This window comes from Sphingomonas sp. CCH9-E2 (genome assembly GCF_001557215.1).
Taxonomy (GTDB): Bacteria; Pseudomonadota; Alphaproteobacteria; order Sphingomonadales; family Sphingomonadaceae; genus Sphingomonas.
Genome location: NZ_LSJM01000035.1, coordinates 1 through 45715 on the forward strand (window position 1 = coordinate 1; position 45715 = coordinate 45715).

The 45715-nt window shown below is 64.0% G+C and carries 43 protein-coding genes, 1 tRNA gene and 1 pseudogene; 21 read left to right on the top strand and 24 right to left on the bottom strand.

Features of this window, described 5'->3' with window-relative positions:
- Positions 1-34: 34 nt before the first annotated feature.
- Positions 35-352: pseudogene (locus tag AX681_RS01700) on the bottom strand (AAA family ATPase); the annotation flags it as partial.
- Positions 353-555: 203 nt separating this feature from the next.
- On the opposite strand from AX681_RS01700, the gene AX681_RS01705 reads away from it, so the two are divergent.
- The 4 genes from AX681_RS01705 to AX681_RS01720 all read left to right on the top strand — a co-directional run bounded on the left by AX681_RS01705 (position 556) and on the right by AX681_RS01720 (position 2909).
- The gene (locus AX681_RS01705; protein WP_156442884.1) at positions 556-810 is read left to right on the top strand and encodes a hypothetical protein; all 255 of its coding nucleotides are present in this window, start codon (positions 556-558) and stop codon (positions 808-810) included.
- A gap of 316 nt (positions 811-1126) precedes the next feature.
- Complete coding sequence (locus AX681_RS01710; RefSeq protein WP_066663451.1) at positions 1127-1627, top strand: hypothetical protein; 501 nt, start codon at positions 1127-1129, stop codon at positions 1625-1627.
- Between the two features lie 194 nt (positions 1628-1821).
- Positions 1822-2268 carry a hypothetical protein gene (locus tag AX681_RS01715; RefSeq protein ID WP_156455981.1) on the top strand — a complete coding sequence of 149 codons (447 nt, stop codon included), beginning with the start codon at positions 1822-1824 and terminating at the stop codon, positions 2266-2268.
- A 110-nt stretch (positions 2269-2378) separates the two neighbouring features.
- Positions 2379-2909 carry a hypothetical protein gene (locus AX681_RS01720; protein ID WP_156442882.1) on the top strand — a complete coding sequence of 177 codons (531 nt, stop codon included), beginning with the start codon at positions 2379-2381 and terminating at the stop codon, positions 2907-2909.
- Positions 2910-3044: 135 nt separating this feature from the next.
- Here the strand turns inward: AX681_RS01720 and AX681_RS01725 are convergent, their stop codons facing one another.
- Complete coding sequence (locus AX681_RS01725; protein ID WP_197422021.1) at positions 3045-4517, bottom strand: AAA family ATPase; 1473 nt, start codon at positions 4515-4517, stop codon at positions 3045-3047.
- Positions 4518-5317: 800 nt separating this feature from the next.
- On the opposite strand from AX681_RS01725, the gene AX681_RS01735 reads away from it, so the two are divergent.
- Positions 5318-5668 (top strand): hypothetical protein, encoded by a 351-nt coding sequence (locus AX681_RS01735; protein WP_156455983.1) that lies wholly within the window; start codon positions 5318-5320, stop codon positions 5666-5668.
- A gap of 497 nt (positions 5669-6165) precedes the next feature.
- Here the strand turns inward: AX681_RS01735 and AX681_RS01745 are convergent, their stop codons facing one another.
- Together AX681_RS01745 and AX681_RS01750 are read right to left on the bottom strand one after the other, a co-directional pair.
- The gene (locus tag AX681_RS01745) at positions 6166-6501 is read right to left on the bottom strand and encodes a DUF1810 family protein (protein WP_066663425.1); all 336 of its coding nucleotides are present in this window, start codon (positions 6499-6501) and stop codon (positions 6166-6168) included.
- A 281-nt stretch (positions 6502-6782) separates the two neighbouring features.
- Positions 6783-7928, bottom strand: coding sequence for a hypothetical protein (locus tag AX681_RS01750; protein ID WP_066663422.1), 1146 nt, complete (start codon positions 7926-7928; stop codon positions 6783-6785).
- Positions 7929-8287: 359 nt separating this feature from the next.
- On the opposite strand from AX681_RS01750, the gene AX681_RS01760 reads away from it, so the two are divergent.
- The 4 genes from AX681_RS01760 (at position 8288) to AX681_RS01775 (ending at position 14278) form a co-directional block, all read left to right on the top strand.
- Entirely contained in the window at positions 8288-11650 is a 3363-nt protein-coding gene (locus tag AX681_RS01760; RefSeq protein ID WP_066663419.1) for an ATP-dependent helicase, read from the top strand.
- Positions 11651-11752: 102 nt separating this feature from the next.
- Complete coding sequence (locus AX681_RS01765; RefSeq protein ID WP_066663416.1) at positions 11753-12436, top strand: hypothetical protein; 684 nt, start codon at positions 11753-11755, stop codon at positions 12434-12436.
- A 1-nt stretch (position 12437) separates the two neighbouring features.
- Positions 12438-12857 (top strand): hypothetical protein, encoded by a 420-nt coding sequence (locus AX681_RS01770; RefSeq protein ID WP_066663414.1) that lies wholly within the window; start codon positions 12438-12440, stop codon positions 12855-12857.
- Complete coding sequence (locus tag AX681_RS01775) at positions 12854-14278, top strand: ThiF family adenylyltransferase (RefSeq protein WP_082738086.1); 1425 nt, start codon at positions 12854-12856, stop codon at positions 14276-14278. Before AX681_RS01770 ends, AX681_RS01775 begins: the two co-directional genes overlap by 4 nt.
- A gap of 213 nt (positions 14279-14491) precedes the next feature.
- Here AX681_RS01775 and AX681_RS01780 read toward each other — a convergent pair whose 3' ends face one another.
- The 9 genes from AX681_RS01780 to AX681_RS01820 form a co-directional block, all read right to left on the bottom strand.
- The gene (locus AX681_RS01780; RefSeq protein WP_082738085.1) at positions 14492-15130 is read right to left on the bottom strand and encodes a tyrosine-type recombinase/integrase; all 639 of its coding nucleotides are present in this window, start codon (positions 15128-15130) and stop codon (positions 14492-14494) included.
- Between the two features lie 496 nt (positions 15131-15626).
- Positions 15627-16958: an MFS transporter gene (locus AX681_RS01785; RefSeq protein WP_066663408.1), complete on the bottom strand. Its 1332-nt coding sequence runs from the start codon at positions 16956-16958 to the stop codon at positions 15627-15629.
- Between the two features lie 4 nt (positions 16959-16962).
- Positions 16963-18129: an acyltransferase family protein gene (locus tag AX681_RS01790; protein ID WP_156442880.1), complete on the bottom strand. Its 1167-nt coding sequence runs from the start codon at positions 18127-18129 to the stop codon at positions 16963-16965.
- Positions 18122-18754, bottom strand: a complete 633-nt coding sequence (locus AX681_RS01795) for a transmembrane anchor protein (protein ID WP_066663401.1) — start codon at positions 18752-18754, stop codon at positions 18122-18124. Before AX681_RS01795 ends, AX681_RS01790 begins: the two co-directional genes overlap by 8 nt.
- A gap of 21 nt (positions 18755-18775) precedes the next feature.
- Positions 18776-19504, bottom strand: coding sequence for a HupE/UreJ family protein (locus tag AX681_RS01800; protein ID WP_066663399.1), 729 nt, complete (start codon positions 19502-19504; stop codon positions 18776-18778).
- Between the two features lie 62 nt (positions 19505-19566).
- Entirely contained in the window at positions 19567-22734 is a 3168-nt protein-coding gene (locus tag AX681_RS01805) for an efflux RND transporter permease subunit (RefSeq protein WP_066681568.1), read from the bottom strand.
- Positions 22735-22745: 11 nt separating this feature from the next.
- Positions 22746-24002, bottom strand: coding sequence for an efflux RND transporter periplasmic adaptor subunit (locus AX681_RS01810; RefSeq protein WP_066659355.1), 1257 nt, complete (start codon positions 24000-24002; stop codon positions 22746-22748).
- Entirely contained in the window at positions 24002-25240 is a 1239-nt protein-coding gene (locus AX681_RS01815; protein ID WP_066659354.1) for a TolC family protein, read from the bottom strand. The genes AX681_RS01810 and AX681_RS01815 overlap by 1 nt, the downstream gene beginning before the upstream one ends.
- 68 nt (positions 25241-25308) lie before the next feature.
- Positions 25309-25680, bottom strand: coding sequence for a hypothetical protein (locus AX681_RS01820; protein ID WP_066659352.1), 372 nt, complete (start codon positions 25678-25680; stop codon positions 25309-25311).
- Between the two features lie 346 nt (positions 25681-26026).
- Between AX681_RS01820 and AX681_RS01825 the strand changes: the two genes are divergently transcribed.
- Genes AX681_RS01825 through AX681_RS21730 form a run of 7 tightly spaced genes read left to right on the top strand, consistent with a single transcriptional unit; the run spans position 26027 to position 34772 of the window.
- The gene (locus AX681_RS01825) at positions 26027-26368 is read left to right on the top strand and encodes a hypothetical protein (protein WP_156442700.1); all 342 of its coding nucleotides are present in this window, start codon (positions 26027-26029) and stop codon (positions 26366-26368) included.
- A gap of 60 nt (positions 26369-26428) precedes the next feature.
- A complete protein-coding gene (locus AX681_RS01830) occupies positions 26429-27706 on the top strand; it encodes a TolC family protein (RefSeq protein WP_066659348.1) in 1278 nt (425 codons plus the stop codon).
- Between the two features lie 2 nt (positions 27707-27708).
- Complete coding sequence (locus AX681_RS01835; protein ID WP_066659343.1) at positions 27709-28902, top strand: efflux RND transporter periplasmic adaptor subunit; 1194 nt, start codon at positions 27709-27711, stop codon at positions 28900-28902.
- Between the two features lie 3 nt (positions 28903-28905).
- Positions 28906-32130: an efflux RND transporter permease subunit gene (locus AX681_RS01840; RefSeq protein ID WP_066659341.1), complete on the top strand. Its 3225-nt coding sequence runs from the start codon at positions 28906-28908 to the stop codon at positions 32128-32130.
- On the top strand, positions 32127-34109 hold the full coding sequence (locus AX681_RS01845; protein WP_082737922.1) for a heavy metal translocating P-type ATPase: 1983 nt from the start codon (positions 32127-32129) through the stop codon (positions 34107-34109). Before AX681_RS01840 ends, AX681_RS01845 begins: the two co-directional genes overlap by 4 nt.
- A complete protein-coding gene (locus AX681_RS01850; RefSeq protein ID WP_066659339.1) occupies positions 34106-34345 on the top strand; it encodes a hypothetical protein in 240 nt (79 codons plus the stop codon). The genes AX681_RS01845 and AX681_RS01850 overlap by 4 nt, the downstream gene beginning before the upstream one ends.
- 1 nt (position 34346) lies before the next feature.
- Entirely contained in the window at positions 34347-34772 is a 426-nt protein-coding gene (locus AX681_RS21730; RefSeq protein ID WP_156442699.1) for a hypothetical protein, read from the top strand.
- Between the two features lie 294 nt (positions 34773-35066).
- Here AX681_RS21730 and AX681_RS01855 read toward each other — a convergent pair.
- A tRNA-Val gene (locus AX681_RS01855) sits at positions 35067-35141 on the bottom strand.
- Between the two features lie 69 nt (positions 35142-35210).
- Positions 35211-35588, bottom strand: a complete 378-nt coding sequence (gene cpdR, locus AX681_RS01860) for a cell cycle two-component system response regulator CpdR (protein ID WP_066659337.1) — start codon at positions 35586-35588, stop codon at positions 35211-35213.
- 138 nt (positions 35589-35726) lie between these two features.
- Between cpdR and AX681_RS01865 the strand changes: the two genes are divergently transcribed.
- Positions 35727-36566 carry an N-formylglutamate amidohydrolase gene (locus AX681_RS01865; RefSeq protein ID WP_066659335.1) on the top strand — a complete coding sequence of 280 codons (840 nt, stop codon included), beginning with the start codon at positions 35727-35729 and terminating at the stop codon, positions 36564-36566.
- A 363-nt stretch (positions 36567-36929) separates the two neighbouring features.
- On the opposite strand, the gene AX681_RS01870 is transcribed toward AX681_RS01865, so the two are convergent.
- The 5 genes from AX681_RS01870 to AX681_RS01890 all read right to left on the bottom strand — a co-directional run bounded on the left by AX681_RS01870 (position 36930) and on the right by AX681_RS01890 (position 39896).
- Positions 36930-37784, bottom strand: coding sequence for a SapC family protein (locus AX681_RS01870; RefSeq protein WP_231734847.1), 855 nt, complete (start codon positions 37782-37784; stop codon positions 36930-36932).
- Entirely contained in the window at positions 37784-38218 is a 435-nt protein-coding gene (gene tolR, locus AX681_RS01875) for a protein TolR (protein ID WP_066665047.1), read from the bottom strand. Before tolR ends, AX681_RS01870 begins: the two co-directional genes overlap by 1 nt.
- Positions 38218-38931: a protein TolQ gene (gene tolQ, locus AX681_RS01880; RefSeq protein ID WP_066665049.1), complete on the bottom strand. Its 714-nt coding sequence runs from the start codon at positions 38929-38931 to the stop codon at positions 38218-38220. The genes tolR and tolQ overlap by 1 nt, the downstream gene beginning before the upstream one ends.
- Before the next feature lie 7 nt (positions 38932-38938).
- Positions 38939-39406 (bottom strand): tol-pal system-associated acyl-CoA thioesterase, encoded by a 468-nt coding sequence (gene ybgC / locus AX681_RS01885; RefSeq protein ID WP_066665052.1) that lies wholly within the window; start codon positions 39404-39406, stop codon positions 38939-38941.
- An 88-nt stretch (positions 39407-39494) separates the two neighbouring features.
- On the bottom strand, positions 39495-39896 hold the full coding sequence (locus tag AX681_RS01890; RefSeq protein WP_066681569.1) for an EVE domain-containing protein: 402 nt from the start codon (positions 39894-39896) through the stop codon (positions 39495-39497).
- 164 nt (positions 39897-40060) lie between these two features.
- Here AX681_RS01890 and AX681_RS01895 point away from each other — a divergent pair, with 164 nt between their 5' ends.
- Together AX681_RS01895 and AX681_RS01900 are read left to right on the top strand one after the other, a co-directional pair.
- Entirely contained in the window at positions 40061-40435 is a 375-nt protein-coding gene (locus tag AX681_RS01895) for a hypothetical protein (RefSeq protein WP_082738090.1), read from the top strand.
- Positions 40436-40516: 81 nt separating this feature from the next.
- Positions 40517-40777: a DUF3297 family protein gene (locus AX681_RS01900; protein ID WP_066663558.1), complete on the top strand. Its 261-nt coding sequence runs from the start codon at positions 40517-40519 to the stop codon at positions 40775-40777.
- A gap of 31 nt (positions 40778-40808) precedes the next feature.
- Here the strand turns inward: AX681_RS01900 and AX681_RS01905 are convergent, their stop codons facing one another.
- The 3 genes from AX681_RS01905 to AX681_RS01915 form a co-directional block, all read right to left on the bottom strand.
- Positions 40809-41561, bottom strand: coding sequence for an isocitrate lyase/PEP mutase family protein (locus AX681_RS01905; protein WP_066663556.1), 753 nt, complete (start codon positions 41559-41561; stop codon positions 40809-40811).
- Positions 41562-41636: 75 nt separating this feature from the next.
- A complete protein-coding gene (locus AX681_RS01910; RefSeq protein ID WP_066663554.1) occupies positions 41637-42437 on the bottom strand; it encodes a LytR/AlgR family response regulator transcription factor in 801 nt (266 codons plus the stop codon).
- A gap of 101 nt (positions 42438-42538) precedes the next feature.
- Entirely contained in the window at positions 42539-43636 is a 1098-nt protein-coding gene (locus tag AX681_RS01915) for a sensor histidine kinase (RefSeq protein ID WP_066663551.1), read from the bottom strand.
- Between the two features lie 139 nt (positions 43637-43775).
- Here AX681_RS01915 and AX681_RS01920 point away from each other — a divergent pair, with 139 nt between their 5' ends.
- The gene (locus tag AX681_RS01920; protein WP_066663565.1) at positions 43776-44201 is read left to right on the top strand and encodes an OsmC family protein; all 426 of its coding nucleotides are present in this window, start codon (positions 43776-43778) and stop codon (positions 44199-44201) included.
- Positions 44202-44327: 126 nt separating this feature from the next.
- Here the strand turns inward: AX681_RS01920 and gpmA are convergent, their stop codons facing one another.
- On the bottom strand, positions 44328-45014 hold the full coding sequence (gpmA, locus tag AX681_RS01925; RefSeq protein ID WP_066663548.1) for a 2,3-diphosphoglycerate-dependent phosphoglycerate mutase: 687 nt from the start codon (positions 45012-45014) through the stop codon (positions 44328-44330).
- A 68-nt stretch (positions 45015-45082) separates the two neighbouring features.
- Between gpmA and AX681_RS01930 the strand changes: the two genes are divergently transcribed.
- A partial coding sequence (locus AX681_RS01930) for a dienelactone hydrolase family protein (RefSeq protein WP_066681570.1) occupies positions 45083-45715 on the top strand: 633 nt, incomplete at its 3' end.

The following is a 45715-nucleotide window of genomic DNA, read 5'->3' on the forward strand; positions in this document are numbered from 1 at the left end:
CTATGACGACCTTGGCCCCGGCGTCGCGCGCCTAACTCAACACACGCTCCATCTGACGCGAGCCGATCATGCCGGCCTCGTCCACCACCAGCACGTCCATGGGGCCTAGCTGCTCGCGCCCCTGCCCCCATGCGTGTTCGAGGCTGGCGATGGTGCGGGACTGGATGCCGGACCCGCCCTCAAGATTCTCGGCCGCGATGCCCGACAACGCCGCTCCGCGCACGGTGTAGCCCTGCCCCTCCCAAGCCTCGCGCGCGACGCCCAGCATCGCCGACTTGCCCGAACCGGCATAGCCGACGACCGACGCCAGCCCCCGATCGCCGGTGACGTGATCGAAGGCGTCGCGCTGCTCACACGGCCAGGGCTATCTGCACGTCCTCCAGAGCCGCGACGGCGAGATATACGCTGACTTGTTCAAGGCCGCCGCTTGAGCATTCCGGGCGTCCGCGAGGCGGTCGCCCGAGCATCCGGGTCTGTCCGGCCGCAATGACCTGTCGGTCAGATCAATCCTCTCACGTTGTAAATCGCATTTCCATTTCCATGGAGGAGCATCCGATGTCCATCGTCTACGAAACAACCAAGTACGTGTTCGAGCCTGACCCGCAGTTGGTGCAGCACATCCTGACGCTGGTCGAACAGAGAGACAGGTCGATCGAGAACCTTGTCGATTGCTGCAGTTCGGCAGGCTTTGATCCAAGAGCGACTGCAACGGAAATCGGCATGCTGCTAATCGACAAGGTGCTGGTACCCGCCGAGCCGACCCTGCGCCTGAGCGGGTCCACCGTCGTCGCGGTCGCCAGAACGAATTGACGCGCTAACAGCGGGCGGGCGTACCTTAACGCCGACCGGACTCGTCCAGCAGCTTCACCGGGGCGACGTTCGTGAGACTGTTGCGCCACTAGCCCGGCCACCCTTGGTCCCGTCCGCAACGCGAGGAGTAGGTGACAGTTCTTTTCAGCCCTGTTGCGCATGGCAATCGTCGTGTTGACCGGCAGCGCGGCGCCTCGACCACGTACCTGACGCGCCGCTTTTATTGATCATTGAAGGGGCGGAAGCCTGCGACCTTCCGAGAGGAGGGGAAAAAAGGATGCGCATCCCGCGCGTCCGTCCAAGTAGGAAATCTAATATGCGATATAAGGCAGTCGCCACCGATCCCCTCGACTTCTCGCGCGCGCTGCGCCTTGAGATGGGACTCAATCCCTCGTTCGAAGAGTTCGAGCCGGTGATGGTCGCGGCCGTCGCGAACCTCGACAGCGACGCCATGTCAAAACTCGGCGCGATCGTCGCAGAGGCCGGCGATCCGGCTTTGATCTGGGCGCTCGACATCCCCCACAAGCTCGATCAGCCTGCGCGCATCGTAGCTTTCCTGCCGTTCGCGGGCTCGCTCATGATGATGACCGGGCTGACCCTATGGGCCGGTGTAGATCACTCGCAACCGCTGATCGTCGTGTCGCAGGAGGGCGGAAGCGCCTTCGTTGTCACCCCTCACGGCCTCCTGCGGCTACAGTCCGTCCCGCTAGGCATCGAGGCCTCGCTGCAGCCGGGCCTTGAGCGGGCGTGGGACCGTCTCAGCGAACGGATGCTCGCCATCGCGAGTCTGCGCGACGTGCTGCCGATCGCGGCCTGACGTCGCGGTTCCAACGCCGGGCGGCGTCCCAGCCGCCCGGAACATTCCGCAAGGGCATCATCGGCACAGCAGGTGGTGGGGAAAAACGCCTGCGGCGAGCCAGTAAACGAAGGACGAATTCAATGAACCGAGCAAACTTGGATAATCTCACGCTGCGTATCGCGTCGGCGGCGCCACACCTCGTTGAGGGCTGCATGGCCGATGCCTCCGCGGGACGCTTCTCCCGGACCCTGTTTGCCGCCGACTACGGCCGCGACGACGAACTCGAACGCATCACGTTCGAGGCCGCCCGCGAGAACGGTCTCGGCGTCGTCTCGCTGCGTCTGGGCCGCGAGCGCGGAGCGATGCCCCGGCGGGTGAACCTCGCGTTCGTCAGCGGCGGCGAACCGACCACGGTGCGCGACTGCGTCCTCTGGGCGAAAGAGGACGGCCCGGTCCTTATCGTGCCCTGCGATGTCCGCGAGGAGCGACACTTCGCCATCGGACCGGACGGGCTCGAGGAACGGCACGGCCGCCCCGCCCCAAGGCTCGGTCGCGGCATGTCGCTCGCAAAAGAGCGGCTTGAGCGTGCGGTCCGAGCCGCGCGGCAGGAAAGGCGCAGGTCCCGCGAGATCGGTCTCGCTAACGCGCGGAACGCGTGAGCGAGGACCAGCTGGCGACGCCGGTCGCCTGAAGTGTCATCGAAGAAGCAATGGTGGCTCCCTGGTGGGAGCGGAAAAGGACCGCAGGCGCGGTCGGAAGGGAGACTCAAGTGAACGAGACGACAGAACAGCGCAAGATCAGGATGGCAGGATACATGGCGGCGGTCGAACGCCTCCTAGGCGGACCAGCAGCCGTCGGGCACACCTTCAGGAACAGGGTCGAACTCATGGTCGGAGGGACGGCGGCTAATATCCCGACGCTGCTCGAGTGGGGTTCGCGGACGAGGGTGACCGGCCTGCCGATGCTGCTCTTCTCGCCGACCAACGAGCCGACGGTGCCGCTCGTCAGCCTCATCGCCCACGTGGACGGCCAGACGCACATCTTCGAAAGCTGCATGCTGTGGATGGGCGCTCGGGATGATCGCGCCCTGCTGGTTCCGGACAGCTTCGACATGGGCGCGTTCTCGTTCGACGACGAGCTGAAGCTGCGCCGGCTGCCGAAGGCACCTGCGCGGACCTTCAAGGCTGCCTTGAGCGGGATGCGCCGCGCCTACGACCGGCTTGTCGATCTGGAGATCGAGCAGCGTCCCGGCAGTGCGGCGCTCGTGCCACCCGCCCTACTCCAAACGCGTGCAGCATGACTGCTGGGGGACGCATCCGCGCGAACAAGCTCGGTCAGGCCGAAGCCTGCCGGCATCACGGCGCAGCCCCACCGCGTACGGGAGGGCACGCACTGCATCTGCGTCGAGGCGCTGAAGGCTTGGGCGCGCCTGCGATCAGCCGGAGTGGTCGGCGCGATCCTCCTCAAGGGCATAGTAGCGGCCTCCGCGCCGCTCAATCAGCCCGTTGGTCTCGAGCTGATCGAGATGCCAGTTTATCGCGCCCAGCCGCGTGGCGGAGTGCGCGGTGCCAACGAGCGCCGCGCGAGGATCGCTCGCTCTGCGAGCCCTGGCGATCCCGAAGATGCGGTTGGCGGAAAGACCGCCATCACAGTTCGCTTCACTCTGGAGCTCATGAATGAGTTCCATAACGAGAGCTGTGCCAGGGGCGAACGCCGCGGGATCGCCCTTTGGCCGTCCTGCGGCTCGCCGCTTCGAGGCGGAATGCGGGCTTGTAGCGCGGACGGATGCCCGCGCCGGCGCATTGATATGTGGCTCTGCCGCGGCCCCCACGTCCGGATCCTCCTCCCAGCCAGCGAGCGAACCGTCGGTGAGCGCCTCTTCCGGCATGTCTGTCACATCGACGAACGCCCCGTGCCGCTGTCGCGCCAGGATGCGCTCTGCCTTGCTGGCATGCTTGAGGTTGGCCTTGGCCACGTAGACGATCAGCAGATTGTCCGGCTTCCAGCTCCCAGGCAGCCAGTCAAGGTGCTCCTGACCCTCCTGCGTCGTCTTCCTTCCCTCCCGCCACGCCTGGGAAAGCCGCACCTCGACCGTCAGGCGCGGCGCGGTGGTCCACATGGCGACGCCGCGAAGCCGACTGGGAGCGGTGGCCCTATAGGTCTTGCGGGTCAGCGTGGTCGTCTTCGGCGTGTGCCCGATGATCGCCCAGAAGATCCGCAGCCGTTCGCAGAGACGACCAAGGTAGAAAAAGAAGTTCGTGGTCGCTTGGGCATCCAGACTGTCGAAGCCCGACATGCTCGTCGCGGAATCCATGACGACGCCGACGATCCGATCCTCCGGGTCGTCCTGCGCCTGGTTCCAATCCCGCACGTACCGGCGCACCTCCTCCATTACGGCCGAGGCCTCCCAGTGACGATCCTTCGGCGTCTGCTCGAATAGGCTGGGATTGCGATGCTTGAAATCGTCCTCGGACATGCTGAGGAAGGGCATGATGTGGATGCGCCTGCAGGTTCGGCGACTTGCCTCGCGGTCCTGACCAAGCGCGTGCTCGACCACGTCCTTCAGGCGGCTGATAATCTGGTCGCGTGTGTCCTCCGCCGTCAGCACGAGGACATGGCCCGTGCCGTTTATCCTGCCTCCGAGCCAGACATGCTCGCGCCTGTCTTCACGCCGGCTGGCGACCATGGCCGCCATCCAAAGCATCAGCTGCGTCTTGCCCGTCGAGCCGGCGCCGAACCAGACGGAGGTACCCGTCTCGGCCAGCCATCCCTCGATGCGATAGGAAGGCCGGGCGCTGGCCGCTCCAAGATGCCGGTCCGCCAGCCACGTGTCGGTTGTGGGATAGGAGTCCCAGTCGGGACTAACCGGCGCTGAGAGACTCTTTTCCCTCCCGATTGCATTCGGCACCCCGAACCCCTGCACCCTCGCGTCCAACGCCGATCCCCCGTAATGACGACCGCAAGTCGGCTGCGTCGGGTTCAGCATTCAGCGGAAATGCTTTCCATATTATATATATGGATCAGAAGCTGGCTGAAGGTCAGCCAGCGATGATCCAGTCAGGCGGCTGAACCGGCACCGTTCATGGGACGCCTACGGTACCGCGCGTGGTGTGCCGGCATGACGAGCCGCCCAGGAGTGACCATGTCCGCGGCACGGCCTACATACCATCGCAGCATCCAATTGGATCAGTGATTTTCGACAGGGCGACAGAAGAACAGGTCATAGCTGACGGGGCCGCCTTCATCGAGGTGCCCCGAACTGCGGAGGAGGCTGGGGTCGTCATCGAGAGGACCAAGCGCGCGCTGTCCGAACCCAGATACCGGGACGGCCAGCGAAGGCTGGAAGTTGCCTCGCTGCCTCAGGAGCGCTTTCGCGCATAGGCTTCGGTCCGACCAGGGCCGCCGCGGGTCGATCTCATCGGCATCAGCTATGGCGCAGCGCGCGAAATCCACCGTGACGCGTTCGTCCTGCCGCAGTACTGCGAACAGCACTTCAACAGCCCACATTATACAGCAGTCTTCGGGGCGCTGAATTACGGGGATGGCTTCAGGCGAATACTGCCGCCGGATCTCACAGCAGCCGAGGCGACAATACGCATCCGCAACAGCGTGCTAGCCTGGCTATACCTCCATGAGCAATCGCATCTGTTTCAGAACCATGGCGAAGTCGGGCGCCAGCTGAACGCGTCCTGGGCGAACGGTGAAATGATGATCGACGAGATGCGTGACAAGGAGAATGCGCCGCCGAAGGGGTTCAGCGCAGCTCTCAGTCACGCTCTCGAATTGGCTGCGGATCATGAGGCGTTGAACAACGTGCTTGGCCTCCTCGTGAAAGCCAATGGAAATACGATGCCCGCCCATGCAATCTGGACCCTGGTCGTCGGCCTCACGTGCATGTTCCAGCGGTTTTATGGGGTACCTGACCGGCCTCACGCGGAAGAAGCAGTTGGGTCTCATCCTGACCCCTCATTTCGGATGAGGGTGCTCCTGAGGGAGATGACCCTGATGATGCTCACTCCCGCCGTGCGTCAGTACGCCCCCTGGCTCAAGACGCATTAAGACCTCGGAGCTCTAACTGACCACGCAGTGATCACGGCGGCCATGTACTGCCACATCCGCTACCGGGGCGGGGAGCCCGTCTCGGCCTTCCTGCCGGCGGTACAGGCGTACTCAGATGTTCCGGCCAGCTACCAGCAGGCGGTTTTCGACGAGTGGAGCCTGGCGAGGCCGATGATCCTCAGCGACTATCGCGGGTGGGGAAAGGGATGCGTACTGGATCTCCCGACGATCACGCACCTGTCATAGATCCTCTCGAACGAGAGCTGCCATATCCAATGGTCAAGGAATCTCGAGGATTATCCAGCGGGAACTATTTCAGCTGAAGCTGGCAGCATCCAGCAATGTGCGGTGCCCGCCTTGAATTGCCGGACCGGCTAAAACCATCGCGTGACTGCCCGAGTTGCGAGCGAGGGCGATTATAAACGAAACGATGGTATTGAACGTCGCCCGCGAACTCGCTGCGCACCTCAATCACGGGATTGAGCCGGAAATCCGCGTCACAAGAGCAGAGGCGCTGCTGACGCAAGCGTTTGCCGACGTCGAGATCCGGCGCGCGTCGCGGCGTTCTCGGAGCCGGCATACCAGCGATAAAACGCAGCGCCGAGCAGCGTCGATGGCTTTGCGGTTTGGAAGAGCGTAAGGGATGAGCGGAGCTTCATCGCGTCGATCTGCCCGAGGACGGCACTAGGGTCGCTCGTTTGCAGGTCCTGCAAGGTGGACACGCATTCAAGGTAGCGGGCACCCAGAAGCGGATGCGCCAGATACGCTCGCGCTTCGTCCACCGATGTGATGCCGTAGAATTTGGCTGTCGAGCTGCGACCCAGCTCGCCCATCGCCTACCTCAGCCAAGGGTTCGAACACGTGGCTTATTCCAGTCGCACAGCTGATGAGGGCGGGGCTGGCATGCGTCGTCCGCGGCTGCAAGAAATGTGCTGATCACGAGGCAATCAAACCAAGAACTGCGGCTTCTGGGCCGCTTACGGACTGTCCGCTTCTCGGCGAAAATCAGGAACAATGGACTTTCTTCATTCCCTACGCGTAACCAAATCAAGCCGAATAGCAGCTAGGCTTTCATGCCGATCGACGACCTTCAACTCCGATCGGCTGCACGAGCTTAGAGGGCATCAAGATCGAAATCCGGCGTGAAATAGTCGGCAATTATTTTGAGATGCGAGCCCGGGATGCCGAGGTCGCTCGTCATCCTTTCCGCTACCGGGGCCGGGTTGGGATCGATAATCGTGATCTGTGGGATGGTTGCGCGTCGCGAAAAGGCGCGGTGAAAAAGCTTGTCGCTCTGAATATCCGTCTTCGGAAATGAGTAACCGATAATCACTATTTCATCAGCCGCCGCGAGCGCGTCTTCCGCTTTTGACCACAGTGTTTTGAACAAGTCACCGAAGAATTCGTAGCTTTTGCTCTTCACTGGAGGAATGATGAGCGGCATTGATGGGAGGCCCGCATCTGAGGCGTTGCCGGGCTTCGTCCAAGGGAAGTTGGGCGAAAGGCCCACTATGGTATAGCCGTCAGGCGGCGCCCGTCCGGGGAAATCCAGATTTGGCGGATAATAGCCATACGCCCATGGTTGATAGCCCGGAATATATCGACCCCGGAAACAAGCATAGGACCCGGTCGCTCGCTCGAAAACGCCGAAGGCGCTGGGGTCCAGATCTTGGCCCGGCACGATCATTCCGTGCCCATCGGTTACCGAATAGGCTGTCAGCCAATTTGTCGAGCCGTGCAATTTTAGGAGCAGATTTCCGGTCTTGCTGTCCTCCTTCGGCTCTGTTGGCGGGTGCCATCCGTCGTTGAACATGGCCTTGGGGCTAACGCCATATCCCCAATCCGGACGCCATGCCGTCCGTTCTGCGAGAGCCCGGTCGAGAAGTGTGTCCCAGTTGAAGGTGATGAGCACATCTTCGGGATTTAATCTGTCGACCAGTTTCATATGCGTCTGTGATGGCGGTCCGTTCTGGATGTCGTTGATTACCGCAGCGAACAGGAACAGCAGTTCGTTAAATGCCTTGTAGGGCGTCATTGCGCCGACCAAGCCGTCGCTCTTGAGTTGCGTATCGCGCGCGACCTCGATCTGTGAATGGAGGTCCTCGATATCGATACCTGAACGGAGGTAATCGAATGCGCCCCCCCGTCCGATGCCCAGATCGTCTTCTAGGAATACGATGATTGAGCCGATCAGCACCCATGGGTTTGTCGAAAGATCCAGCTTATCGAATATGTCGAAGAAGTCGCGCGCGATAGGCATGCGCTGCCCTGTAGGGCTTTGATCGTAGCTCTTAGAGGCCCCCGCGCCGAGTAAAATAACTCGCATTCTTCTTGCCTCCATCCAGTTCCGGCGCGTCGGATTATCAGGCGAAAAGCGACGCTCCAACTGAGCGTTCGAAAATTGCCCGATTGCAATGCCGGAAGGATATTGCGCGCCATCTACCCGTCGAGACGGGGGCGCTGTTCGGGTATCTAGAACTTGAGCCTTCCTTGGCGAATACCGAGTACCGATCGAGCCAGCCTCCCCAGGCTCTTGCCAAGATATCCTTCGCAACCGCAGTGCGAATAACGCCGATGAGCGATGAGTTGCGCGAGAAGTGGCTAACGCTGGCAGAATAGGTGGAAAATTTCGATGCCATCAGGCGAGCGGCGGCCGAACTTCGCCTCGAAGTCGACCCAGGCTTTACGGAGCTGCCTGCTGCAGAGGTGGTCAAGCGCGCGATCGACCGGTGTGAGCTGACGGTCGAAGAGCTCGGTCCGGATGATCCGGGACTGGCGGGATCGATCGGCGTTCTAGACCGAACATTCAACCTCGTTTTGGTGAGCAAGGCACTGGAACCCGCGGCGCGCGAGGAAGTGATCGCGCATGAAATCGGACACTTCGTAGTTCACGAGGCACCGCGCCCGACGGTTGCCGCTGACTACAGCAAACCGGGTGCAGGCGACCCGGCCCAGAGAATTGAAGCCTATGGCGTCAAGGAGCGTCGTGAAGCGCAGGCCAACGTCTTCGCACGCGAACTGCTGTTGCCTAGGGCGCTTGCCCGGCAATTGTTTATGGCCGGCGAGCGCGCGGCGGCGATAGCAGACCGGCTTGGCATTCGCCGGGAAACTGTCTTCCAGCAGCTCACCGATGCGTTGCTGCTTCCGGAGATGACTCCGGCTAGGGACAACGCCTCGCGCCCGTCACCTCCTCCGGATCAATTTCAGGAGGAGGCGATCGTTCACCGCGGCGAGGCATTCTTACTTGAGGCGGGTCCCGGCACCGGCAAGACGAAGACGCTGGTGGAGCGGATCTCACGACTTCTCAAGAACAAGGAGGCCCAGGCCGACGAGATACTGGCGCTAACCTTTTCCAACAAGGCTGCGGGCGAGATTGCCGATCGCGTCGAAAAGGCAGCGGGTGCCGTTGCGGCCAATATCTGGACAGGGACCTTCCATGCCTTCGGTCTCGAGCTGCTTCGCAAATATCACGAGATTTTCGGAAAGGGGCAGGACCCGCGGCTGATCGACGGCAGCGAGGCCATCCATTTGCTGGAAGACAGCCTGCCGACGCTTCCCATCGTCCACCTGCAGAACTTGTTCGAGCCGGCGCTCGCGCTGCGCGACATCTTTCGTGCCATTTCCCGCGCCAAGGACGAACTCGCCAGCCCGGCAGACTATGAGGAAAAGGCCGAGGCAATGGCGAAGAAGGCGGCGGAGAACAACGACGCAGACGCCGCGCTCGACGCGGCGAAGGCCGCCGAAGTCGCGCTGGTCTATAAGTATTATCAGGCCAAGCTCGATGAGCTCCGAGCTGTTGATTACGGCGACCTTGTCATGCTGCCGGCCCTGAAACTTCGCGACGACGCGGAGTTCGCCAAAATCCTTCGCGCGCGTTTCAAGTGGATCCACGTCGACGAGTATCAGGACATCAATCGCGCCAGCGCCGTCCTCATCAAGGGTCTCGCCGGCGAAGGAAATAACCTGTGGGTCGTTGGAGACGCGAGGCAATCCATCTATCGCTTTCGCGGCGCATCAACCGCCAACATGGCGCAGTTCAAGAAGCACTATCCGGTTTCGCTCCGGCGCAGACTGGGGCGAAACTATCGCTCGACCAAGCCAATCGTCAGCCGCTTCATGGAATTCGGCAACGACATGCAAGTGTCGGATTATGCGCTTCCGCTCGAGCTTGAAACGGAACGAGATGAACCTGGTACGCCTCCAAGCATTTCCGCCGCGGCAGACACTGAGGCGGAAATGGACGAGCTCGCAGGTGCCATCCGCGCGCTGGAGAAGGGCGGGACTGCGCTAAGGGACCAAGCCATATTGGCCAGAAGCAACGGGATTCTTGGGCGGGTCGGCGATGAGCTGGAAGCGCGCGGGATTCCGGTGCTCTATCTTGGTCCGCTCTTCGACCGCCCTGAAATACGCGATCTTCTTTCGCTGCTTGCAATCGTCGGCGGGGCCGACGCACCGCTCCTGCGCGTCGCCGGCTTTCCCGAATATGGCGTTCCGCTCGACGACGTCGTCAAGCTTCTGGGGATCGCGCGTGAGACGAAGAGACCGGTGACCGAACTCATTGTTGATGCGGAGACCCTGGCGGTTTTGTCGGTGCCCGCACGTATGGGTCTCGAGCGCCTTGGAAATCATCTGCAGGGGTTTCATGCGGGACACACTCCGTGGTTCATCCTCATGGAATATCTGTTCGAGCGAAGCGACTATGTCGTCCATCTGACGGCCGGCCAGACACCGCGCGACGAGATGCGGCGCGTGGCAGTCCGCCAACTTGTCGAAGCGATGCGGTCGATGCCGCTGCGCGGCAGCAGGTCCCCCATCAAGCGCGGGTTGGAGCGCGTCCGGCATATGGTATTGCTTGCCGATGATAGGGAGTTGAGACGCCTCCCCGATGAGCTTGCCGGTCTCGATGGCGTCCAGCTGCTTACGATACATGGAAGCAAGGGACTTGAGTTCGAGGCTGTGCATTTGCCCTGCCTGTACGCTGGCGCGATCCCGGGGGCCGACCGGCAGCCGCGCTGCCCTCCGCCCGCCGGCTTGATCGACAACAGCGCCGAAACCGACAGTCACGTTGCCGAAGAGGAATGTCTCTTCTTCGTGGCCTTGTCGCGTGCGCGTACACATCTGCGACTTTATCGCGCGGCAAGACGTGCGGGCAAGAATTCGAACCCGTCGGCCTTCCTTAGCCGGCCGGGCCTTGCATTGCCGGTCCCGGCCGATTGTCAGAGGGTTACCAGGATCTACCCGGTTGTCGCCCCATCCCCGCTGCCGGTACCGCCGCCGCCTGCAAAGCTGAAGCACCGCGACATCGAGCGCTACGACGATTGTCCGCGTCGCTTCTATTATGAGCGCGTTGCCTCGCTCCGCGGCGATGCACCCGAAAGTGCCTATCTCGAGGCTCATCGCTGCTTGCTGACGGTCCTCGATGCGGCTCGTGAAAGTGGGGTTGCCCTTGATGCGGCTCAGGTTTCGGCCATCTTCGAGAAGGCATGGTCCACGAGCCCACTGGTCGGCCACGTCTTCGAAACCTCTTACCGGAACCTGACGGAAGCCATGCTGGCCGGGCTCCTGCCTGTCCTCGCAGCGGGCAGCATGGAAGGTGAACCCAAATTATCCGTCGAGATTGGCGGGCGAACGGTTGAGCTACATGTCGACCAGATAATCGGCGACGGGTCCGGCACAATCTACCGTACAATCCGGGCCGGCAAGCAGAGCAAAGGCGAAGCGGACAAGATCGGCAACAGCCTGCTGCTGGAAGCCGTCAATCGGGGTGCCGTTAAATCTTGCCGCGTTGAAACCTTCCACCTGGCCGACGCCGCGACAACGCCCATCGAACAGACCGACCGAAAGAAGGGCGCCAGACTCGAAACTAGTCGAACCATCGTCGCGGCGATCGACAAAGGGGAATTTCCACCCAAGCCGAGCGACTGGTCCTGCCCGCGCTGCCGCTACTTTTTCCTCTGCCCGGCCCCGGTGCCTCCCGTCTAAATTTTTTTTGTAGACCGACTTCCGGGTTCGCGGACCCCAGCGATCAACCTCCTGTCGGTCCCGGCATTCCGTCGTGGCCCGAACGGCATGAGGTAATTTCACATGGGTAACGAAGAAAAAGACAATGAAGCGAGCCGTCCGGGCCGTTTCAGCTTTCTCGTCAACAGCGAAACCTATCGCGCCGACGATCGTCTCATCGACGGTGAAGATGCGCTGCAGATCTCGGATCACGATCCGGCCGACCAGCACATCCTGATCGAACTGAAGGATCGCGGCACCACGTCGGTGGGCCTCGACGAGAAGATCGATCTCGGCGGCGGTGACAAGGCGTTTCGTGCGTTCCGTGGCGACCGCATCTATCGCCTCACCGTCGAGGGTCGCGGCTACGAATGGGGGCAGCGCAGCTTCGCTGAGAGCGAACTGCGCCGTATCCACCGCATCGAGGCCGATGAGGTGTTCAGCATGTCGCTGCCGGGCGAGGATCTCATCATCGATGACGAAGGCGAGGTCGATCTCGAATCGGCGGGGGCCGAGCGTCTCGACGTGGTAAAGCGCCCCGAGGTGCGGATCACGGTCAACACCAAGCCGGTGAAGATCTCGCGCGGCTGGCACGATGGCCTCGCGATCAAGACGGCCGCTATCGCGCAGGGTGTTGCGATCCAGCTCGACTTCATCCTCGATCTCGAGGGCGAAGGCGTCCCGGCGCGCGTCATCGGCGATACCGATCGCGTGTTCATCCGTGGCGGCGAAAAGTTCGGCGCCGTCGACAACCACGAAGACAGCTAGGATGAGCGAGATGCTCGCTGGCGTCACGGCCGCCATCGCGGAGCTGCGCGAACAATTCGCGCAGCTCCCGCTCCACGTTTATCCGTCTGCCTGTGGCGGCGCGCATGTGCTGATCGATGAAATCCCCCTCGGAAAGCCCTTCGCGCAGGAGACTACCTGGGTTGGCTTCTTCCTTTCCAACGCGTGTCCGGAAGACGACACCTACCCGTTCTGGGTTCGGTCGGATCTGAGCTTTGCAGATGGACGGGCTCTCTCGCCGCCGATCCACGGCGCAAATCACTTTCCGGCAGCCGACACGCCCGGCCTCCCCCAGCGGCCGGCCGTGATGATCTCTCGCCGACAGCGAAACCAGTCGGTCTGGATTCAGGAATCTCCGCTGCTGAAACTCCTCTCCGTCATGAAGTGGATGACCGAACGATGAAACAACGCTGCGAAATGCGCATGACGCGCTCGATGTATGAAGAGCTTTCCGCTCACCTTTTTCCTGGCGACGGCGACGAACATGGTGCCGTCATCCAGGCCGGGCTGCTGCAGACCCGTTCTGGGCCGGTACTCACCGCGCGGGCGCTCGTTCTCGCCGAAGAAGGCAAGGACTGGGTGCCCGGAAAACGCGGGTACCGGATGTTGCTTGCGCGCTTTATCGCGAAGCAGGCGCGCCTCTGCCGCGACGAGAAGCTCGTCTATCTCGCCGTGCACAACCACGGCGGCAACGACAGCGTCGCCTTTTCGAGCGTGGACATCGAATCCCACGAACGTGGCTTTCCGGCGCTACTGGATCTTGTCGAAGGCATGCCCGTCGGTTCACTGGTCTTCGCGCCCAATGCTGTTGCAGGCGATATCTGGTTTCCCGGCGGCGAGCGGTTGACCCTCGATCGGCTGGTCGTGGTCGGCGCTAAGCGAAAAGTCCTGCGACCCCGACCGGAACGCACGGCTGCGGGCGAGGCCGGACGCTTCGACCGGCAGGTTCGGTTGTTCGGCGTCGAAGGGCAGGCGATACTGGCAGGCAGCCGTGTGGCGATCATCGGACTGGGCGGCGTTGGCTCGTTGCTTGTCGAACTGCTCGCACGGCTCGGTGTCGGACAGTTCGTCCTCGTCGACCCCGACCGCGTCGATCCCACAAACGTGCCGCGCCTGGTCGACGCGACATCATGGGACGCGATGGCCTGGCTGGTCGGCAAACCTCGTCCGCAATGGATTCGCAAGCTCGGCAGGCGCTTCGCCACCAGGAAAGTCGATCTCTCGCGCCGCGCGATCCGCCGCGCCAACCGCAAAGCGCGTGTCGAGCGTCACTTCTCGGTCATGGAGAAGCCCGAAGTCGTCGCAGCGATCAAGGACTGTGACTTCATCTTCCTCGCAGCCGACGGCCACAGGGCGCGCCGGTTGTTCAACGCGCTGGTTCATCAGTATCTGATCCCGGGCGTTCAGATGGGGACTCGCATCCAGGTCGACCCCGAAAGCGGTGCTGTGATCGATGTCCACACGACTACGAGGCCCGTCTCGCCCGCCAAGGGCTGCATGCTGTGCAACCAAGCAGTCAGCCAGGTGCGCCTTCGCGAAGAGAGCATTTCGCAGGAAATGCGCGCAGGCCAGCGCTACGTCGATGAGAATGACGCACCCGCGCCGAGCGTCATTACCCTCAATGCGCTGAGCGCCTCGCAAGCTGCCAATGACTTTCTATTCTATATTACGGGATTGGCACACCGGATGCGTTCGGCGGCACGATTCAAGGGCGTCCGCTGTGGCGAGGCCTTCGCTTCGTCGAACCGCGAGCAGACGGAGAATGCCCTGACTGTGGCTCGGGCGGAAGGAGTGCTCGCGGCGACCATGCGCGATTGCCATTGATCGAGTGAAAGTGACCCTCGACGTGTGGCCACTTACGCCCGTTTGATGGAACCCCGTATCCAATGACGATACTTGTCGGCTTGCAGCGCACTGGCATGTAGCCCAACGGCTGCTTTCGGAGCGTTGCGATATCGGAAGCTACGACTGAGATTGGGGCGCTTTGCCGGCATGCTTGAAAAACGACCTGTCCGTTAGCGGACAGGTCGCTCTGAGTCAGATTTCGGTTCGCTCTGCCAAAAGCAGGGCATCCTCGATATCAACGCCAAGATACCTGACCGTGTTTTCAATTTTGGTGTGGCCTAACAGAATCTGGATCGCCCTGAGATTGCCTGTGGCTTTGTAGATCATCGCGGCCTTAGTGCGTCGCATCGAATGAGTACCATATTCGGCCCGCCTGAGACCGATCGCCGTCACCCGTTCATCGACGAGCCGAGCGTATTGTCTCGTGCTCAAATGGCTGGCGTGGTCAACGCGGCTCGGAAAGGCGTAGTCGGCGATCATTCCGCCGCGGCGTTCGAGCCATGTCAGGAGGCTTGCCCGAACATCGGCAGTCAATTCGAATTGGACGGGTCGGCCTGTTTTCTGTTGGATGACTATCGCACGCGTCCTGATGTCAGTACCCGACACCAGATCGCCAATTTTTATTTTGACCAAATCACAACCTCGCAGCTTGCTATCGATTGCGAGATCAAACAGCGCCCGATCGCGAAGTCGTCCCTCGCGTTCGAGAAAGAAGCGAACAGCCCATATCTGTTTCTGTGTTAGAGGCCGCTTTGTACCTACACTCTTCCCGGCATTCCAAGCCGGACGCGCCTGCATGGCGGGATCGTATTTTGAGTATCCCACGATCATTCTCCTTGGCCCTGATTGGCCGCCAAGAATGTCGCGCCAATGCCCTTTTATTTTGGTCAGACCGCCGCCGCCGATTCCGACGCAAAGCGACCACCCTGATTGGCGAGACAGTTAGTCATCACGGTCATCGTGATACCATACCCGCAAGTTCGACGCCGGCTCGTCCGACGGCAGGCGTACGAATACTCCAAAATCAGAGCTGCGATGACGGCGTGTGAGCGGCGTACGCCAACGCGCCTTTCCTAAGACGGCGGTGCCATCTGCCAGCGTGACGGACGCATGCAAGTGAGCAGCGGGCGGCGTGCTCGAGCCCGTGCGAAGTCGAACCTTCCCGGTGACCATAAGGCCGTCCGGTCGTGGTTTGCTTTTCACCCAATATATCGTGATGGGCACACGATCCTCTTGTGACTCCATCGTGGGTGTATGCGCAGCAGCAGCGGGGGTCAGCATTGTCGCGAACATGCCGGACGCACAGGCAGTCAGAAATTTCATCGCTTCACCTTGGCCATCGGGGATGGAGATCATCGATCTGGAAGGGGTGGTTCGCCTGCCCGTCCTTATGTGCTTCCGTGAGATGCGGGTGGTCAGGTGGCAGGCCGTCATGAGAGTGAGGCACGACTTCGGGGTCGTCAGTCGGCCAGATAATCAGTGCGACGACACTGCCGACTGCCGCCAGCAGCGCGGTCGCGACGAACGCCGCGCCAAACCCCAAGCGCGCGCCGATCTGTCCGGCAAGCGGATAAGCGATCAGCCAACAGACATGACTGAGCGCGAATTGGGCGGCGAACAGCGCGGTTCGATCTTCGGTGTTGGACGAGCGCCGCAACAATCGGCCACCAGGCGTGATGCTGGCGGCATAGGCCATACCGAGCAGTGCCCAGCCGACCAGCAGCGCACCCCAGAAACCGGGCGCGGTCCGCCATTGCCAACCGAATGCGAGTGCGCCGAGCAGGATGGTCATCGCCGCCGCCGCGGAGAGCATGACTGGACGGTCCGCGATCCGGTCGAGCAGCCGGGGTAAGAGTAGTGCGGCAAACATCGACCCGCCGCCGAACGCAGCCAGTGTCACCGCGACATCGCTTTGATCGAGGCCTAGCCCGGCGCGCACCAGAACTGCGGTGTTGACGATCACCATCGCGCTCGCGGCTGCGGCTGCCAGCGTGACTGCAAGCAACCCGCGCAGCCGTGGCGTTGCGAGATAGATGCGCGCGCCACGCGTCGTGTTCGTCCAGACGCCCCCGCTGCGCGGTTTGACAGTGGCGGTGGGCAGGACGGTGGCAAGAACCAGCAACGCTGACGCCGCGAAACCGACCGCAGTGCCGGCGAACAGCCAGTGGAAGTTGATGATCGTGAGCAGCGCCGCCGCCAGTATCGGACTGGTCAGGCTCTCCATGTCATAGGCGAGCCGCGAGAGTGACAATGCGCGGGTATAGTCCTTTTCCTCCGGCAACACGTCGGGAATGATCGCCTGGAAGGTCGGCGTGAACCCTGCCGAGGCCGATTGCAGCACGAAGATCAGGACGTAGACCTGCCACACCTGATCGACGAACGGCAGCACGAGCGCGACGCCCATGCGGATCACGTCCATCGCGATCAGGAAGGCGCGGCGCGGCAGACGCGAGGCATAGGCGCCGACCACCGGCGCAACGCCGATGTAGGCGACCATCTTGATCGCCATCGCCGTGCCCAGCACCGCGCCGCCGTTACTGCCGGCGATGTCGTAGGCGAGCAGGCCGAGCGCGACGGTGGCGAGCCCAGTGCCAATCAGGGCGATGATCTGCGCGAGGAACAGGTTGCGGTAGATGGCGTTGGCAAGAACAGCGAGCATGGCTTCAACTCGATCTGGCTGGGGTTGAAAGGCGGCGGTGGAGATAGGCGCGAAGCTGCGGGGTGCGGGCTTCGGTCTGGCGCGAGAAGACCCAGGCGAGGTTGACGGTGCTGATCATGATGGCGGCCACGCCGCCGATGGCTTGCGACGTCGGCTCCAGTCGATCCGCATTGATCACGAGCGCGGTGACAAGCGCCATTACGGGAAAGTGGATCGCGTAGAGCGAGAAGCTCGCGTTCGATCCGTAGATCGCAACCGGCCGCAACAGTTTCAGCGGCTTGGGATCGGCGGCGATCAACGCGAGCAGGAACAGCGCAAAAACCAGCGCCAGCGCCGGATCCTTCCATGTATCTTCGCCGAAGCGTGCGAAGACGAGGAAGAGCGCCAGCCCAGCGCCGGTTACTACGAGCAAGCCCCATTTCGTCATCGGCGTGAGCCATGGGGGATGCCGCCAGACCCGCGTCAGCCCGTATAGCGCCGAACCGCACAACCAGCACAGGAACGCGAGCGCAAGCGTGGGCACGAACCAGCCGAATGCCAGTGTCAGCAGCCCGATCGACAGCCGCCGCTGACGGAACAGCAGCCAGAGTGCGGGAAACCAGATGTAGAACCAGAACTCATAGGAGACGCTCCACAGCGGGCCATTGGTGCCGAACGGCGGCACGAAGATTTGCAGGAAGGCGAGATTGCCGAGCAGCGCGGTCGGCGATAACGCGAGCACGACGTCCTTGCGCAGCACATAGGTGTCGGTCTGCCCCAGATGCGTCGGCGATTGCAGGCCAAATACGCCGATCGCGTCAAGGGAGCCGCCGAGGATCAGGGTCGGCACCAGCACGATCGCCAGCCGCGACAGCCGTTCGATCAGATAGCCGCGCCACGACCATCCGCGTTCGGCATGACGCACCACGCTGCGCGTGATCCAGAAGCCGCTCAGCACGAAGAACAGGATGACCGCCTGGTGCCCGAACCCGGCGACGAAGTAGCACGCCTCGGCTATCAGATCGTCCGCTGGCCGATAGTCCCGGATCAGCAGTGCCCAGATATGGCCGAACGCCACCACCAGCGCGAGCACCGCGCGCATTGCGTCCATATAGAAGAAGGCGCCCGGCGACGCGGCGCGCGCGCCGGCCGGGACGACCTTTTCCGGCGCCAAGGCGGCCGGATCAGACAACGCGCTTGATCTCGCTGTAGGCGCCCTGTGTTTTCAGCACCACCGTGACCGGCGCGGTGCCGCGGTTGCGCCAGAACCAGCCGTGCTTGCCGTCGAACGCGGCGACCAGCGTGCCTTGTTCGCGCGCCGATCCCTTGCCCTTGCCATAGCCGTGATAGGAAATGCCGGGCGCGTCAGCGTGCGTGTCGTAATTGACGACACCGCCCTCGACCGACCAGTCGAAAGCGATTTTCACGTCCTTGCTGGCGACAACCTTCACCTCGGCGCCTTCGCCGGGCGCGAGCGCTACGCGGGTGGTATCGCTTCGACCGGCGGACGCCGGTGTGGCGGCGCCAGGCTGGACGCCTGCCGCAGCCGCCGCGGCGACCGTCGCCGCCGCCTCAGGCTTGGCGCGGGCGTCCATCGCTGCATCGGCGGCGGCTTCTTCGGCAAGCTGCTGCTTGATCTCACCCATTTCGGTCAGGCCGAGCGCGCGGCCGATCCCTGTGGGGTCGATCGCATATTCGGACGGGAGCACGACCGTGACGAGGATAGCGCCGGCGGCGATGGCGGCGCCGAGTGTCGCCTTCAGAAGCTGCGCGTTGCTCGGCAGGTCTTCGGGGCGGGGACGTTGAGAATTGAACATGGGAGTGTCTCCGAAAAGGGGTCAGGCGGCCGTGGCGAAGAAGCCGGCAAGCTGCATGCCGACGAGAATGAAGCCAGCGCACATCACCACCGTGTTGGCGGCGAAGGCGTGGCGCATGAAGCTCGGCGTGCGGCGCCAGAATCCCATCAGGACCAGGATGGCGCCCAGCGCGAGCAGTTGCCCGAGCTCGACTCCGATGTTGAAGGCGATCAGATTGGCGAACAGTCCGTCCGGGGCGATCTGGAACTCGATGATCTTGGTCGCCAAGCCAAAGCCGTGGAAGAAGCCGAAGATCAGCGTGGCTACCTTGGTGTTGGGCTGAACGCCGAGCCAGCGCTGAAATGCGCCCAGATTGTCGAGCGACTTATAGACCACCGACAGGCCGATGATCGCGTCGATCAGGTAGGCGTTGGCGCTGATGTTGAAGAGAACGCCGAGCAACATCGTCGTCGAATGGCCGACCGCGAACAGCGTCACATAAAGGCCGATGTCCTTCATCCGGTAGAGGAAGAAGATGACGCCGAACAGGAACAGCAGATGGTCGTAGCCAGTGACCATGTGCTTGGCGCCGAGATAGATGAACGGGAAGAACAGCACGCCGCTGCTCTCCTGGATATAGCCCTTGTCGCCCTCGGCGACGTTATGTGCCCAAGCATCGACGCCCGTGAACAGGGCGAGTGCGAGTGCGGTGATCAGCAGGACGAGCCAGCGTTTCGCGCCAGGCGGTGAAAGCAATCCGTTGAGTGGCATTTCAAATCTCCTTAGCCGGTCTCCCACGCCCAGGGGGACGAGGGCGTGGGAGTGGCTGAGGCTCAGGCGCTTGCCGGAGCCGGTTCGGTGGTAGGGGTTTCGTCTTTCGCCTTGCGGCCGTGGACCATGCGGTAGAGCGCGGGCAGCACGACCAGTGTCAGCAGCGTCGAGGAAATGATCCCGCCGATCACCACCGTCGCAAGCGGACGCTGCACGTCCGAGCCGATGCCGACATTGAGCGCCATCGGCACGAAGCCGAGTGAGGCGACCAAAGCGGTCATCAGCACGGGACGCAATCGCGTCAGCGCGCCCTCGCGGATCGCATCTTCGAGGCTCATTCCTTCTTCGCGGAGCTGGCGGATGAAGCTCAGCATCACTACGCCATTAAGCACCGCCACGCCTGACAGCGCGATGAAACCCACGCCGGCCGAGATCGAGAACGGAATGCCGCGCAGCAACAGTGCCGCGACGCCGCCGGTCAGTGCCAGCGGCACACCCGAGAACACGATTCCCGCATCCTTGAACGAGCCGAACAGCAGGAACAACAGCCCGAAGATCAACAGCAGCGTCAGCGGGACGACGATCTGGAGGCGTTGCGAGGCAGACTGAAGCTGCTCGAACGTACCACCATAATCGACCCAATAGCCCTCCGGCAGGTCGGCCTGCGCCGCCACCTTCTGCTGAACCTCCGCGATGAACGAGCCGAGATCGCGGCCGCGCACGTTGACGGTGACCACCGCACGCCGCTTGCCATCCTCGCGGCTGATCTGGTTCGGACCGGTCGTCTCGCGGATCGTCGCCACTTCGGACAGCGGCACACTGCCGCGCGCCGCGCCGCTCTCACCGGGCAGCGGCACCGGCAGCCGGTCGAGGATCGAGCGATCCTGCCGCATCGCCTCGGGCAAGCGGACGACAATGTCGAACCGCCGGTCGCCCTCGAAGATCTGTCCGGCTTCCGCGCCCGCCGTTGCGGCCGATACCACCGACTGCACGTCGGTGACATTGAGACCGAGCTGACTCAGGCGCAGCCGATCGGGAATGATCTCCACGAACGGCAGGCCGGTGACCTGCTCCGCCTGCACGTCCTGCGCACCCTCGATCCCCGCGACGATCCCGACCACGCGCTCGGCTGCCGCCGCCAGCTGGTCGAGATCGTCACCGACGATCTTGATCGCCACGTCCGAACGAACGCCCGCGATCAGCTCGTTGAAGCGCATCTGGATCGGCTGGATGAACTCGTAGCGCGAACCCGGCACATCTCGCTGGATGGCCGCGTTCATCTCCGCGACCAACTGTGCTTTGGGTTTACGCGGATTCGGCCACTCCGACCGCGGCTTCATGATGACGAAGGTGTCGGCGACTGAGGGTGGCACCGGATCGGTCGCGACATCGGCGGTGCCGATCTTCGCGAAGACGTCCTTCACCTCCGGGAAGCGCTTGAGGCGGTTCTCCAGCGCGGATTGCATCTGCACGGCTTGTGTCAGGCTGGTGCCAGGGATGCGCAGCGCGTGGAGGGCGATGTCGCCTTCATCGAGTTGCGGAATGAATTCCGAACCCAGCCGTGTCGCCGCAACGCCGCTGAGCGCCACCAGCACCACCGCGCCGGCGAGTACCGCGACCCGTGCCTTGAGTACCCAGTCGATCAATGGCGAATACCAGCGCTTCGCGGCCCTGATCGCGGCGCTTTCCTTCTCATTGACCTTGCCAGTGACGAACGTCGCCACAGCTGCCGGCACGAAGGTGAGCGAGAGGATTGCCGCCGCGGTCAGCGCCAGCACGACGGTGATCGCCATCGGGTGGAACGTCTTCCCCTCGACACCGGTCAGTGCAAAGATCGGCAGGTAGACGATCGTGATGATCGCGATGCCGAACAGGCTTGGCTTCACCACCTCGGCCGAAGCCGATGCGGCGATGTCGAACCGCTCCTCCTTCGTCAGCATCCGGTCGAGCCGGTGCTGTGCCTCGCCGAACCTGCGCAGGCAGTTTTCGACGATGATCACTGCGCCATCGACGATCAGGCCGAAGTCGAGCGCGCCGAGGCTCATGAGGTTGCCCGAAATGTCCCAGGCCACCATGCCGGTGATGGTCATCAGGAACGTGACCGGGATCACCGCCGCCGTGATCAATGCCGCGCGGATGTTACCGAGTAGCAGGAACAGGACGACGATGACGAGCAACGCGCCTTCGGCGAGGTTCTTCTCGACCGTACCGATCGTCGCCTCGACCAGCTTCGAGCGGTCATACATCGTGACCGCCCAGACACCCGATGGGAGCGACTTGTTGACCGTCTCCAGCTGCTCGGCCACCGCGACGCTCACCTCGCGCGCATTCTCGCCGACCAGCATGTAGATGGTGCCGAGTACCACTTCACGCCCGTCCTTGGTCGCCGCGCCCTGCCGGATTTCCGATCCGATCGAGACATCGGCGACATCTGCGACGCGCACCGGCGTACCCTGACGATAGGCGACGATGATCCCGGAAAGATCGGTCTGCCCGCTTGCCTGTCCCGGCACGCGGATGATCGACTGCGAACCCGAACGCTCGATATAGCCCGCGCCTACATTGCTGTTATTCTGTTCGAGCGCGCGGGTGAGATCGGCAACGCTGAGGCCATAGCCCGAAAGCCGTGCCGGGATCGGGGCGATCACGAACTGCTTGCGATAGCCGCCGATCGAATTGACCTCAGTCACGCCCGGCACGTTGCGCAGCTGCGGTCTCACCACCCAGTCGTGGAGGGTACGTAGGTCTTCCGCCGTGTAGCGCGAGCCATCGGAGTTTACCGCGCCGGGTTTGGCCTCCAGCGTGTACATGAAAATTTCGCCAAGGCCGGTCGCGATCGGCCCCATCGCCGGTTCGACGGCGGGTGGAAGCGCCTCACGCGCACCTTGCAGCCGTTCGTTGACGAGCTGGCGGGCGAAATAGATGTTCGTCCCGTCCTTGAAGACGACGGTGACCTGGCTGAGACCGGCACGCGAGACTGATCGCGTGAACTCCAGTCCCGGCAGGCCAGCAAGTGCCGTCTCCACCGGATAGGTGATGCGTTGTTCCGCCTCCATTGGCGAGAAGCCGGGCGCTGAGGTGTTCACCTGCACCTGGACGTTGGTAATGTCGGGAACGGCGTCGACCTTGAGCCGTCCGAACGAGTAGATACCGATACCGATCAGCAGCATCGCTGCGATCAGAACGGCCCAGCGCTGTCGGATCGACAGCCTTATGATGCGTTCAAGCATGGCTGCTATCCTCAGTGATCGTGGCTGGCGCCGGACTTTTCGATGTCCGCCTTGATGACGTAGCTGCCCTTGGCGACATAGGTCTGGCCGGGCTTGATCCCCGACTTGACCTCGGTCCAGACCGGGCCGCGCGTGCCCAGTTCGAGCATGCGCACCTCATAGGTGTCGCCGACCTTGGCGAAGACCACAGTGAAGTCGCGGAAGCTCTGCAACCCGTCGGTCTTGACCGCGAGCGGCACCTGTCGCTTGTCCACCGTCAGCACGCCTTTGACGTTCATCCCCGGCCGCCAGAACCCGTCGGGATTGGCGAGCGGTGCGCGGGCGACGAGTGCGCCCGTGCTCGGATCGGCGAGTGGGTTGAAGTTACGGATGGTCGAGGCAACCGTGCGGTTGCCCTCCAGCAATCCGAGTTGCACCGGCGCACCGGCTCGAACCCGCTCCATATCGCGTGGGAACACCGGGAATGCGGCGACGGTGCGGGATGGGTCGGCGATGATGTAGATCGGCTCGGTGCCAGCAACCTCGCCGGGATTGGTGCGCCGTTCGGTAATGACGCCGCTGATCGGGGCGGTCACCGCATAGATCTGCATGCTCTCGTTGCTCTCGACCCGCGCGACGACCTGGCCGCGCCGCACGCGATCGCCGATATTGAGGGTTGCCGAGACGACGCGGCCGGGGAACTTCGCGCCGACCTCCGCCGTTGCGGCGGGATCGAGTTCGACGCGTCCCACCAGTTCGAGCGCCTCGCCGATCTCGGCCGGGCCGGCATTCTCGAACTCCAGCCCTGCGGCGCGCGCTGCCGCCGCTGGCATCGAGACACGCCCCTCATAGGACGGAAACTGCCACTGATGCTTCCGACCGCCCTCGGTCGCACTCGCCTCGACGTCGAAGCTGTGCGGCTCGACCAGCGTCGCGTTGCCACGCAGATAGTCTTCCTCGGGTTTGAAGCTGAACGCTGTCACCTCGCCGTCAAGCCGGCGGATGGTGAGGTTCGCCTGGACCTCGCCGGGCGCAACGGGTTTGTTGTCGCGATAGGCATAGAGCCGGTATTCGGGCGGCACGCCGTCCTCGAACACGGTGATCTCCAACGCGAAATTGTCATTACGCAGCATGCGGCCATTGTGCGGACCGCGTTCATAGTCACCGGCAGCAGCGGCTTCGCCGCCTTCTTCCGATGTGGCATTTTCGGTTGCGGGATCGCCGCCACACGCGATCAGCGGCAACGGCAGGATGAGCGCCGCGGCAAGCGCGGCGTGGATGCGGGCCATCAATATTCCCCCTTGGCAAGTTCGGTAAAGCGGCCCGTCAAACGGTCGAGTTCGACCCGGGCCTCACGGTGGCGGCGCACGGCATCGACCATGCGTGCGCGGGCATTGGCGAGCGTGGTCTGCGCCGCCGAGACATCGACATAGCTGAAGAAGCCGCGATTATAGCCGACCCGGACTTCCATCAGCGTAAGATCGGCGTTCGGAATCACCTGATCGCGGATCGCCTCGGCTTCGTGCGCGGTTTCCTCGACCTTTTCGACCGCCAGCGCGATGGCGCGTTCGCGGGTGAAGCGTTCGACGGCGAGATCGGCATCGACACGACGACGTTCGGCCTGTGCCTCGGCAACGCGCGCATCTGCCAGGCGACGGCCGCCCAGTGGCAGCGACACGCCGGCGACCAGCGCGACATCGCCAGTGCCGATGAAACGCGGCCCCGCCGACAGTGTGGGATCGCGCTTGGCATTGGCGGTTTGCAGATTGATCGTCGCATCGGCACGCGCGCCGCGCGCGGCATAGACGGCCAGATCCGCTGGCGATGGCTTGGACGGACCGAGCGGCTCTTCCTTGAAAGACAGGAAATCGCTGTTCGGCACACTTAGGTCGGTCGGCGTTCCGCCCCACATTGCTGTCAGCCGCTTGAGCGCGGCATCGCGGGCATGGATCGCCAGTTCAAGATCGACATTGGCCTCGGACACGCCGGTCGCCGCGCGCATGCCGGCGAACAACGGATCCTTGGCGGACGCGACACGGCGTTTGACCTCCGCTTCGACCATCTTGGCCAGCGTCAGGCGCTGCCTGGCGATGCCGATCGACGCTTCGGTCGCCTGCACCTCGACATACAGGCGCTGAACCTGAGCGATAAGATCGAGCCTGATGACGATCGCTTCGGCGCGAGTCACATCCATCTCGCGATCGGCAAGCGCAACGCGGGCTTCGCGCTTGCCGCCGCGCTCGATGCGCTGGCTATAGCTGCCGGTGATCTGGAACTGATTGTAGAGATCGCCAGTGGGGATGCCGAAATTCTCGGCAGTGACGTCGAAACTCGGTTGAGGACGAAGACCCGCGGCGGTACGCGCGGCGGTCTGCGCCTCGATCCGGGCGGTGGTTGAGGCGGTTTGCGGGGTGGCGGCGAGCGTGCGCCGGATCGCGTCCTCAACCGTCAGCGGCTGCCCTTGGGCAAGCGCCGCCGATGGCAGGCAGACGGCCACGACAAGCGCGGCCCTGAACAGGGAATACATTGAAAATCTCCTGATCCTGAACGGTCAGCGGCGCGCGCGAACAGGCGCACGCACCGGACGGCACGGAATCAGGCTGAGGGCGGCTCGGGGAGCGGTTCGAGAAGCGCCGAGCGCAGGCGCGCGTCGTCGCCCGGCAGCAGGCGGTCCCGGTCGATCGAGCGCGCGGCAAGGCTCACCCCGCTGCTCGGCACGCCATCGGTGGCGACGTGGGTATGATGACCCAGACCATGCGTCGCCTTGCCGAAATCATCCGGCTTGGCGCTCGCATCATCGGTATTCGCGAACTGCGAGTCGTCGCTTCCATGATCGTCATGATGATCCGCATCGACCATGCGAACATGCTCATGCGTGGAGCCATCGAGATGGGGCACAGCCGCGCTCATCGGCCCGTGCGAGAACGCCAGGACGAGAATGAGCAAGGCTGACAGGATGCGCTCCATGTGGTGGTCGTTAGCAGGTGATCTAACGGCCCGCAACATGATACACGGTAACATCGAGATGAAGCCCAGAAAAGGGTTAACGCGGCAGTCTATCGACGAGATCGCTCGAGCGGAACTGAGTGCGGCGAAGGATTCACAAGTCGAGCGCTTTATATAAGTCGGAATGATTTATCGATCTATCCAGCAAACCTTATTCGGCGCAGTCGATCATCAACACCACGGGGGTAATTTAAAATAGTCTCTGAGCATGATCATGCGATTATTGATATGATACGCTGTATCAACTGCATTGAAAATTGGTTTTGTTGATGACAATGAGATCTCGACAGGCTATCGCGGCGTTGGGATGATCCGTCTGTTCACCTTGGTGCTGTGTGCATTTGCGCTGCTGTCGATCGGCACGGCGCCGGTCGCGCATGCGGTCGAGCGGACAATCTGCATTGAAACGGCCCAGACGCTGCCGGGCGTCGATGCGGATCACGCAAGCCAGGATGCGCCGGACACCGGCAAGGGTGACCCGAACATCGCGCATCAGCATGGCGGCTGCCATGGCCATCATTTCGCGTCGCTCAACGATGTCGCCTTGGCGGCAGCGCTGAACGTGCATGAGGATGAGCGGATTCTTGGGCCCGCGAGCGTGCTGGCGGCGGCCGTGCTCGATCCCGCGCTGAGACCTCCGCAAGCCTGATGACCTTTCGCCGCGGGCTGACGCCCGGCGGCTGTTTGTGGTTGTCAGGAGTTTTCCATCATGAAGTCCATCTACGCGGCGCTTCTCGCCGCGGCGTCATGCGCAGGTGTTGCGCAGGCGCAAAGCTCGCCGTCGCCAGCGCAAGTTGCGGCAAGCGAGACGCTCACGCTTAACGAAGCGTTGGCGCAGGCTGGCGCGATCGCGCCTTCCAACGAAGTTGCGACGCTCGGCATCGCAGCGGCTGAGGCGGGGCGTGCCGTCGCGGCATTGCGGCCTAACCCGACGCTTAACGCCGATGTCGAAAACGTCATCGGCACCGGCCCCTACAAGGGTATCAACGAAGCCGAAACAACGATCGGGTTCGCGCTTCCGCTCGAACTTGGCGGCAAACGCCCGGCGCGTATCGCGGTCGCCGATGCGCAGACCGTGCGCGCACGGATCGATGCCGCCATCGCTCGGGCGGATCTGCGGCTGCAAGTCACGCAAGCCTATATCGAGGCGGTCGCTGCCGAGCGAAGACTGGCGATCGCCCAGGACCAGCTTGGGGTCACGCGCGAGAACCTGCGTATCGCGCGTGACCGGGTCGAAGCGGGGGCGAACTCGCCCATCGATCAGCAGCGCGCGGCATTGCTGGCCGCAAATGCCGAGGCCGAACTGGAGCGTGCGCAGCGCAGCGCTGAGGCGAGCCGGCTCGCGCTTGGCCAATTCGTCGGCGCAAGCATCCCAGGCGGCCTTGACCAGCCGTGGTTCGACCGGATCGAGAGCATTCGGAGGGGGCCGGCAGTGCCGGCGAATGCAGACGGCACGCTCGCGCTCGCGGCGGCCGGTGCCGATGTCGCTACAGCCGATGCACAGTTCCGCCTCGCGCGCAGCCAGCGCATCCCGGACCTGACAGTAAGCGCGGGCACGCGCCGTCTTCAAGCGAGCGGCGACATGGCGATGGTATTCGGCGTGTCGGTGCCGCTGCCCGTGTTCAACAATGGCCGGGCCGCCGTGAGTCAGGCTGCGGCGTTGCGCAATCAGAGTGAAGCCAAGCGGCGGCTCGCCCGCTTCGAGGCCGAACGTGCGATCACTGCGGCGCGCGCCGACCGCGATCGAGCGGCAGCAGGTGTTAGAACGTCGGGCCCTGCACTCAGCGCCGCGCAAGAGGCGGCGCGCATTGCACGCATCGGCTATGGCGAGGGCAAGTTTGACCAGTTGGTGCTGCTTGAAGCCGAACAGGCGCTGCTCGACGCCCGAACCGCCGCGATCGACGCACGCGCGCAATATCATGATGCCGAGGCGCGACTCGCCCGGCTGACCACGCCGGCCCCGTCGCCGGCGCAAACAGGGAATTGACGATGAAGAAGCTCATGGCCGGAGCCGCGGCTCCGTTTGTCCTGGCGATGTTACTGGCCGGTTGCTCGGGCGGCGAGGACGCCGTCAACAACACCGCCGCCGCTGCGGAGGCCGGCGCAGAGGCGGAGGATGATCATGGCGGCAATGAAGCCGCTCATGAGGAAGGCGAAGGTGAGGAAGGCGCCATCACGCTGACCGCGCAGCAGATCAAGGCTGCCGGCATCGAGGTCGTCCGGGTGTCATCCTCCGGTGGCGGCGCGCTGACCCTCCCCGCAACGATCGAAGGCGATCCGCAGGGCACGCAAGTTGTTTCCGCGGCGATCGGCGGCCGCATCGTCGCGCTGAACCGCAATCTCGGCGAACCCGTCGCGCGCGGTCAGGTCGTCGCCGTGATCGAGAGCCGGGAGGCCGCATCCCTGCGCGCCGAGGTCGAAGCGGCGCTGGCGCGTTCCGCGCTTGCGCAATCCAACCTGCGGCGGGAAGAGCGGCTGTTCAAGCTCCGCGTCTCGCCGGAACGCGATCTCATCGCTGCCCGCACCGCAGCCACCGAGGCGAACATTGCGCAGCGTCTTGCGCAACAGCAGGTTTCTGCCGCTGGCGTCAGCGCTGGCTCGCTCAACCGCATTGGCGTCGTCGCGCCGATCGGCGGCCGCATTACCGCACGGCCCGTCGTGCTCGGCCAGACCGTCGCGGCGGATGCCGAGCTGTTTCGCGTCTCCAACCTCGCGCGCGTCGCGGTGACCGTCTCGCTCTCACCGGCCGATGCCGCGCGCGTGCGGGTCGGCACGCCGGTCGAGATCAGCGCGGGTGGCCGCCGCTCAGCCGCGCCGCTCAGCTTCGTGTCGCCGGTGCTCGACGAAACGACGCGGCTGGTTACCGCCATTGCGCTGATCGACAACAGCGCCGGCCAGTGGCGTGTCGGCGAGCCGGTCTCTGCGATCCTGTATTTGCCCGGTGAAGATGGCGGCGCGGTCAGCGTGCCGGCTGCCGCGGTTCAGACGGTCGAGAACCGCAACACCGTGTTTGTCCGCACGCCAACCGGCTTTCGTGCACAGGCGGTCACGCTCGGCGCTCGCGGTGCTGGCACTGTCGCCGTCACGTCCGGCCTCACCGGCCGCGAAGAAGTCGCCAGCAATGGCAGCTTCACGCTCAAGGCAGAGCTCGCCAAGGGCGAAGCTGAGCACGGGGGGCATTGATCCGTGATCGAACGTATCGTCAATTTCGCGGTCGAGCGGCGCTGGTTCGTGCTGCTCGTGACCCTCATTGCCGCGTTGATCGGCGCAGTGTCCCTGTCGAGGCTGCCGATCGATGCCGTTCCCGACATCACCAACAATCAGGTGCAGATCAACGTCCGCGCCTCGGCGCTTTCACCCGAGCTGGTCGAGAAGCAGGTCGCATTCCCGATCGAGACCGCGCTCGCGGGCATTCCCAGCCTGGAATACACCCGATCGTTGAGCCGCAACGGCTTTGCGCAGGTGACGGCGGTGTTCACCGACTCGACCGACATCTACTTCGCGCGCCAGCAGGTAGCGGAGCGTCTGCGCTCTGCGGAGGAGAACCTGCCCGAGGGCGTCGCGCCAGAACTCGGGCCGATCGCGACAGGTCTCGGCGAAGTCTATATGTGGACGGTCCACATGGCCCATCGGCCTGAGGACAAGCACAAGGCGGGTGAGCCGGGCATCCAGCCAGACGGTAGCTACATCACCCCGGAAGGTGACCGGCTGGTCAGCGAGGCGGACAAGGCGACCTATCTGCGCACCGCGCAGGACTGGATCGTCGCGCCGTTGCTCAAGTCCGTGCCCGGTCTGGCCGGCGTCGATTCGATCGGCGGCTATGTAAAACAGTATCAGGTTGTCCCGGATGTCCAGCGGCTGACGGCGCTCAAGCTCAGTCTCAGCGACCTCGCCACTGCGCTCGAAGCAAACAACAGCGCTGTCGGCGCCGGCGTCGTTGATCGCAACGGCGAAGGTCTCGCGGTCCGCTCCGACGCGCGCATCGCCAATGCCGACCAGCTTGCCCGGACCGTGATCGCAACCCGCGAAGGCGTGCCGATCCTGCTCAATCAGGTCGCGACGGTGAAGCTGGGTCAGGCGACCCGGATGGGCTCGGCGTCAGAGAACGGCAAGGAAGTCGTCGTCGGCACCGCGATCATGCGGATTGGCGAGAACAGCCGGAACGTCGCATCCGCGGTTGCCACCCGGCTGGACGAAGTCAACGCCTCGCTGCCGACCGACATCATCATCCAGCCGGTGCTGGACCGCACCGGACTGGTCAACTCGACGATCAAGACCGTCGCCAAGAACCTGTCGGAAGGCGCGTTGCTTGTCGTGGTGGTGCTGTTCCTGCTGCTCGGCAATTTCCGGGCGGCGCTGATCGCGGCACTGGTCATCCCGATCACCATGCTGATGACCAGTTTCGGCATGCTGCGGGGCGGCGTGTCGGCAAACCTGATGAGTCTCGGCGCGCTCGACTTCGGGCTGATCGTCGATGGCGCGGTGATCATCGTCGAGAACGCGCTGCGGCGCATCGCCGAACGCCAGCATCATATCGGCCGCACGCTGGACAAGGGCGAGCGGCTGCACGCGGTGGCGAGCGCGACACGCGAGATGATCCGCCCCTCGGTCTATGGCCAGGCGATCATCATCCTCGTCTATGTCCCGCTACTGACGCTTACCGGGGTGGAGGGCAAGACGTTCACGCCGATGGCGCTGACCGTCATCCTCGCGCTCGTCTGCGCCTTCGTTCTCTCGCTGACCTTCGTCCCAGCGATGCTGGCGATCTGGCTCTCGAAGCCGGTCGAGGAAAAGGAGGGCCGGATCATGAGCTGGCTCAAGCGGCGTTATGAACCGGGCCTCGGCAAGGCGATGAACCGACCGAGGGCCACGATCGCTGCTGCGGTCGGCGCGTTCGTGCTGGCGATCGGTGCATTTGCCATGCTGGGGCAGGAATTCCTGCCGCAACTCGACGAAGGCGATGCGACCGCTCAGGTGCTGCGCGTGCCGGGCACCTCGGTCGAACAGAGCCAGGCGATGCAGTTCCGTGTCGAAAGGGCAATCTCGGCGATCCCTGAGGTCAAGTTCGTCTTCTCCAAGACCGGCACCGCCGAGCTCGCTTCGGACCCCATGCCGCCCAACATCTCCGACACCTTCATCATCATGAAGGACCGCAAGGACTGGGTCGATCCAAAGTTGTCCAAGGCCGAACTGGTCGGCAGGATCGAAAAGGCGCTGGAAAGCCTGCCCGGCAACGCCTTCGAGATCAGCCAGCCGATCCAGATGCGCTTCAACGAGCTGATCGCCGGCGTGCGCGGCGACATCGCGGTCAAGGTGTTCGGCGACGACACCGACACGATGAACGCGACCGCCAATCAGATCGCGGGCATTCTGCGCAAGGTGCAAGGCGCGACCGATGTGCGCGTCGAGCAGACGGAAGGGCTGCCGATGCTCGACATCCGGCCCAACCGCGATGCGATGGCGCGCCTCGGCATTACCGCGCAGGTCATGCAGGACACGCTCGCCGCTGCGATCGGCGGACGTGACGCCGGCATGATCTTCGAAGGCGACCGACGGTTCGCGGTGACGATCCGGCTGACCGACGCCGCGCGAGCCGATCTCCAGACGTTGGGGCAGGTTCCCGTCCCGACACCAGATGGCGCGTTCGTGCCGCTGGAGAGCATCGCCGACATCGCGGTGACCGCTGGCCCCAATCAGATCAGCCGCGAGAACGGCAAGCGCCGTGTTGTGGTGCAGGCCAATGTTCGGGGCCGCGACGTGGCCGGAGTGGTCGAAGACGCCCGCGCAGCCATCGCCAGTGAAGTCCGTCTGCCAGCCGGCGAGTATCTCGAATGGGGCGGCCAGTTCGAGAATCTGCAATCGGCCAGCCAGCGGCTGATGCTGGTGGTGCCGGCCTGCTTCGCGCTGATCATCCTGCTGCTCTACGGGGCCTTGGGCAGCGTGCGCGACGCCGCGATCGTGTTCACCGGCGTGCCGTTGGCGCTGGTCGGTGGGGTGCTGGCGCTATTCCTGCGCGGAATGCCTTTCTCGATCTCGGCGGCGGTGGGCTTCATCGCGCTGTCCGGCATCGCTGTTCTAAACGGTCTCGTCATGGTCACGTCGATCCAGGACCTGATGGCGCGCGGCATCGCACGTGCCGATGCGGCCTGGCAGGGCGCGCTTGCCCGGCTGCGGCCGGTCGTGATGACCGCGCTGGTGGCATCGCTCGGCTTCGTCCCGATGGCGATCGCCACCGGATCGGGCGCCGAAGTGCAGAAGCCGCTCGCAACGGTCGTCATCGGCGGCCTGATCTCGGCAACGCTACTGACCCTGTTCGTCCTGCCTACCCTCTACGCTCGCTATGGTCGGCGTGAGACCAACGTGGCCGAGGTCGAACAGGGCGACATCCGTCAAACGGAGGCCATCGCATGACCGGTCAGACTCATAACAAGCCCGATGACGAGCATGATCACGCGCATGGCGGGATTTTCGGTGCAAATACCGAACTGATCTTCGCGCTGATATGCGGCGGACTGCTGGGGATCGGCTTTGCTGTCGAGAAGCTGCTCGATCCGCCCGGCTGGATACCACTTGTCTGCTATGTTGCGGCGTATCTGTTCGGTGGCTTCTTCACGCTGCGCGAAGCCATCGACAATCTCGGGCAAAAGCGCTTCGAGATCGACACGCTGATGCTTGTCGCAGCGGCCGGCGCAGCAATTCTGGGTGCATGGGCTGAAGGCGCGTTGCTGCTGTTTCTGTTCAGCATTGGCCACGCACTGGAGAATTACGCGATGGGTCGCGCCAAGCGCGCGATCGAGGCGCTGGCCGAGCTTGCGCCGCAGACGGCGTTGGTGCGCCGCGATGGCAGTCTGGTCGAACTGCCGGTCAAACAACTCGTCGTTGGTGATACCGTCGTGGTGAAGCCTGACGAGCGGCTGCCGGCGGACGGCTTCATCGTCAAGGGAACGACCAGTATCGATCAGGCGCCGGTGACGGGTGAAAGCATGCCCGTCGATAAACGGCCGGTGTCCGACGATGCGGCAGCACGAGCCAGACCGGACATGATCGAAGCGCCGTATCGCGTGTTCGCCGGAACGATCAACGGCAGCGGTCTGATCGAGGTCGAGGTCACGCGCAAGTCCAGCGAGACGACTCTGGCACGCGTCGTCGAACTGGTCAGCCAAGCTGAGACACGCCAGTCGCCGACGCAGCGCTTCACCGATCGGTTCGAGCGTGTGTTCGTGCCATCGGTGCTGCTGCTCACGGTTGTGCTGCTGTTTGCCTGGGTCGTAATCGATGAGCCGTTTCGCGACAGCTTCTACCGCGCGATGGCGGTGCTAGTGGCGGCAAGCCCTTGCGCGCTGGCCATCGCGACGCCGAGCGCCGTGTTGTCCGGTGTAGCGCGCGCCGCTCGAGGCGGGGTTCTGGTCAAGGGTGGCGGTCCGCTCGAGGATTTGGGGGCCCTCAAGGCCATCGCCTTCGACAAGACCGGCACGCTGACCGAGGGGCGTCCGCGCATCACCGATATCATTCCAAGGGACGGTGTGGATGAGCGCGACCTGCTCGCGGTCGCGGTGGCGGTCGAGCGACTGAGCGACCATCCCCTGGCGCGTGCCATTGCGAAGGACGGCGAGGATCGGCTTGGTCAGGCCGACCTCCCCGTCGCGACCGATCTCGCCAGCCTGATCGGGCGCGGGGTCACGGCCAAGATCGACGGCGAGCCGGTGCTGATCGGCAAGGCCGAGATGTTCGGCACCGGCGATATCAAACCGCTTTCCGATGTCATGAGCGACGCTATCGCCCGGCTGCGCGACGGCGGGCGGACGACGATGGTGGTCCGTCGCGGCGAGCGCGATCTCGGTGCGATCGGGCTCATGGATACGCCGCGCGCGGCCGCGAAAGATACGCTCGCGCGGCTTCATGCGCTCGGCATCACGCGGATGATCATGATCTCGGGCGACAACCAGAAGGTCGCCGAAGCGATCGCGCGCGACGTCGGTCTGGACGAAGCATGGGGCGACCTGCTGCCAGAGGACAAGGTCGAGGCGATCCGTAAGCTGCGGGGTGAAGCGAAGGTCGCGATGGTCGGCGATGGCGTCAACGACGCGCCGGCGATGGCCAATGCGACGGTCGGTATCGCGATGGGAGCGGCCGGGTCTGATGTCGCGCTCGAAACCGCTGACGTTGCGCTGATGGCGGATGGCCTGGCCCATCTGCCGTTCGCGGTCGGCCTCAGCCGCAAGACACGCGGCATCATCCGGCAGAACCTCGTGGTCAGCCTCGGCATCGTCGGCTTTCTTGTTCCCGCGACGATCCTGGGCCTGGGCATTGGACCGGCGGTCATGATCCACGAGGGGTCGACCTTGCTGGTCGTGTTCAACGCTCTGCGCTTGCTGGCTTATCGCGAATGAGCAGCGATCCCATCGACACCGCCGGGCGTCGCAAGCCGCGCCCCTGGACCGAGGCTGACGACAAGGTGCTCTCGCAGATGATCGAAGCACGGCAGCCGCCGGCCAAGATCGCCCGAAAACTGCATCGAACGGTCGATGCAGTTCGCGGACGTGCTGCGCAACTGCACCTCGTGCTGCCCTCGCCGCTGCGCCCTTGGCGGATGGGCGTGCGCCGCAACAATATTCAGGAGAAGTGAGATGCTTCCCATTTCACGGCGGCTCGTGCCGCTTGCAGCGCTGGTTTCATCGATAGTGCTGTCGGGATGCGCGAAATTGCAGCCGATCCCGTTGCAGCCCTTGGCGGCCACCGCGCCGGGCGATCCGGTCAGGATCTATTGGCTGCACGCCTATCAGGTTGGCAGCGGCATAAGGGTGGTCGGCACCATTCGCCCCCGCAACGGCGTGTATCGATCCAACCGCGGCCACATCGACGTGACCGCGGTTTTCGCCGACCAGCGTGAGGCCCGAACAGTTGCCACGCGACCTGGGCCGCTGTCGCGCCGAGGTAGAGGGAGTCGATCGTTCAGCGTCGTGCTTTCTGGCACCGCATATGAAAATATCGAGCGGATTTCGGCCCGGTATCATCACGGCTGGCCGCATATGCCGAGCGAGACTTTTAGCTAACCAACGGCAGCTATTGGCGTCTGCGGTAGCTGGTCGAATGACCGCAATTGGGGCGCAAAGCTGCCGAGGCGTCACCTGACTGCCGAGCTAATCTACAGGATCGGCGCGGCCGAATTCCACGCCGCTCGAGCGCACTAATCGACAACCTAGCAGATCGGGGAACCCTTCGCGTTCCCTGGATGTTCAACGTTCGTTCGGCGGGTTCACCGGAGAAACACCGGAGTGCGCCTTGTCGAATCGCGAGATCGGGGCGCGAAAAAGCCCGCTAACTCGTTGAGTCAGCGGGCTTTATCATGGTGGGCGTGGCAAGGATTGAACTTGCGACCCCTGCGATGTCAACACAGTGCTCTACCACTGAGCTACACGCCCACTCGCCTTGCGGCGAATCTCGGGAAGCGGCGCTCTAGCGGGGGTCGCCCCGCGATGCAAGCACCCGTTTCAATTCAGACTGGGGATTTGCCCGGACTCGAACAGCCGGTCGACCTCCAGCACCAGATCGCGCAGATGGAACGGCTTGGACAGCACGCGCGCCTGCGGCACCTGCTTCCCCGCCTTCAGCGTCACCGCGGCAAAGCCGGTGATGAACATGATGCGCATGTCGGGCGCAATCTCGGCGGCGCGCTGCGCCAGCTCGATCCCGTCCATTTCGGGCATGACGATATCGCTGAGCAACAGATCGAAGCGCTCGGTCTCGATCAGCGGCAGCGCAGCGGTGCCGCGGTCGACGGCGGTGACGGCATAGCCGGACTTTTCCAGCGCGCGCGTGAGATACTCACGCATCACCTGATCGTCCTCGGCCAACAAGATCCTGATCATTCACCCCTCGTCTGCGGCCGATGCGGCGCGGTGCCCGCCGCGATACTATGCGCGAAGCCCTTAAGAAATTCCAGCCATGCGGCGGCCCGGCCAATGCCGGGCGTTGCGGCGGCGCACATCGCCGCATAGGTTCTGACCGTGAACGCGCCGCCGTCCTTTGACCGTCACGGTCCGGAATGTCCCGTTTCGCCGGTCGTGCTGTCGGTGCCGCATGCCGGGCGCGACTATCCGCTACCGCTGCGCGCGGCGCTGCGCGTGCCGCTGCACAGCCTGCTTCCGCTCGAGGATCGCCATGCCGATACGCTGGCGCTGGCGGCGCGCGGTATCGAGACGATGCTGGTGGCGAACCGGCCGCGCGCCTGGATCGACCTCAACCGCGCCGAGCATGAGCGCGACCATCGCATCGACGAGGGGGCCGAACCGGTGCCCGAAGCCGCCCAGTCGCTCAAGCTGCGCAGCGGGCTCGGGCTGATCCCCCGGCGTGCGGGCGGTGCGGATCTGTGGCGCCGGCGCTTCGCCGCCGAAGAAGTGCGCGCGCGGATCGAGCAGGATCACCGCCCCTATCATGCCGCGCTCGCCGCTGCGCTGGCGGCGGCGCGGGCGCGGTTCGGGGTGGCCGTGCTGATCGACGTCCACTCCATGCCCCCGCTGGCACCCGGCGGTGCCCGCCTCGTCATCGGCGACCGCTTCGGTCGGTCGAGCGCGGCGCGCTTTGTCGCGCGGATCGAGGGGGTGGCGCATGCCGCTCGGGTACGCAGCGCGATCAACACGCCCTATGCCGGCGGCCATGTGCTGGAGCGCCATGCAGATCCGGCCAGCAACATCCACGCGATCCAGCTCGAGTTCGACCGCAGCCTGTATCTTGATCGTCGCCGCGATCGGCCCGGGGCAGGTCTCGAATCCACCGCCCGCCTGCTGCGCGCGATCATCGATGCGGTTGCTGACGAAGCATTACCCCTCGCCGACGCCGCGCAATAGATCGGATAGCGGTGCCAGCCCGCTCCCCCACCCGGCCACCCACAAGGTATCTTCAATGGGTGGCCGGGTGGGGGAGCGGGCTGGCACCGCATCAGCAAAGCTGATCAACAACTCACAAAAAACCGCCCGGTGTTGCCACCGGGCGGCCTAGGTTCAGGGAGGAGACACGCCCGAAGGCGTGCCGCGCGGGTCCGCGAAAGGGGGGACACGAAACCGCGCTGAACACAGTATAGTAATGCTTGACCGTGGCTTCAAGGCCACAGTCGGAAATGCGACGAATGGAGGGTGTCGGTGGGTCCGGTGCCCTGACCGGGACCGCATTTCGCCTCCGAGGCAACCTGTGCAGCCCCGGAGGCGAAAGGATCAGACCGTCGGTGCGATCTGCGGCGCGACCGCGCCCAGCGCCATCTGGCGACCGAAAATCTCGCGGGTCAGGCCCAGCGAGAAGAGATGGGCGTAAATCAGCGGCAGCATGCCGTTCTGCTGGATCTTGCGCAGCTGGTCACCGCGCAGCTCGTTGAGCTTCGCTTCGTCGACCATGCGGAAACCGCGATAGATATAGGGCTGCGCCGCGCCTTCCGGCTGGATCGCGACTTCGCCATCCATCAGCAGGCCCATATCGTTGAGTTCCTTGAGGAACGCGCCGGTCTTCTGGCCCGCAATCTCGAACTCCTCGTTGAACTTCAGGATCTGCTGCACCAGCTCGCTCGGCTTGCCGTCCTCGAACAGCGCATCGCCTTCGTCGAACGCACCGATGGTTTCGGTGGTCGGATCGAAGCACAGCGACAGCTCCTCCGCGTCCGGGCGCAGCCGCGCGAGCAGGAAGGGATAGCGGCGGACATAGGCCGGGATGTACATCGGCTCGGTTCCGCGCGGCTTGCCGTCTTCGTCGAAGAAGACGTTCACGCCCTCGTTCAGGCCCATCAGCGCCAGCGGCACCGGCTCGGGCTGGGTCTCCGGCACCGGCGGCGGCGAATCGGGTTCGGGCGGGGCAGGGACTTCGGCCAGCCGCTCGGCGGGCGCTTCCTTCTCGATCACCGGCGCTTCGCTCACCAGCCCCGCTTCGTCGGTCAGCGACACTTCGATGGGGGTAGGCTTGATGTCGAGCGGATCGACCTTGGGCATGATCGCGAGCGACAGCAGGGCGAACAGCGCGGCATGGCCGATCACGGCCACCGCGATGCCAACGCCTTCCCTGCGGTCGATCGCCACCGCCATCAGTTCTTGCCCTCTCCCGTCGTGACGAGCGACACCTTGTTCAGCCCGGCGCGGTTGAGCTCGCCCATCACGCGCATGACTTTGCCATAATCGAGCCGCGTGTCGGCGCGCAGGAACACCTGCGGCTTGTCCTCGCCCCGCGCGCTGGCGATGTCGGCGAGCAGGCTCGGCAACTGGTCCTCCGCCACCTCGCTGTCGTCGATGAAGATCGTGCCGCGCTCGTCGATCGAAATCTGGACCGGCTTCTGGTCCTGTTCCAGCGGCTTGGCGCGGCTTTCGGGCAGGTTCACGGGCACGCCCGCGGTCAGCAGCGGCGCGGTGACCATGAAGATGATCAGCAGCACCAGCATCACGTCGACCAATGGCGTGACGTTGATGTCCGCCATCGGTGCGCGCCGCCCCTTGCCGCGCGAAGAGGGGAGCTTCGCGCCCATCAGAGCAGCGGCTTGCCGCTCGCCGGCGCGCTGTCGAGCTGGCGGCTGAGGGTTGCGTGGAAGCCATCGGCAAAGCGGTTCAGCCGCGCCTCGACCTTGTCGATGCCATGGCTGAAGCGGTTATAGGCGATCACCGCGGGGATGGCGGCGAACAGGCCGATCGCGGTCGCGAACAGCGCCTCGGCAATGCCCGGCGCGACCACCGCGAGCGACGTGCTCTGCTGCCCCGCGATCGCAGTAAAGCTGCGCATGATGCCGAGCACGGTGCCGAGCAGCCCGACGAAGGGCGCGGTCGCACCGACCGTGGCGAGGATGTTGAGCCGGTCGGACAGCCGATCGACCTCCAGCGCGACCGCCGCGCCCATCGTCGTCGCCAGCCGCTCGCGCGTGCCGTCCTTGTCGAGCGCGCGCCCGCCGGTCGACCGCCGCCATTCGGTCACGCCCGCAGCGAACACCCGCGCGGTCGGATGATCCTCGTCGCCATGCAGCTTGTAAAAGGCGTCGATATCGTCGGTCTTGCGATAATCGCCCTCGAACCGCTCTGCGGCCTTGCGCACGGCGGCGATGCGCCCGCGCAGCGACAGGATGATCGCCCAGGTCCAGATGCTGGCAAGCACCAGACCGACCATGATCGCCTTCACGTCCCATTCGGCCTGCAAGAACAGCCCGAGATAGGATGCGCTGTCGAATTTCAGATTTGCGATCCAGTCCATGTGTCGCTCAGTTTCCCTTCCAGACCAGCGGCACGAACGCTTCGACCCACTCCGGCGGTTGCCGCCGCGCGCGCCCCGCCGGGGTCACGAACGCCGCTTCCACATCCGCCTGGGTCAGCAATTCCCCGTTCCGCATGACTCGTTGCTGAATATTCACCGCCGCCGCCCGCACGCGCAGCACCCGGCTGACGACCACCAACGCATCGTCGAGCCGCGCGGGTGCGACATAGCGGATGGCGATGTCACGCACGACGTAAACCCCTTCGCCCGCCTCATGCGCCGCCCGCTGATCGATCCCGGCACAGCGCAGCATATCCGATCGCGCGCGTTCCATGAACCGCAGGTAATTGGCGTGATACACCACCCCCGACAGGTCGGTGTCCTCAAAATAGACACGCACCGGGAAGAGATGCTCGACACCGTCGAAACGGCCCGACGCGGGGGGAGGGTCCAATTCGCTCACCGCACTGCCCATAGCGGCGGGGGGAATCGAAGTTCAACTGTCACGGGCAGGATGGGGCGCACGCGCGACGAACGGGGCGGGGGCGGCGGAGTTCCGCGGGTCAGGCTTTTGCCATCTCCAGCACCACGTCCCACTCCGCCGCGCTGACCTTCCCCACCGACAGCCGCGAATATTTGACCAGCTCCATCGCCGCCAGTCGGGGTTCGGCCTTGACCATCTTCAGCGTCACCGGGTTGGGCAGCGGTTCGACCGGCTTCATCTCGACCGACACCCAATGTTTCCCCTCGCCATCGGGCTTGGCCTCGCGGCTCACTTCCATGATGCCGACGATCTCCAGCCCGATATTGCTGTGATAGAAAAACGCCCGGTCGCCGACCTTCATCGCGCGCAGATTGCCCGCGGCGGTATGGTTGCGCACGCCGTCCCATTCGGTGCTGCCGTCGCGCACCAGATCGTCCCAGCTGAACACATCGGGTTCGGATTTCATCAGCCACAGATTCATCGGGTTCGGCACTCCTTGTTCGCCGCCTCCATCGCGTCCCTTGATCTAAACCGCAAGTGAACGCACGATTCCGCAGCCGTTCAGTTCGACTCGCACAAAAGGCTATTCAGACGGACCTCAGAGCGTTGAGACGTCGGAATGTGCAGATGCACGAGGAGGAAGACATGAAGACGATGATCACCAAGGCGGTGCTCGGTCTCACCCTCGGCGCCACCGCGCTCACCGCGGCCGCGCCGGCTGAGGCTCAGCGGTATCGCCACCGCGACCGTGACAATACCGGCGCCGCCATCGCCGCCGGCATCGCCGGGGTCGTGATCGGCGCCGCGATCGCCAGCTCGAGCCGCGACCGCTATGATCGTTATGACCGCTACGACCACGGCTATCACGGCTATGACGGCTATTACCGCCAGCGCGGCTATTACCCGCCGCAGAGCCATTATTACCGCGATTATGAGCGCCGTAATTGGCGCGGCTGCACCGTTCGCCGCGTCTACGACCCCTATCTGGGTCACCGCGTGAAGGTGCGCTACTGCCGCTAAGCGACTGGATCACAGGGCGGCGCGAAACTCCGGTTTCGCGCCGCTTTTGTTTGCGCGCATTTCGGGTTAGAGGCGCGCGCCATGAGCGACACTCCCCCCGACCGGCTCTCGGTCAATCCGAAGAGCCCCTATTTCGACCAGGCGCTGCTCCAGCGCGGCATCGGCATCCGCTTCAAGGGCAATGAACGCCGCGATGTCGAGGAATATTGCATCTCGGAAAGCTGGATCCGCGTCCAGGTCGGTAAGACCATGGACCGCAAGGGCAATCCGCTGACCATCAAGCTGTCCGGCCCGGTCGAGGCGTGGTTCGAAAGCACGCCCGAAGGCGAAGGCGAGAGCTGAATGCGTTAAATCCTCCCCTTGCAGGGGAGGATCACCTGCTAACCAACACCGCCCGCGCTGCCTCCTCCACCGCGCGCATCGCCGCGCGGAACGGGAACGGCCCATGGCTGATCCGCGCGACGCCCGCCGCGGCCACCGCCGCTGCATCCGGTGCACCCGGAAATGCCATGAAGTTCACCGGCAGCGGCGATTCGCGGCACACCCGCGCCAACAGGTCGAGATCGGCCAGCCCCGGCACAAAGAACCCGCTCGCCCCCGCCGCCGCATAGGCATGCGCGCGGGCGATGGCGGCGTCGACCTTCGCCGCATCATGCGTCTCCGCCTCCGCCTGCAGAAAGATGTCGGTGCGCGCATTGATGAAGAAATCCGGCCCGGTCACGGCGCGGATCGCGGCGATCCGCGCCGCCTGCACCTCGGGCGCGTGCATCCCGGAGCCACCGATCACCTGATCCTCGAAATTGCAGCCGACTGCGCCCGTCGCCGCGAGCAGTCCGACATTCGACGCCACCGCGCCCGGATCGACCGCATAGCCGCCCTCGAAATCGATCGACACGGGCAGGTCGACGGCGCCCACGATCCGCCGCGCATTGGCCAGCACCAAATCGAGCGGCAATGCCTCGGCATCGAAAAAGCCGTGCGCCGCGGCAACCGACGCACTGCCCGTCGCAATCGCCTTCGCGCCCGCTGCCGCGACCGCGGTGGCCGATCCGGCGTCCCACACATTGACCAGCGCCAGCGGCGCGCCCGGCACATGCAGCGCTGCGAATTCCTCGAATCGGCTCATGATCGCTCCCTCTCGTTCCCGGCACGATAGGGCTGGAACGAAAGTGGAACAATCCCGATTGTTGCGATCACACCGTCAGTGAACGAACCGCGCCACCACGTCGCGATAACTGCGGCTCACCTTCACCTGCGATCCCGAATCGAGCACCAGGAAGCATTCGCCATTGGTGTGCGGCTTGACCTGCTTGACCTGGTCCAGATTGACGATGGTCGAACGGTGGACGCGCTGGAACCGGCGGGGGTCGAGCCGCTTTTCCAGATCCTTCATCGTCTCGCGCAGCACCAGCGTATTGTCCGCCGTCTTGATGCACATATAATCGCCTGCCGCCTCGACCACCTCGATCGTGTCGACATCGACGCGGAAAATCTGCCCGCGATCCTTGATGTTGATCAGCTTTTCGTAGCGGCTGGACGACACGTCGGCGTCGCTCGACGCCAACTCCTCGGCCGCCTCGGGCGCGACCTCGGCCAGCACTTCCTTGAGCTTCTCGACCTCTTCGACGCCGCGCTTCTCGGTCAGGCGCTGGCGCACGCGCTCCAGTGTGTCGGCGAGGCGACCCTCGTCGACCGGCTTCATCAGATAGTCCATCGCATTCGCCTCGAACGCGCGGATCGCATGGTCGCTATAGGCGGTGACGAACACGAACAGCGGCGGTTCGACCTCCATCAGCCCCTGCACGACCGAAAAGCCGTCAAATCCGGGCATCTGGATGTCGAGAAAGACCAGGTCGGGCTTGTGCGTCTTGATCGACCGGATCGCCTCGCGCCCGTTCTGGCACTTGTCGATGATCTCGACATCCTCATGCGCGGCGAGGCGCAGTTCGAGGCCCTGAATGGCCAAAGGTTCGTCATCGACCAGGATGGTGCGGATTGTCATATCTCTCTCTACTCAAAAACGCGTCGTTCCGATGCCCCCGGTCCGACGCCCACAACCCCTGCCTTTGATCCTCTTAACTCGATGTTACGGCCCGGTTCCGGTCAGGCTGCCTCCTTGGCTTGCTCCTCGACCTGAAACGGAATCTCGATCTCAACGCGGAAACCCGTTCCGGGGTCCGAACGTGTCGAAAAGCGATGTTCCGCGCCAAATGTCTGCGCCAACCGTTCCCGGATATTGGTAAGCCCGACCCCGGTGGAAAGGCTTGGCCGGTTCTTGCCTTCGATCAATCCCGGGCCGGTGTCGGATACGGTGATCTGCACCCGTTCGCCGTTGAGCCGAGCCGAAACGCGAATTTCGGCCCCTTCCTCCTGCGGAGTCACCGCATATTTGATCGCATTCTCGACCAGCGGCTGCAGCAGCAGCGACGGCAGCCGCGCCTTGGCGGTGCGCGGGTCGATGTCGAATTCGGGCTTCAGCCGCGTGTCGAACCGCATCTTCTCGATCTCGAGATACAGTTTCAGCGTCTCGATCTCCTGCGCCAGCGTGACATGCGCGGTCGGTTCGTTCGCCAGCGTATAGCGCAGGAAATTGGACAGCCGCGCCAGCATCGCATTGGCCCGGTCGGTCTGCTTGAGCAGCACCAGCGTCGAGATCGAATTGAGCGTGTTGAACAGGAAATGCGGGTTGAGCTGATAGCGCAGCATCGCCAGCTGCGCCGAGCTCGCCTGATTCTCCAGCACCTGCATCCGGTCGATCTGATCCTCGACGATCAGATAGAAGTTGATCCCGAAATACAGCGCCGACCAGCCCGCCAGCACGGTGAAGTTGAGGAACAGGCTGCCCAGGATCAGCACCAGTTCGATCCCCGGATCGCCGCGCATCACCGACACGGTAAAGGCGTTGAGCACCGCATAGACCAACGTCGCCGCCGCCAGCGTCGCAATCGACGCCAGCACGCCGGTGATGCGCGGCAGCCGCCGGTAATAGCCATAGAGCGCGGACAACAGCAAAGTCAGGCAATAGCCCACGATCGCCTCGATCGTGACCCGGATCAGATCCTCGAAGCTGAAGCTGCGGTTGGAAAAGTTCGAAACCGCGCGCAGCAGCAGATAGCCGCCCCAGCCCGCGCCCTGCAGCATCCAGAAGGCGCGGCTCTTCTGCTCGAAGAAGGGGCGGGAAAAGATCGTCGGCGTGGTCATCGTGTCGGCGGCTTCTCTACATCGCCGGTCGGCCTGTGGGAAGAATGCGGGAACGTGGCCGTCATGATATCGTTGCAGCGTTGCCTATACACGACTCGTGACCCCGTACCGGGATCGCCACCGATCAGGAGACATGCCGATGACCACCCGCACCGCCACCGCCCGCTATTCCGGTTTCGGCAAGGACGGAAAGGGCGCGATCACGACCCAGTCGGGCGTGCTGACCGACCAGTTTTACGGCTTCAACACGCGGTTCGAGGAAGAGCCCGGCACCAACCCCGAAGAACTGATCGCCGCCGCCCATGCCGGCTGCTTCACCATGGCATTGAGCTTCGCGCTCGCCCGCGCCGGGTTCAGCGAAGGCACGCTCGAAACCAAGGCGGCGGTCAAGCTGGAGCAGAAGGACGGCGGCTTCACCATCACCCGCTCCGACCTGACGCTCGAAGCCAATGTCCCCGGCATCGATGCCGACCAGTTCGCCGACCTCGCCGACGAGGCGAAGAAGAACTGCCCGGTGTCGAAGCTGCTCAACGCCGAAGTCAGCCTGGCGCACAAGCTGAACTGATTCACCATCGTCACCCCGGACTTGTTCCGGGGTCCACCGTGACGCAAGCGCGGCGCTAGAGCCTCTCGCTTCGCGCACGCCGCGCAGTGGACCCCGGCACAAGGCCGGGGTGACAAGTTTTTCGTTTCACCGCTCGCTCAAATAATAGCGATCCGTGGCGCTCAGATCATCTGCCAGCTCGTACACAATTGGCTGCCCCGTCGGGATCTCGAGCGCCGCAATATCCGCATCCGAAATCCCCGACAGATGCTTGACCAACGCGCGCAGCGAATTGCCGTGCGCGGCGATCAGCACGCGCTTGCCCGCGCGCAGGTCCGGCGCGATGCGCTCTTCCCAGTATGGCAACACGCGCGCGATCGTGTCCTTCAGGCTCTCGGTCTGCGGGATCGCGATGCCCTTGTACCGCGCATCCTTGGCCAGGTCCCAGGGCGATCCTTCCTCGGGCAGCGGGGGCGGGATGTCGAAGCTGCGGCGCCAGATCTTGACCTGTTCGTCGCCATGCTTCGCTGCGGTCTCCGCCTTGTCGAGCCCGGTGAGCCCGCCATAATGCCGCTCGTTGAGCTTCCAGCTCTTCTCGGTCGGCAGCCACAGCCGCCCCATCGCCTCCAGCGCCAGGTTGAGCGTCTTGATCGCCCGGCTCTGAAAGCTGGTATAGGTCATGTCGAAGTCGAGGCCCCTCTCGCGCATCAGCTCGCCCGCGGCCCAGGCTTCCTTCACGCCCTGCTCGGTCAGGTCGACGTCCCACCATCCGGTGAAGCGGTTTTCCAGATTCCAGGACGATTGGCCGTGGCGGATCAGGACGAGCGTGGGCATGGGACCTCCTTGCAGGACTTTGCCCGCGTCCTTAGCGGATAGGACCGACAGGGCAACGGAGGATGGCCATGGCGATTGAAAGACAGACCATCATTTATGACGGCCCCGGCGGCCCGTTCGAGGGTGTCGCGGTCGCTGATGCCGACTGGACCGCTCCGCGCCCCGGCGTGTTGATCGTCCCCAATGTGCTGGGCGAGAAGGAGCAGGATCGCGTCACGGCCGAGCGGATCGCGGCGCTCGGCTATGTCGGCTTCGTCGCCGACGTCTATGGCCAGGGCAAGCGCACCACCCGCGAATCGCCCGATCCCGCGGTCTATATGAACGCGCTCAACGCCGATCGCCCGCTGCTCCGGGACCGCCTGTTCGCCAGCCTTGCCGTGCTCCACGCGCTGCCCCAGGTCGATGCGACCCGCACTGCGGCCATCGGTTATTGCTTCGGCGGCAAGTCGGTCATCGATCTTGCTCGTGCGGGAGGCGACGTGCGCGGCGTGGTCGCCTTCCACGGCATCTTCGACCCGCCGGGCTATGCCTATCCGACCCCGATCAAGCCAAAGCTGCTGATCTGCCACGGCTGGGAAGACCCACTCGCCCCGCCCGAAGCGGTGACCGGCCTCGCCGCCGAACTGACTGCGGCGGGGGCGGATTGGCAGCTTCTTGGGTTTGGCGGGGCAGGGCACGCCTTCACCGACCCCAGCCTCAAA

Bases quoted from the DNA above. Each gene is read 5' to 3' on its own strand.
- AX681_RS01705 (WP_156442884.1), top strand. From the start codon at position 556: ATGTCCATCGTCTACGAAACAACCAAGTACGTGTTCGAGCCTGACCCG.
- AX681_RS01710 (WP_066663451.1), top strand. From the start codon at position 1,127: ATGCGATATAAGGCAGTCGCCACCGATCCCCTCGACTTCTCGCGCGCG.
- AX681_RS01715 (WP_156455981.1), top strand. From the start codon at position 1,822: ATGGCCGATGCCTCCGCGGGACGCTTCTCCCGGACCCTGTTTGCCGCC.
- AX681_RS01735 (WP_156455983.1), top strand. From the start codon at position 5,318: ATGATCGACGAGATGCGTGACAAGGAGAATGCGCCGCCGAAGGGGTTC.
- AX681_RS01745 (WP_066663425.1), bottom strand. From the start codon at position 6,501: ATGGGCGAGCTGGGTCGCAGCTCGACAGCCAAATTCTACGGCATCACA.
- AX681_RS01750 (WP_066663422.1), bottom strand. From the start codon at position 7,928: ATGCCTATCGCGCGCGACTTCTTCGACATATTCGATAAGCTGGATCTT.
- AX681_RS01765 (WP_066663416.1), top strand. From the start codon at position 11,753: ATGGGTAACGAAGAAAAAGACAATGAAGCGAGCCGTCCGGGCCGTTTC.
- AX681_RS01770 (WP_066663414.1), top strand. From the start codon at position 12,438: ATGAGCGAGATGCTCGCTGGCGTCACGGCCGCCATCGCGGAGCTGCGC.
- AX681_RS01775 (WP_082738086.1), top strand. From the start codon at position 12,854: ATGAAACAACGCTGCGAAATGCGCATGACGCGCTCGATGTATGAAGAG.
- AX681_RS01780 (WP_082738085.1), bottom strand. From the start codon at position 15,130: ATGATCGTGGGATACTCAAAATACGATCCCGCCATGCAGGCGCGTCCG.
- AX681_RS01785 (WP_066663408.1), bottom strand. From the start codon at position 16,958: ATGCTCGCTGTTCTTGCCAACGCCATCTACCGCAACCTGTTCCTCGCG.
- AX681_RS01795 (WP_066663401.1), bottom strand. From the start codon at position 18,754: ATGTTCAATTCTCAACGTCCCCGCCCCGAAGACCTGCCGAGCAACGCG.
- AX681_RS01800 (WP_066663399.1), bottom strand. From the start codon at position 19,504: ATGCCACTCAACGGATTGCTTTCACCGCCTGGCGCGAAACGCTGGCTC.
- AX681_RS01805 (WP_066681568.1), bottom strand. From the start codon at position 22,734: ATGCTTGAACGCATCATAAGGCTGTCGATCCGACAGCGCTGGGCCGTT.
- AX681_RS01810 (WP_066659355.1), bottom strand. From the start codon at position 24,002: ATGGCCCGCATCCACGCCGCGCTTGCCGCGGCGCTCATCCTGCCGTTG.
- AX681_RS01815 (WP_066659354.1), bottom strand. From the start codon at position 25,240: ATGTATTCCCTGTTCAGGGCCGCGCTTGTCGTGGCCGTCTGCCTGCCA.
- AX681_RS01820 (WP_066659352.1), bottom strand. From the start codon at position 25,680: ATGGAGCGCATCCTGTCAGCCTTGCTCATTCTCGTCCTGGCGTTCTCG.
- AX681_RS01825 (WP_156442700.1), top strand. From the start codon at position 26,027: ATGATCCGTCTGTTCACCTTGGTGCTGTGTGCATTTGCGCTGCTGTCG.
- AX681_RS01830 (WP_066659348.1), top strand. From the start codon at position 26,429: ATGAAGTCCATCTACGCGGCGCTTCTCGCCGCGGCGTCATGCGCAGGT.
- AX681_RS01835 (WP_066659343.1), top strand. From the start codon at position 27,709: ATGAAGAAGCTCATGGCCGGAGCCGCGGCTCCGTTTGTCCTGGCGATG.
- AX681_RS01845 (WP_082737922.1), top strand. From the start codon at position 32,127: ATGACCGGTCAGACTCATAACAAGCCCGATGACGAGCATGATCACGCG.
- AX681_RS01850 (WP_066659339.1), top strand. From the start codon at position 34,106: ATGAGCAGCGATCCCATCGACACCGCCGGGCGTCGCAAGCCGCGCCCC.
- AX681_RS21730 (WP_156442699.1), top strand. From the start codon at position 34,347: ATGCTTCCCATTTCACGGCGGCTCGTGCCGCTTGCAGCGCTGGTTTCA.
- cpdR (WP_066659337.1), bottom strand. From the start codon at position 35,588: ATGATCAGGATCTTGTTGGCCGAGGACGATCAGGTGATGCGTGAGTAT.
- AX681_RS01870 (WP_231734847.1), bottom strand. From the start codon at position 37,784: ATGGCGGTGGCGATCGACCGCAGGGAAGGCGTTGGCATCGCGGTGGCC.
- tolR (WP_066665047.1), bottom strand. From the start codon at position 38,218: ATGGGCGCGAAGCTCCCCTCTTCGCGCGGCAAGGGGCGGCGCGCACCG.
- tolQ (WP_066665049.1), bottom strand. From the start codon at position 38,931: ATGGACTGGATCGCAAATCTGAAATTCGACAGCGCATCCTATCTCGGG.
- ybgC (WP_066665052.1), bottom strand. From the start codon at position 39,406: ATGGGCAGTGCGGTGAGCGAATTGGACCCTCCCCCCGCGTCGGGCCGT.
- AX681_RS01890 (WP_066681569.1), bottom strand. From the start codon at position 39,896: ATGAATCTGTGGCTGATGAAATCCGAACCCGATGTGTTCAGCTGGGAC.
- AX681_RS01895 (WP_082738090.1), top strand. From the start codon at position 40,061: ATGAAGACGATGATCACCAAGGCGGTGCTCGGTCTCACCCTCGGCGCC.
- AX681_RS01900 (WP_066663558.1), top strand. From the start codon at position 40,517: ATGAGCGACACTCCCCCCGACCGGCTCTCGGTCAATCCGAAGAGCCCC.
- AX681_RS01905 (WP_066663556.1), bottom strand. From the start codon at position 41,561: ATGAGCCGATTCGAGGAATTCGCAGCGCTGCATGTGCCGGGCGCGCCG.
- AX681_RS01910 (WP_066663554.1), bottom strand. From the start codon at position 42,437: ATGACAATCCGCACCATCCTGGTCGATGACGAACCTTTGGCCATTCAG.
- AX681_RS01915 (WP_066663551.1), bottom strand. From the start codon at position 43,636: ATGACCACGCCGACGATCTTTTCCCGCCCCTTCTTCGAGCAGAAGAGC.
- AX681_RS01920 (WP_066663565.1), top strand. From the start codon at position 43,776: ATGACCACCCGCACCGCCACCGCCCGCTATTCCGGTTTCGGCAAGGAC.
- gpmA (WP_066663548.1), bottom strand. From the start codon at position 45,014: ATGCCCACGCTCGTCCTGATCCGCCACGGCCAATCGTCCTGGAATCTG.